General features: G+C 38.7%; 62 protein-coding genes, 1 tRNA gene and 1 riboswitch (1 of these 64 running past the window's edge). Of the genes, 27 read left to right on the forward strand and 36 right to left on the reverse strand.

The window, feature by feature from the left end; translation table 11 throughout:
* Positions 1-516: 516 nt before the first annotated feature.
* On the reverse strand, positions 517-978 hold the full coding sequence (locus HDE68_RS25200; RefSeq protein WP_183885296.1) for an Lrp/AsnC family transcriptional regulator: 462 nt from the start codon (positions 976-978) through the stop codon (positions 517-519).
* 162 nt (positions 979-1,140) lie between these two features.
* Positions 1,141-1,324: riboswitch (cobalamin riboswitch) on the forward strand.
* A gap of 173 nt (positions 1,325-1,497) precedes the next feature.
* Here HDE68_RS25200 and HDE68_RS25205 point away from each other — a divergent pair.
* The 5 genes from HDE68_RS25205 to HDE68_RS25225 all read left to right on the forward strand — a co-directional run bounded on the left by HDE68_RS25205 (position 1,498) and on the right by HDE68_RS25225 (position 6,312).
* Positions 1,498-1,773 carry a hypothetical protein gene (locus HDE68_RS25205; protein WP_183885298.1) on the forward strand — a complete coding sequence of 92 codons (276 nt, stop codon included), beginning with the start codon at positions 1,498-1,500 and terminating at the stop codon, positions 1,771-1,773.
* A gap of 119 nt (positions 1,774-1,892) precedes the next feature.
* Complete coding sequence (locus HDE68_RS25210; RefSeq protein WP_183885300.1) at positions 1,893-2,897, forward strand: DUF1852 domain-containing protein; 1,005 nt, start codon at positions 1,893-1,895, stop codon at positions 2,895-2,897.
* Positions 2,898-2,924: 27 nt separating this feature from the next.
* Entirely contained in the window at positions 2,925-3,959 is a 1,035-nt protein-coding gene (locus tag HDE68_RS25215) for a methionine synthase (protein ID WP_221300958.1), read from the forward strand.
* Positions 3,960-4,113: 154 nt separating this feature from the next.
* A complete protein-coding gene (locus tag HDE68_RS25220; protein WP_183885302.1) occupies positions 4,114-5,106 on the forward strand; it encodes a bile acid:sodium symporter family protein in 993 nt (330 codons plus the stop codon).
* 123 nt (positions 5,107-5,229) lie between these two features.
* Positions 5,230-6,312, forward strand: coding sequence for an alkene reductase (locus tag HDE68_RS25225; RefSeq protein WP_183885304.1), 1,083 nt, complete (start codon positions 5,230-5,232; stop codon positions 6,310-6,312).
* 408 nt (positions 6,313-6,720) lie between these two features.
* On the opposite strand, the gene HDE68_RS25230 is transcribed toward HDE68_RS25225, so the two are convergent.
* The 14 genes from HDE68_RS25230 to HDE68_RS25295 all read right to left on the reverse strand — a co-directional run bounded on the left by HDE68_RS25230 (position 6,721) and on the right by HDE68_RS25295 (position 20,918).
* Positions 6,721-6,800 (reverse strand) — tRNA-Leu (locus tag HDE68_RS25230).
* A 78-nt stretch (positions 6,801-6,878) separates the two neighbouring features.
* Complete coding sequence (locus HDE68_RS25235; RefSeq protein ID WP_183885306.1) at positions 6,879-7,181, reverse strand: DUF3817 domain-containing protein; 303 nt, start codon at positions 7,179-7,181, stop codon at positions 6,879-6,881.
* Between the two features lie 85 nt (positions 7,182-7,266).
* Complete coding sequence (gene hscB, locus HDE68_RS25240; protein WP_183885308.1) at positions 7,267-7,791, reverse strand: Fe-S protein assembly co-chaperone HscB; 525 nt, start codon at positions 7,789-7,791, stop codon at positions 7,267-7,269.
* Between the two features lie 5 nt (positions 7,792-7,796).
* Positions 7,797-9,128 carry an RIP metalloprotease RseP gene (gene rseP, locus HDE68_RS25245; protein ID WP_183885310.1) on the reverse strand — a complete coding sequence of 444 codons (1,332 nt, stop codon included), beginning with the start codon at positions 9,126-9,128 and terminating at the stop codon, positions 7,797-7,799.
* A gap of 28 nt (positions 9,129-9,156) precedes the next feature.
* Entirely contained in the window at positions 9,157-10,323 is a 1,167-nt protein-coding gene (locus HDE68_RS25250) for a 1-deoxy-D-xylulose-5-phosphate reductoisomerase (RefSeq protein ID WP_183885312.1), read from the reverse strand.
* On the reverse strand, positions 10,320-11,825 hold the full coding sequence (locus HDE68_RS25255; RefSeq protein ID WP_183885314.1) for a GH3 auxin-responsive promoter family protein: 1,506 nt from the start codon (positions 11,823-11,825) through the stop codon (positions 10,320-10,322). The genes HDE68_RS25250 and HDE68_RS25255 overlap by 4 nt, the downstream gene beginning before the upstream one ends.
* 8 nt (positions 11,826-11,833) lie before the next feature.
* Positions 11,834-12,619 carry a hypothetical protein gene (locus HDE68_RS25260; RefSeq protein ID WP_183885316.1) on the reverse strand — a complete coding sequence of 262 codons (786 nt, stop codon included), beginning with the start codon at positions 12,617-12,619 and terminating at the stop codon, positions 11,834-11,836.
* The gene (locus HDE68_RS25265; RefSeq protein WP_183885318.1) at positions 12,616-13,584 is read right to left on the reverse strand and encodes a glycosyltransferase; all 969 of its coding nucleotides are present in this window, start codon (positions 13,582-13,584) and stop codon (positions 12,616-12,618) included. Before HDE68_RS25265 ends, HDE68_RS25260 begins: the two co-directional genes overlap by 4 nt.
* 2 nt (positions 13,585-13,586) lie before the next feature.
* Positions 13,587-14,540, reverse strand: coding sequence for a glycosyltransferase family 2 protein (locus tag HDE68_RS25270; RefSeq protein WP_183885320.1), 954 nt, complete (start codon positions 14,538-14,540; stop codon positions 13,587-13,589).
* Positions 14,541-14,663: 123 nt separating this feature from the next.
* Entirely contained in the window at positions 14,664-15,203 is a 540-nt protein-coding gene (locus HDE68_RS25275) for a DUF4199 domain-containing protein (RefSeq protein WP_183885322.1), read from the reverse strand.
* A 10-nt stretch (positions 15,204-15,213) separates the two neighbouring features.
* Positions 15,214-15,888, reverse strand: coding sequence for a hypothetical protein (locus HDE68_RS25280; RefSeq protein ID WP_183885324.1), 675 nt, complete (start codon positions 15,886-15,888; stop codon positions 15,214-15,216).
* Positions 15,881-17,143, reverse strand: coding sequence for a dihydroorotase (locus tag HDE68_RS25285; RefSeq protein ID WP_183885326.1), 1,263 nt, complete (start codon positions 17,141-17,143; stop codon positions 15,881-15,883). The genes HDE68_RS25280 and HDE68_RS25285 overlap by 8 nt, the downstream gene beginning before the upstream one ends.
* Before the next feature lie 6 nt (positions 17,144-17,149).
* Entirely contained in the window at positions 17,150-19,174 is a 2,025-nt protein-coding gene (locus HDE68_RS25290; protein ID WP_183885328.1) for a vWA domain-containing protein, read from the reverse strand.
* Between the two features lie 166 nt (positions 19,175-19,340).
* Entirely contained in the window at positions 19,341-20,918 is a 1,578-nt protein-coding gene (locus HDE68_RS25295; RefSeq protein WP_183885330.1) for a L,D-transpeptidase family protein, read from the reverse strand.
* A 277-nt stretch (positions 20,919-21,195) separates the two neighbouring features.
* Here HDE68_RS25295 and hisG point away from each other — a divergent pair, with 277 nt between their 5' ends.
* The 9 genes from hisG (at position 21,196) to HDE68_RS25340 (ending at position 29,180) form a co-directional block, all read left to right on the forward strand.
* Positions 21,196-22,047: an ATP phosphoribosyltransferase gene (hisG, locus tag HDE68_RS25300; RefSeq protein ID WP_183885332.1), complete on the forward strand. Its 852-nt coding sequence runs from the start codon at positions 21,196-21,198 to the stop codon at positions 22,045-22,047.
* Positions 22,048-22,111: 64 nt separating this feature from the next.
* Positions 22,112-23,410 carry a histidinol dehydrogenase gene (gene hisD, locus HDE68_RS25305; protein ID WP_183885333.1) on the forward strand — a complete coding sequence of 433 codons (1,299 nt, stop codon included), beginning with the start codon at positions 22,112-22,114 and terminating at the stop codon, positions 23,408-23,410.
* On the forward strand, positions 23,400-24,446 hold the full coding sequence (gene hisC, locus HDE68_RS25310; RefSeq protein WP_183885335.1) for a histidinol-phosphate transaminase: 1,047 nt from the start codon (positions 23,400-23,402) through the stop codon (positions 24,444-24,446). The genes hisD and hisC overlap by 11 nt, the downstream gene beginning before the upstream one ends.
* 2 nt (positions 24,447-24,448) lie before the next feature.
* Complete coding sequence (hisB, locus tag HDE68_RS25315) at positions 24,449-25,582, forward strand: bifunctional histidinol-phosphatase/imidazoleglycerol-phosphate dehydratase HisB (RefSeq protein WP_183885338.1); 1,134 nt, start codon at positions 24,449-24,451, stop codon at positions 25,580-25,582.
* Between the two features lies 1 nt (position 25,583).
* A complete protein-coding gene (hisH, locus tag HDE68_RS25320; protein WP_183885340.1) occupies positions 25,584-26,174 on the forward strand; it encodes an imidazole glycerol phosphate synthase subunit HisH in 591 nt (196 codons plus the stop codon).
* Between the two features lie 4 nt (positions 26,175-26,178).
* Positions 26,179-26,928 carry a 1-(5-phosphoribosyl)-5-[(5-phosphoribosylamino)methylideneamino]imidazole-4-carboxamide isomerase gene (gene hisA / locus HDE68_RS25325; RefSeq protein WP_183885342.1) on the forward strand — a complete coding sequence of 250 codons (750 nt, stop codon included), beginning with the start codon at positions 26,179-26,181 and terminating at the stop codon, positions 26,926-26,928.
* 3 nt (positions 26,929-26,931) lie between these two features.
* Entirely contained in the window at positions 26,932-27,687 is a 756-nt protein-coding gene (gene hisF, locus HDE68_RS25330; RefSeq protein ID WP_183885344.1) for an imidazole glycerol phosphate synthase subunit HisF, read from the forward strand.
* On the forward strand, positions 27,684-28,271 hold the full coding sequence (gene hisIE, locus HDE68_RS25335) for a bifunctional phosphoribosyl-AMP cyclohydrolase/phosphoribosyl-ATP diphosphatase HisIE (protein WP_183885346.1): 588 nt from the start codon (positions 27,684-27,686) through the stop codon (positions 28,269-28,271). The genes hisF and hisIE overlap by 4 nt, the downstream gene beginning before the upstream one ends.
* Positions 28,272-28,280: 9 nt before the next feature.
* Positions 28,281-29,180, forward strand: coding sequence for a WD40 repeat domain-containing protein (locus HDE68_RS25340; RefSeq protein WP_183885348.1), 900 nt, complete (start codon positions 28,281-28,283; stop codon positions 29,178-29,180).
* On the opposite strand, the gene HDE68_RS25345 is transcribed toward HDE68_RS25340, so the two are convergent.
* On the reverse strand, positions 29,155-29,955 hold the full coding sequence (locus tag HDE68_RS25345) for a C40 family peptidase (protein ID WP_183885350.1): 801 nt from the start codon (positions 29,953-29,955) through the stop codon (positions 29,155-29,157). The two genes, HDE68_RS25340 and HDE68_RS25345, sit on opposite strands and share 26 nt — an antisense overlap.
* Positions 29,956-30,087: 132 nt before the next feature.
* Between HDE68_RS25345 and HDE68_RS25350 the strand changes: the two genes are divergently transcribed.
* Positions 30,088-30,537 carry a universal stress protein gene (locus HDE68_RS25350; RefSeq protein WP_183885352.1) on the forward strand — a complete coding sequence of 150 codons (450 nt, stop codon included), beginning with the start codon at positions 30,088-30,090 and terminating at the stop codon, positions 30,535-30,537.
* A 55-nt stretch (positions 30,538-30,592) separates the two neighbouring features.
* On the opposite strand, the gene HDE68_RS25355 is transcribed toward HDE68_RS25350, so the two are convergent.
* Positions 30,593-30,943 carry a 4Fe-4S dicluster domain-containing protein gene (locus HDE68_RS25355; RefSeq protein ID WP_111633719.1) on the reverse strand — a complete coding sequence of 117 codons (351 nt, stop codon included), beginning with the start codon at positions 30,941-30,943 and terminating at the stop codon, positions 30,593-30,595.
* 77 nt (positions 30,944-31,020) lie between these two features.
* On the opposite strand from HDE68_RS25355, the gene HDE68_RS25360 reads away from it, so the two are divergent.
* From HDE68_RS25360 to HDE68_RS25400, 9 genes are all read left to right on the forward strand, one after another.
* On the forward strand, positions 31,021-32,040 hold the full coding sequence (locus HDE68_RS25360) for an acyl-CoA reductase (protein ID WP_183885354.1): 1,020 nt from the start codon (positions 31,021-31,023) through the stop codon (positions 32,038-32,040).
* Between the two features lie 102 nt (positions 32,041-32,142).
* Entirely contained in the window at positions 32,143-32,346 is a 204-nt protein-coding gene (locus tag HDE68_RS25365) for a fructose-6-phosphate aldolase (RefSeq protein ID WP_183885356.1), read from the forward strand.
* 3 nt (positions 32,347-32,349) lie between these two features.
* Positions 32,350-33,033, forward strand: a complete 684-nt coding sequence (locus HDE68_RS25370; RefSeq protein ID WP_183885358.1) for a cell division ATP-binding protein FtsE — start codon at positions 32,350-32,352, stop codon at positions 33,031-33,033.
* Between the two features lie 147 nt (positions 33,034-33,180).
* Positions 33,181-33,759 (forward strand): nucleotide exchange factor GrpE, encoded by a 579-nt coding sequence (locus HDE68_RS25375; protein WP_183885360.1) that lies wholly within the window; start codon positions 33,181-33,183, stop codon positions 33,757-33,759.
* A 2-nt stretch (positions 33,760-33,761) separates the two neighbouring features.
* Positions 33,762-34,937, forward strand: a complete 1,176-nt coding sequence (gene dnaJ, locus HDE68_RS25380) for a molecular chaperone DnaJ (RefSeq protein ID WP_183885362.1) — start codon at positions 33,762-33,764, stop codon at positions 34,935-34,937.
* Positions 34,938-35,037: 100 nt separating this feature from the next.
* Positions 35,038-35,781, forward strand: coding sequence for a DUF72 domain-containing protein (locus tag HDE68_RS25385; protein ID WP_183885364.1), 744 nt, complete (start codon positions 35,038-35,040; stop codon positions 35,779-35,781).
* A gap of 53 nt (positions 35,782-35,834) precedes the next feature.
* A complete protein-coding gene (locus HDE68_RS25390) occupies positions 35,835-36,740 on the forward strand; it encodes an ABC transporter ATP-binding protein (protein ID WP_183885366.1) in 906 nt (301 codons plus the stop codon).
* A 4-nt stretch (positions 36,741-36,744) separates the two neighbouring features.
* Entirely contained in the window at positions 36,745-38,088 is a 1,344-nt protein-coding gene (locus tag HDE68_RS25395) for an ABC transporter permease (protein WP_183885368.1), read from the forward strand.
* A 69-nt stretch (positions 38,089-38,157) separates the two neighbouring features.
* A complete protein-coding gene (locus HDE68_RS25400; RefSeq protein ID WP_183885370.1) occupies positions 38,158-39,087 on the forward strand; it encodes an exopolyphosphatase in 930 nt (309 codons plus the stop codon).
* On the opposite strand, the gene HDE68_RS25405 is transcribed toward HDE68_RS25400, so the two are convergent.
* The 19 genes from HDE68_RS25405 to HDE68_RS25495 form a co-directional block, all read right to left on the reverse strand.
* The gene (locus tag HDE68_RS25405; protein ID WP_183885372.1) at positions 39,063-39,632 is read right to left on the reverse strand and encodes a Maf family protein; all 570 of its coding nucleotides are present in this window, start codon (positions 39,630-39,632) and stop codon (positions 39,063-39,065) included. The two genes, HDE68_RS25400 and HDE68_RS25405, sit on opposite strands and share 25 nt — an antisense overlap.
* A gap of 100 nt (positions 39,633-39,732) precedes the next feature.
* The gene (locus HDE68_RS25410) at positions 39,733-40,131 is read right to left on the reverse strand and encodes a periplasmic heavy metal sensor (RefSeq protein WP_183885374.1); all 399 of its coding nucleotides are present in this window, start codon (positions 40,129-40,131) and stop codon (positions 39,733-39,735) included.
* Between the two features lie 86 nt (positions 40,132-40,217).
* Entirely contained in the window at positions 40,218-40,745 is a 528-nt protein-coding gene (locus HDE68_RS25415) for a KdsC family phosphatase (protein ID WP_183885376.1), read from the reverse strand.
* Positions 40,746-40,988: a Fe-S cluster assembly protein IscX gene (iscX, locus tag HDE68_RS25420; protein ID WP_183869483.1), complete on the reverse strand. Its 243-nt coding sequence runs from the start codon at positions 40,986-40,988 to the stop codon at positions 40,746-40,748.
* 26 nt (positions 40,989-41,014) lie between these two features.
* Positions 41,015-41,347, reverse strand: coding sequence for a 2Fe-2S iron-sulfur cluster-binding protein (locus tag HDE68_RS25425; RefSeq protein ID WP_183885378.1), 333 nt, complete (start codon positions 41,345-41,347; stop codon positions 41,015-41,017).
* Between the two features lie 39 nt (positions 41,348-41,386).
* Entirely contained in the window at positions 41,387-42,151 is a 765-nt protein-coding gene (locus tag HDE68_RS25430) for a Rossmann-like and DUF2520 domain-containing protein (RefSeq protein ID WP_183885380.1), read from the reverse strand.
* A gap of 13 nt (positions 42,152-42,164) precedes the next feature.
* The gene (locus HDE68_RS25435; protein WP_183885382.1) at positions 42,165-44,633 is read right to left on the reverse strand and encodes a heme lyase CcmF/NrfE family subunit; all 2,469 of its coding nucleotides are present in this window, start codon (positions 44,631-44,633) and stop codon (positions 42,165-42,167) included.
* 5 nt (positions 44,634-44,638) lie between these two features.
* Complete coding sequence (locus HDE68_RS25440) at positions 44,639-45,049, reverse strand: cytochrome c maturation protein CcmE (RefSeq protein ID WP_041886348.1); 411 nt, start codon at positions 45,047-45,049, stop codon at positions 44,639-44,641.
* Positions 45,050-45,346: 297 nt separating this feature from the next.
* Positions 45,347-46,006 carry a peptide-methionine (S)-S-oxide reductase MsrA gene (msrA, locus tag HDE68_RS25445; protein WP_183885384.1) on the reverse strand — a complete coding sequence of 220 codons (660 nt, stop codon included), beginning with the start codon at positions 46,004-46,006 and terminating at the stop codon, positions 45,347-45,349.
* 206 nt (positions 46,007-46,212) lie between these two features.
* Positions 46,213-47,634, reverse strand: coding sequence for a Glu/Leu/Phe/Val family dehydrogenase (locus HDE68_RS25450; RefSeq protein WP_183885386.1), 1,422 nt, complete (start codon positions 47,632-47,634; stop codon positions 46,213-46,215).
* A 163-nt stretch (positions 47,635-47,797) separates the two neighbouring features.
* Positions 47,798-48,004 (reverse strand): CcmD family protein, encoded by a 207-nt coding sequence (locus HDE68_RS25455; RefSeq protein WP_183885388.1) that lies wholly within the window; start codon positions 48,002-48,004, stop codon positions 47,798-47,800.
* A gap of 94 nt (positions 48,005-48,098) precedes the next feature.
* A complete protein-coding gene (ccsA, locus tag HDE68_RS25460) occupies positions 48,099-48,758 on the reverse strand; it encodes a cytochrome c biogenesis protein (protein WP_183885390.1) in 660 nt (219 codons plus the stop codon).
* A 138-nt stretch (positions 48,759-48,896) separates the two neighbouring features.
* Complete coding sequence (locus HDE68_RS25465; RefSeq protein WP_183885392.1) at positions 48,897-49,556, reverse strand: heme exporter protein CcmB; 660 nt, start codon at positions 49,554-49,556, stop codon at positions 48,897-48,899.
* 135 nt (positions 49,557-49,691) lie between these two features.
* The gene (locus HDE68_RS25470) at positions 49,692-50,111 is read right to left on the reverse strand and encodes a hypothetical protein (protein WP_183885394.1); all 420 of its coding nucleotides are present in this window, start codon (positions 50,109-50,111) and stop codon (positions 49,692-49,694) included.
* A gap of 155 nt (positions 50,112-50,266) precedes the next feature.
* The gene (locus tag HDE68_RS25475; RefSeq protein WP_183885396.1) at positions 50,267-50,650 is read right to left on the reverse strand and encodes a hypothetical protein; all 384 of its coding nucleotides are present in this window, start codon (positions 50,648-50,650) and stop codon (positions 50,267-50,269) included.
* Positions 50,651-50,923: 273 nt separating this feature from the next.
* A complete protein-coding gene (gldC, locus tag HDE68_RS25480) occupies positions 50,924-51,259 on the reverse strand; it encodes a gliding motility protein GldC (RefSeq protein ID WP_183885398.1) in 336 nt (111 codons plus the stop codon).
* Between the two features lie 80 nt (positions 51,260-51,339).
* The gene (locus tag HDE68_RS25485; protein ID WP_260171867.1) at positions 51,340-51,609 is read right to left on the reverse strand and encodes a hypothetical protein; all 270 of its coding nucleotides are present in this window, start codon (positions 51,607-51,609) and stop codon (positions 51,340-51,342) included.
* A gap of 2 nt (positions 51,610-51,611) precedes the next feature.
* Complete coding sequence (locus tag HDE68_RS25490) at positions 51,612-52,949, reverse strand: DEAD/DEAH box helicase (RefSeq protein ID WP_183885400.1); 1,338 nt, start codon at positions 52,947-52,949, stop codon at positions 51,612-51,614.
* A gap of 127 nt (positions 52,950-53,076) precedes the next feature.
* Entirely contained in the window at positions 53,077-53,751 is a 675-nt protein-coding gene (locus HDE68_RS25495; RefSeq protein WP_183885402.1) for a GIY-YIG nuclease family protein, read from the reverse strand.
* A gap of 145 nt (positions 53,752-53,896) precedes the next feature.
* Between HDE68_RS25495 and HDE68_RS25500 the strand changes: the two genes are divergently transcribed.
* The 3 genes in view from HDE68_RS25500 to hscA are tightly spaced (at most 41 nt apart) and all read left to right on the forward strand, a layout consistent with a single transcriptional unit that may run on beyond the window.
* Positions 53,897-55,231 (forward strand): dihydroorotase, encoded by a 1,335-nt coding sequence (locus HDE68_RS25500; RefSeq protein ID WP_183885404.1) that lies wholly within the window; start codon positions 53,897-53,899, stop codon positions 55,229-55,231.
* Between the two features lie 7 nt (positions 55,232-55,238).
* Entirely contained in the window at positions 55,239-56,339 is a 1,101-nt protein-coding gene (locus tag HDE68_RS25505; RefSeq protein WP_183885406.1) for a DUF3810 domain-containing protein, read from the forward strand.
* 41 nt (positions 56,340-56,380) lie between these two features.
* Positions 56,381-57,671, forward strand: the 5' portion of a protein-coding gene (gene hscA / locus HDE68_RS25510) for a Fe-S protein assembly chaperone HscA (RefSeq protein ID WP_183885408.1). The gene runs 560 nt beyond the window's last position; 1,291 of the gene's 1,851 nt are visible here — the first part of the coding sequence; its start codon is at positions 56,381-56,383; its stop codon lies beyond the right edge, outside the window.

Consider the following 57,671-nt stretch of genomic DNA (forward strand, 5'->3'; position numbering starts at 1 on the left):
TACGTTACTTTAACACTGCTCTTACCCTAACGAGTACCCGGACAGTACTCAGGCAGTACCCGGCCGGTATAGATTGATTATTTAGCTATTTTGAAGTTATTTACTAACAACACGGCCTTGTTTCGGCTTGAGTCATTCCCATGCAAATTGAAAGCTTTCAGCGCAACTTCCAGAGCCATCAGAGCATCCCTGATAGCAAAGACTTTCTGTTTAGCGTGTCAGAATTTATGCTTAAAAAGAGTCTGCTCCACAAGTTGATGACTTGATCCGGTAATACTTTGAACACATTTTGAAGATCATTTAATGAGCAAAAGAGGCAATAAAAAATCGGAATCGATGTGTTCGATTCCGGTTAGTAACCCTTACCTTTAACGGAGATCGAACCAAAAATGTCATTTCCTGACAATTGAGGGGCTTTGAAAAATCACCAAAAAACAAAAACCCTCTTTACAATAGAGTAAAGAGGGTTTTTACCCCTTACCGGACTAGATTCGTAAACCCAAACTTCCGCCGTTATTAAAAACTGATATTGTGCGTGTTCTTGATCTCGGCCATCACGAAGGTACTATGCGCGCTGCCGATGCTCTCCACCGAACCCAGTTTATTGAACACAAAATCCTGATAGTGCTTCATGTCCCGGGCAAACACTTTTAAAAAGAAATCATAATCTCCGGAGATATTGTAACATTCAACCACCTCATCGATCTTCAGAATATCCTCTACAAAGCTGTGGCCCACTTTCCGGTCATGCTGTTTGAGTCGGATATTACAGAACACAATAAAACCCTGGTTGAACTTTTCCGGGTCAAGCAGGGCAATGTATTTTTTTATATAACCACTGGTTTCCAATCGCTTTACACGCTGCACCACCGGCGATGGCGTTAAGTTCACTTGCCCGGCCAACTCCTTGATGGTATGACTGGAGTCATTGCCCAGTATCTTTAACAGTTTCAAATCGATCTCATCCAGTTTTTCCATAGCATAAATCACTTTTACAGGACACAAAAGTATAACTTAACCGCATAAAAATCCAACAAAATAGCAATTTAAAGTAATTTTAGCCGAAAAAAAATCATTTATACAGCGTTAATGGCTGTTTATATAACTTTGACCAGAGTTCTAAACTCGTGGTTCTTTGTAGATTTCAACAATCGGAAAGGTTTTACTTAGCGGTGAATTAATAGGGAATCGTGTGCAAATCACGAGCTGTCGCGCAACTGTAAGTAACACAACAAAGGTTTTATCAAGATGGTCACTGTGGCAAACGGGAAGGCTGATAAAACCGTTACAAGTCAGGATACCTGCCTTTACCGAATTGACGATGCTTCCGCGTAAAGAGGTCATTGGTCAGATTGTATAGCTTAAAGGTGCAAACCCTCAATGGTTGACCGCACCCCTTCGTGTATATATCTTTCCCTCAGACCGTTTCTTTACCTGTCGTATCCGGAATAATTAAGAACTTTTTAATGATCATTAACCATTTAAAAAGTTAACAACATGCTAACGCAAAATCTGGGTTACCCGCGCATTGGTAGCCAAAGACAATTGAAAAAAGCCAGCGAGAATTATTGGGCAGGCAAGATCGGTCAGGATGAACTGAACGAAACGGCCCGCAAGATCCGCGAAGAGAACTGGCAAACCCAGCTTGACGCCGGTATCGACCTAATCCCTTGCGACGATTTAAGCTTTTATGACCAGGTGCTGGATACCAGTTTATTTTTAGGCGTTATCCCGCAAAGATATTCGCCTGTGCTGTCACAAGACCAACAATGAGTTGGACCTGCGGCTAAAGAAGCGCGTGAAAAGATCAGCGTATAAGGCACTGTTTAACTGATAATTATAAAACCAAAGTGATCATATCAGAAGATCCGATAATAAACGAAAAGAAATATATGGAAAATATCCAGAATACAATCAAGCAGGATTTCGCGTTCACGCTAAAGAGCACTTGTTTAGATGAAAACTATCACCCCTCAAATCAAACGCGTTTAACAACCAATTTTGCAAACCTGGCCAGAGGAGATAATCGCCAGCAAAACTTACGCAGGGCCTTAAATATGGTTAACAATCGATTCAATGCATTGGCTCATGTGGATAATCCAAAAGCTGACCGTTACCTTGTAGAACTTGAAATCATGACCGTAACGATGAGTATTGATGATAAGAATGGTATTAACGATCTGCCGATGATTGAAGTTTTAAAAACGAATATTTTTGATCGTAAGACTGGCCGGCATATCGAAGGTATTGCCGGAAATAATTTTTCTTCTTATGTGCGTGATTACGATTTCAGTGTTTTATTGATCGATTACAATAAAAATAAATCCAGTTTTTGTGTTCCTGAAAATTTTGGTGATTTGCATGGAAAACTTTATAAGTGTTTTGTGAATTCACCCACTTATAAAGAGTACTTTAAGAAGTCACCAATCATTTGTCTAAGTGTATCAAGCAACAAAACTTATACCCGCACTGAGTATCAGCATCCGGTTCTGGGTTTTGAGTATCTGCAGGATCAGTATTCTCTCACTGATGAATATTTCTCTAAAATGGGCTTAAAAGTCCGTTTTTTCATGCCTCAGAACAGTGTGGCACCGATGGCTTTTTATCATTCCGGAGATCTGCTGGCTGATTATACTGATCTTGGGCTGATCAGCTCAATCAGCACGATGGAGACTTTCCAGAAGATTTATCGCCCTGAAATCTACAATGCAAATTCAGTAGCCGGGAAAATCTATCAACCTAGTCTTAAACACGAAGATTATTCACTGACCCGCGTGGTTTATGACCGCGAAGAGCGCAGCCGGCTGGCTGTTGAACAGGGTAAATATGCAGAAGAGCATTTCATTAAGCCTTACGAAAGGCTTCTGGAACAATGGTCTGCTAATTTTACCCTTTAATTGATTACAACGCATTAAAATTATACTATGATGAAGAAATTATTATTACCCACCTCTATTGTTGGAAGTTTACCCAAACCTGCCTGGCTTGCACCACCCGAAAAACTTTGGTCACCATGGAAATTAGATGGCGATCAGCTACTTGAAGGGAAACAAGATGCTTTACGCATTTCTCTGCAGGAACAACAATTGGCAGATCTGGATATCATTTGTGACGGCGAGCAGACACGCCAGCATTTTGTAACGACTTTTATCGAGCATTTAAGCGGTGTAGATTTTGAAAATCGTAAAACAGTAAGAATCCGTAACCGTTATGACGCGAGTGTCCCAGTGGTTGTAGGTGAGGTTGCACGTCAAAAAGCAGTTTTTGTTGAAGATGCCAAATTTTTACGTAAACAGACTACCAAGCCTATAAAATGGGCATTGCCAGGCCCGCTGACAATGGTAGATACCTTGTACGACGACCATTATAAAAGCCGGGAAAAATTGGCGTGGGAATTTGCGAAAGCACTCAATGAAGAAGCAAGGGAACTTCAGGACGCAGGGGTAGATATTATCCAGTTTGATGAACCTGCATTTAATGTGTTCTTTGATGAAGTAAACGATTGGGGAATGGCAGCATTAGAAAGAGCCATTGAAGGTTTACACTGTCAAACTGCGGTTCATATTTGCTATGGTTATGGAATACAGGCAAATACTGATTGGAAAAAGACATTAGGTTCAGAGTGGCGACAATATGAAGAAATTTTTCCGAAAATTCAAAAATCTAAAATTGATGTGGTGTCTTTAGAATGCCACAACTCCAATGTGCCTTTAAATTTAATGGAACTTGTTCGCGGTAAAAAAGTAATGGTAGGTGCCATTGATGTGGCAACCAACACTATTGAAACACCAGAAGAAGTAGCTAATACCCTGCGTAAAGCTCTTGAGTTTGTAGATGCAGAAAATCTTTACCCTTCTACAAACTGCGGTATGGCCCCGCTATCTCGAAACGTAGCCAGAGGCAAGTTAAGTGCTTTAAGCGCAGGAGCAGAAATTATACGCAAAGAACTTGGGATTTAGTATTAATTAGAATATGGTTTCCTTGTTTGAAACCTGCTGTCCGTAGAATTTAACAGACTCTGCGGACAGACTAATGAATCCAGAGAATCCATGTTTATCTGCGTAAGATATTTTTGTAACCCTGACTCTACGGAGGAATAATATTTAAAACACATTGAAGAAATTATTAGAAGTACTTAAAAAAGCAGGTTTCGACGGTTTCCTGTTAATGATAGCCACCATGATTCTGATGGCTTATTTTTTGCCAAAGCCAGGCATGGTCAAAGAACCTGTTTCGCTGGAGGAGATTGCCAATGCTGGAGTTTCCTTGATTTTCTTGTTTTATGGCATTCGACTGAGTGTTGAGAAACTAAAAGCCGGACTTTCCAACTGGAAAATGCACATTGTCGCCCAGTTGACAACCTTTTTATTTTTTCCGCTCATTGTTTTGGCATTCCGCCCATTGTTTGTCAATAACGGCTTGGAGATACTTTGGCTGGGTGTATTTTTTCTGGCAGCTTTACCGTCTACAGTATCTTCTTCGGTGGTCATGGTTTCCATCGCCAAGGGAAACATTCCCGCAGCCATTTTCAATGCGAGTATTTCCAGTTTGATCGGAGTAGTGGTTACGCCGCTCTGGGTTGGGCTGTTTATAGCTTCTGCAACAGGTGATTTTGATGTCACTCAAATCGGCTTAAAGTTGATTCTGCAAGTCTTGCTGCCTGTCATCATTGGCATAAGCCTCAATTCACGTTTCGGCGCCATTGCCGAAAAATACAAGAAACAGCTCAAATATTTCGATCAGACAGTTATTCTAACGATTATTTACACGTCGTTTTGTAAGTCATTTTCCGAACATCTTTTTGAAGGCTTCACCGCCCTTGAACTTGCCGGACTCGCTGCAGGGATGATGGCGTTGTTTTTTGCCGTATTCTTTTGTGTCGGACTACTCAGCCGCCTGCTTGGTTTTTCAGATGAAGACCGTATTACTGTCTTATTCTGCGGGTCCAAAAAGTCATTAGTACATGGCACCGTTATGTCAAAAGTACTTTTTCAGCACAGTACTATTACCGGTATCCTATTGCTGCCACTCATGCTTTACCATGCCTTGCAATTGATTGCTGCCAGCATCATTGCTCAACGTATGGCCCGACGAAAAGAAGTGTAATTTTTACAAAGATGTCTTCCGTTGATGATGTGCATCAGCAACAAGTCTAACCAGCGTAGAAGTGTTGGCAAATGAGATTTAGCTGCAAGTCTTTGACCAACAATAACTATTAAAAAAAACGGTATGAAACTTTTAGAAAAAACACAGTTAGGCAATATCAACCTAAAAAATAGAATAGCCATGGCAGCGATGACCAGGGGCCGTACAGACATAAATGGATTAGTGGGTGATATGACCATAACATACTATGCCCAAAGGTCAGGCGCAGGTTTGCTGTTCAGCGAAGCTATCAGGATCAGTGAAGAGGCTACCGGCAGTCCATTAACTCCGGGTATTTTCACGGATCAGCAAATAGAAGCCTGGAAGAAGGTCACAACAGCGGTACATGATAAAGGCGGTGTTATTATAGCCCAGCTTTGGCACACCGGTCGCATGGGGCATTCTATAGACAGGAAAGGCAGACTCCCTTGTGCGCCATCACCCTTGCCCATCCGTGGAATGCAGCATTTTACTTCTCAGGGCAGGAAGGATTTTGAGATACCTCAGGAAATGACGATCCTGGAGATCAAGCAGACCATAAAGGACTATGGCCAGGCCGCAAAAAATGCCGTAGCGGCCGGGTTTGACGGGGTTACTCTTCACGCTTGCAATGGCTATCTGCCCAACCAGTTCTTAGCCGAAAGTGCCAACCAAAGGACGGATGGTTACGGCGGCTGTATCCCGAACAAAGCCCGCTTTGTATTGGAGGTGATGCAGGAATTGATCAGTGCAGTGGGAAGTGAAAAGGTGGGTATTAAAATAGCTCCCTTCCATTCCTATGGTGATATGATACTGGATGACCCTGCGGCTACCTATACCTACCTGATCGAAAAACTGAACGAAATGAACTTTGCCTATGTGGAACTCATGAGGCGAAGTACCAATTTTCCTTCGCCTGAACATTATGCCACTGACGACGAGATCGAATTCTTTGGCAGGAAGATCCGCCAGACAGTTATTGCTAATGCAGGGTATGACAAGGCTTCTGCCGAAGCAGAACTTGAAAAAGGCATTGCAAAGCTTATTTCTTTTGGCAAGCTATACATCGCAAACCCCGACCTGCCCAAACGGTTCGAGAAAAATGCCCCGCTGATTGAGCCTGACAGGGCAACAATGTATGGGGGCGGGAAAAATGGTTATATTGATTATCCACTCTGGGATGAGTAAAATTTCACACAAATAAAAAACAATACAACCTATTAGCAATAAATCATCAACAACAGTCATGCATTAAAAAGTGCATTAAGAGTGTAATTTCGAACATTTGTCCGCCCTTTTTCGGTTTGGATAATTGGAGCAGATTCTAAGCCTTCCACTCCATTCAATGCTTATGGCCTATTTAATTCGCAAATAAGTAGTTAGCTCTATTCCAGAATTTGAAATTACGTTGTTACTTATTCGTTACCGCTTAAATCCGGAACAAGAACATACTTTTGCCACATTGGTTCGACCTTTGTACGGCTGGGGTGATTCGCTTATCCTAACAGGAGATCGAACCATAAATATCTTCGTTCCTAACAAATAGAGAGGGTTTTTAAACAAAAAACCCCTTTTTACTTGCGTAAAAAGGGGGTGTACCCAGTGCCGGAGTCGAACCGGCACGGTTTCCCACAGGTGTTTGAGACCAGCGCGTCTACCAATTCCGCCAACTGGGCATTGCTTATTCAGCGGGATGCAAATCTATATATTCAAGCCAATATATCCAAGACTTATTTTCAAAATAATCCCTGCCTTTATGCTTTAACCTGACCTACAGGCTCTTCCTTTAACTTTTTATCTACATAAAAAGGTGCAAAAGGCAATAATGAAGCTAAAAACACCAGAATCGTCTTTCCAAATTTCCATTTATATTCCATAAAGCACATGATGACCATAACTACATAAAACATAAACAGCACGCCATGCGCCCATCCTGTATATTTCACAGCTAAAGGCATGTTCGCAAAATACTTCAATGGCATAGCAACAAAAATCAGTGCGATGTAAGAAATACCTTCAGCAACTGCTACTTTTCTAAAAAGGGATAAAGTGCTCATAAATTCAGATTTCCCCAAAAATAGAAAAACCGGGACAGCAATGCCCGGTTATCTTTATTTTTTACATTGAAGGGACACCTATCCCCTATTCCAGCTTAAGCAAGCTATCATTGATCCTGTTCAAATATTTCTTTCTATAATACAAATCCTTTACAGCAGACAGTATCGTAGCCTCAGCGTCTTTATTCTGCGCATCAAAGGCAATGAACAAACGATCCAGTTCCAGCTGCATAGCTGAAGCAATTTTTTCTACTTCTTTTTTGATATTTTCCAGCTTAACCGCATCCGGCTCAAACTGTAATTCCATCAAAGCCTCATTTACATCCATCATTTCCATCAGGAAATCCTGGGGCAGAGAATAATTCTCCCCCTCTGTCAGTATCCCTTTTAATTCAAGAATATAATGAAGACGCTTCTGCGGATCGCTCAGTACCTGGTAAGCTTTATTATTGAGTGTAGATAATTCCAGTACCTCATCCTGCTTTTCAGTAGAATGATTGATATAAAAATCAGGATGAAACTTTTTACTCAGCGCATAAAATTGCTGTTTGACCAGTCCGGCATCCGGATTAAATGATACCGGAAGGTTATAAAACTCAAAATAGTTCATGGCCGCTACTGGATAAAGGCTTTGAAAATATCGTTACCGAGCACAAATACCATTAAACTCAGCAGGATTACAAAACCAACCATTTGTGCGCCTTCCAGGAATTTATCACTTACAGGTTTTCCTTTGATCATTTCAACAATCAGAAAGACCACATGTCCACCATCTAATGCAGGAATTGGCAATAAGTTCATAAACGCAAGCGCAATAGAAATTAAAGCTGTAGAAGCCCAGAAATGTGACCAGATCCAAACCCCGCCATAAACCTTTTGTGCTAATGCAACCGGGCCGGCAAAAGCTTTATTCGCTTTAATCTTACCAGTTAATACTTTCCATATCCCTTTTCCATTATCTGTAAATGTAATCCATGCCTGATTTACACCAATTGGCAATGCTTCAAAGAAACCATAATTAACTGTTTCAAACTTAATCTGATTTGGATTAAAAGCTATACCAATTGTTCCTACGCTATCCGTATTCACTTCGAAATTCATTTTCTCTGTTCCACGTAAAGCTTCAACAACTACTTTTTTGCTCTTCTCCTTTTTCAATTCTCTGCGCATATCCGCATCAAACTTCACAGGTATGTTGTTAACAGCTATAATCCGGTCACCTTTTTGCATACCTGCTTTAGCAGCAGAACGGCCAGCCAGAACAGTATCAATAACCGGGCTCAATAATGGGGTACGGCTGATAAATTCTTCCAGACCAAGATCTGCAACCTTATTTAAAAGATTATCGGGAACTTTGATATCCAGAGTTTTACCATCACGGACAACAGTCAGGTTTGTATTGTCCAATAATACTTTTGAACTGGTCAGTTCATCAAAACGGATAACTTTTTTACCATTTACCGCAATAATGTGGTCACCTTGTTTCAATCCGATTCCCATTCCTATACTTCCAGGATTAATCCCATTCTTTACAGAACTGTTTGGAATAAAGGTTTCGCCGAATTTGAAGGTTAACATCCAGAAAATGAAAATACCAACCACAATGTTTACAATAATACCTGCAAGCATAACGATTAAGCGCTGCCATGCTGGTTTAGATCTGAATTCCCATGGCTGAGGAGGCAACGCCATCTGCTCTTTATCCATAGATTCATCTATCATTCCGGCAATTTTCACATAACCACCCAAAGGCAGCCATCCAATTCCATACTCTACGCCACCACGTTTGATGCTGAATAATTTCACACCCCATGCGTCAAAAAACAGATAGAATTTCTCAACTTTAATACCGAAGGCACGCGCCGCAAGAAAATGTCCTAATTCGTGCAAGATTACTAATATTGATAATCCCAGTAACAACTGGGCAACCATAATTAATCCGTTCATATTTTATATCGTGTTTTACTTTTGAATATTAGATCGCTAAATGTTTTTTTGTTACTAACTGACGGGCAAATATACGCGTATGCTGGTCAGTTTCTAAATAATTGTTCAGGCTGGGCTCCTGAATAAAGGTCAGATCAGACATACACTGCTCAATTACATCGCTCATTTCGAGAAATCCGATGCGGTCATTCAGGAATGCATCTACAACCACTTCATTGGCTGCATTGATAATACAAGGCATATTTCCGCCTCTTTTAAGTGCTGTATAGGCCAGACCAAGGTTACGGAAAGTATCCATATCAGGTTTATAAAACGTTAACTCAGGATAATCCATGAAATTAAAACGTGGAAATTTACTTTCTATTCTCTTTGGATAAGCCATAGAATAGTGAATAGGCAGTTTCATATCCGGTACCCCCATTTGTGCTTTCATTGATCCATCATTAAATTGTACGATAGAATGAATCACAGACTGAGGATGTACAATCACATCGATCTGACTGATATCCAGATTAAACAACCATTTGGCCTCAATTACTTCCAGCCCCTTGTTCATCAGGGTAGCAGAATCAATTGTGATTTTTGAGCCCATCACCCAGTTAGGATGCTTTAAAGCTTGTTCTTTCTTAACCTTTTCTACAAAACTGCGGTCTTTGCCTCTGAAAGGCCCGCCAGAAGCTGTGATATATATTTTTTCAATAGTATCCAGGTCTTCACCAACCAGGCATTGAAAGATAGCAGAGTGTTCAGAATCTACCGGGATAATGGTTACCCCATTTTCTATAGCCAGTTGCGTGATCAGTTCACCTGCAACCACAAGTGTCTCTTTATTGGCTAACCCAATATTTTTTTTCGCTTTTATTGCAGCAATTGTAGGTCTTAAACCTACGGACCCCATAATTGCAGTCAGCACGAAATCTGCAGCAGGTAAAGAAGCTGCTTCACAAAGCGCGTCTTCCCCGCAAAGCACATTTATCCCTTGAGCTGAAAGTACGTTTTTCACCTGAGCATACCCGCTATCATCGCCAATTACAACCAGTTCAGGTTTAAATTCAAGGGCCTGCTGAATAAGCAGGTCTGCATTTGCATTTGCTGTCAGCGCACTTACCTTATATAATTCAGGATTCGCACGGATGACATCCAGTGCCTGGGTACCAACAGATCCTGTGGACCCCAGTATTGCTATATTTTTCAAATTGTATTCATCAAATTAATCAGGCTGTCTGCAATCTTTCTATCGTTAGACAGACGGGGAACTTTATTCTGCCCCCCCAGCTTACCTTCAGAACGCATATAAGTTACAAATGCGTCTTTTTGTAAGGTCCGAATAACCAGTGGCTGCAGAATTTTGCCTTCAATGAGGTCAAAGTAGTAAATATTTTTTTGTTGTAATGCCTTATCTACTTTTTTACTAAAGGCATGAAGATCTTCAGGAGCCTTAGAAAATTCTATAAACCATTCATGGTAAGGTAATTCTCCGGCATCAGGATTCACCTGGGGGGCTACAGTAAATTCTGTAATTCCTACCCCCTGTTCATTGGCAACTGATAAAAGAGCCTGTTCAACCTCTTCTCCGATTACATGTTCACCAAAAGCTGAAATAAAATGTTTAATCCGGCCGGTCACGTAAATCTTATAAGGATTCTTAGAGACAAATTTAACCGTATCACCAATACTATAACCCCACAATCCAGCATTGGTATTTAATATCAAAGCATAGTTTTTATCCAGTTCAACTTCTTCCAGACTCAAACGTGCAGGGTTATCATTATAGTATTCATCGGCAGGGATAAATTCATAAAACATACCCGCTTTAGCCAGCAGCAGCAGACTTTTATCCTGCTGACTATCCTGATAGGCGATAAATCCTTCAGAAGCCGGATAAGTCTCTATGGAATCAATCTTTCTGCCTATACTATTTTCAATTTTTGCACGGTAAGGTTCATAATTTACCCCTCCATAAACAAAAAGCTGAAAGTTCTTAAAGATTTCTTTAATCTGTTTACCACCCGATTTTTCTATCAGCCTATCAAAATACATCTGTACCCAGGGTGGAATCCCTGATATCAGTGTCATATCCTGATGATAAGTTTCGCTGACAATAGCATCTACCTTTTCTTCCCAGTCTTCAATGCAGTTGGTCTGATAAGATGGCAATCTGTTTTTTTGTAAATAAGCAGGGACAAGATTGGCAACAATGCCAGACAAACGGCCTACTTTAATTCCGTTTTTTTCAGTCATTACAGGACTTCCCTGTAAAAATATCATTTTACCATTTACAAAGTCAGCATTTCCGGTTTCATGTATATAAGTCAGCAATGCATTGCGTGCAGCTTTAAGATGCTCTGGCATTGACTCTTTAGAAATAGGAATGTATTTTGCCCCGGAAGTCGTACCGGAAGTTTTTGCAAAGTAAGCGGGTTTCCCCTTCCACATCACATCTTTCTCTCCAGCTACAACCCTGTCAATATAAGGCCTCAACTGCTCATAATCCCTTATCGGAACCTGTTTCTTGAAATCTTCGTAATTTTTTACAGATGAAAATTGATGGTCTTTACCGAAAGCAGTATTCTTTGCCGAATCGATTAACTGCAGGAGCGTCTCCTTTTGTGCAGTTACCGCATCTTTTTTCCATTTATTTACCCCTTTTACAATAAAGGCCGCAAACGGTTTACTTAATGCCGCTTTTAATCCCATAAACTGTGTTAGACTATGTTATGAATAATATCATTCTCATCACCTCTGTAAGCGCCCATCATCATTCTATAAGCGATGGTTAAAGCTACACTGGATAAAGGAACAATAATAAATGAGCTCAATATGTTTACAAAAAAAGCAATTACCGGCCATTGCAGGTAATTCAAAAATAAATACAATACATGAAATCCACCTAAAACAAGTAATAACATGACTATTTTGGTGAAATTTCCTTTAGTAATGGCCAGACTGAATTTTAAAGAGCCAAATGGCGGCTGATTCTTATCAATGATAAAGAAAGGAAAAAATGAAATACGTACCCAGGTAATAAATATAGCTACAATACCTACCGATACCGCAATATTGGTAATCACAGCCAACTTAATCCCTGTATAGATAAATGGAAAAGCGACCAGAATAACCACTGCATAAACACCGATAATAACCAGCATAAAGTAAAACATCCCCATAATAAACCGGATGATTTGCTGACGGGTAGGCAATGTGCTGACAATACTTACATCTTTCTCCTCATTATCGAGCAGATGAAATATGTATTTCAACAAAGACAGATTGATTGTAAAATACAATAAAGCAAAAAAGAAGGCCATTAATATGCTTAACCCTTTATTGACATCTTTCAGAAAGAATGCCATTAAACTGGATGCATTAGAAGTAATGAACATCAGAAAACATAAAGTAGCAATGGAAAAATAATTCCTCTTTGTTACTTCCCAGGCTTTGCGGATAACTACATTCACTATAAATGTGCTCTCCTTTAAAAAGTTTATCATTGTTTTTTAAGTACTATTCTTTTGAAAAAATCTTGTATAAATCCTAATCCGTAAGCTGTCAATTGTATGAATGAGGAAATAATACTCAAAAATGCAACTTTCAACGATTTATTAAGCACCAGCGAATGAAAAAATATCAGCATAAAGTATACCAGAAGAAAAATATTCCCCAAATATGCCAGAGGCGGATAAATTATGTTCAATAATAAAACAGATATGATACCTAAAGTGAATACAGCCGGAAAAAAATGCACCAATTTCAGCTCAGAAGGAAAATGCTTATAGATATTAATTCGGGCACGGCCAAAAAAGTGAATTTGCTTATAAAACTGGAACATACTTGTTCTTCGTTTATGAAAAACCTTAGCGCCGGGAATCAATCCGATCTTAAATCCACTCTGATGAATCCGGATACTATATTCAATATCCTCTCCCAGCCTGGTTAATTTAAAACCACCGACTTTTTCCCAGACCTTTCTGGAAACCCCCATATTGAAACTGCGCGGATGAAACTGACCAACATGTTTTTTATTTCCCCTGATCCCGCCAGTGGTAAAAACTGAAGTCATCCCATAACTGATCGCTTTCTGTACCGGGGTAAAACTATCATGAGCTGCATCCGGGCCGCCATAGGCATCAAGATCATGGTCATATAAATAATCTTTAACAGTTTCCAGGTAATCGTGCGGAATCAGACAATCAGAATCAAAAATGATAAAGTAATCACCTTTTGCTCTTTCAAAACCATAATTTCTGGCAAAGCCCTGCCCTTCGTTTGGTTTGAAGAAATATTTAATATCCAGTTTATCTGCATACCTGTTTACAATTTCCTTTGCTGTTAATGAAGATCCGTCTTCAATCACAACAACTTCAAATTGCGTATAAGTTTGCAGACAAAGTGTGGCCAGCAGTTCGTCAATCTCCTGCGGCCTGTTATATAAAGGAATGATGATCGAGAAAAACATGATTAAAGAATTTCTTTTTCTATCAGATATTTATTGCGTTCAGTTGCATTTCTGGTAACCAGTTCAGCCACAAATCCGGTAAGGAAAAGTTGTGAGCCTACAATAATAGCCACTAATGCAATATAAAATCCTGGCTGTTCAGTAACCTCTCTTCTGATTGGCAGATTCATGGAGATATGGTATAATTTCTCCCCGATAATCCACAGTGCCATGATGGTTCCGATCATAAAACTCAGTACACCCAATGAACCAAAGAAGTGCATTGGTCTTTTACCAAATTTCCCAACAAAGAATATAGACAATAAGTCCAGGAAGCCATTGATAAAACGACTGAAACCAAATTTAGTCACCCCGTATTTACGTGCCCGGTGTTCTACAACCTGCTCTCCGATTTTTTTAAATCCCGCCCATTTAGCAATTACCGGGATATAACGGTGCATTTCGCCATAAACCTCTATAGTTTTCACTACATCAGAGCGATATGCTTTTAAACCACAATTGAAATCATTCAACTGTATCCCGGACATCTTACGTGTCGCAGCATTGAATAATTTAGTAGGAATGGTTTTGGTGATCGGGTCGTAACGTTTCTTTTTCCATCCGGAGATGAGATCAAATTTCTCTTCCCTGATTCTGCGGTATAACTCTGGAATTTCATCCGGGCTATCCTGTAAATCAGCATCCATCGTGATAATTACATCACCCTGAGAAGCTTCAAAAGCTACATTCAGCGCAGCAGATTTTCCGTAGTTACGTCTGAACTTAATCGCTTTTACAGCAGGATAAGTCTTTTTCAATTCCTCAATTACTTGCCATGACGTATCTGTACTACCATCATCAACAAAAAGGATCTCATAAGAAAAATTATTGGCGTCCATCACCCTGGCAATCCAGGTGGTCAGTTCGGGCAATGATTCGTCTTCGTTAAATAAGGGAATGACAACAGAAATATCCATGCAGGTATAATGTGTATTAAAAATAACGTGCAAATTTTATCAATTAAAATGATAAAACCTGCACGTTTAAAATTTATCTTGTTATTTGACCAGCTTAAAAAGCCCGTTTAAGATTTAAACAGACTAGACAGCAGGGTTCTCTTTTTTCAGTATTGCAGCCCCGATAAGGCTAAGGACCAATCCGAAAATAGTATAAGTCATGGCTGCACCAAAACCTATAAATATTGCTAAATAAGGTTTCATCATTGCTGCTCCCTTAGCTGCTTTCTCATTATCTCCGGCCTTTTCAACAGCCATATCAACAGCATGGTCCAGAGCTGTAGGATCAAGTACTTTATAATACAGAACAAATAATACAGCAATAAATAAACCTGAATAGGCCGCAACCTTAAAGCCAGCCGAAAAAGCCCTGCCAAAAGTGATATAACCACCAAGTTCAGTTTTATGTCTTGTCTGGGCATATAAAATGGCCAGAATAAAAGGGACATAAGAACAGATCATACTGATAATCCTGGTTGGAACACTAATATGCTCATCCTGCGTATCAATATTCAGCAGCTTAAAGATAAAAACCAGTGCCAATGTATATAATGAAAATGCGATAGCTGCCTGGAAAGCAACTTTATTCGGTTTAATTTCTAGTTGTCTTAATTGTTGTTCCATAAAACCCTGGTTAGTTTTTTTCGTTAAAAACAGCAATTAAAGCATATACCGAAGTATCAAATTCTTTATTAGCGCTGAACTCTTCCAAATCTTTAAATGCCTGTTCATTTGCTTTTGGCTGATTGAAGAAACTCATAAACGGAACAAATAATTCTTCCATTTCTTCTCCAAGCTCGATCATTGCTTTATGGCTGATGATATCTTCAATACTGCTATCTGCTAACTGCTGATTGCTGATCAGATCTTCGTAGATATGGAATTCATCCTGGAATTCATCTTCTTCTACTAATAAGAATTCTCTTAAGAAATCACCCAGTTCTGGTTTGATCTGCTCATCATGGCACTCATTGATGTATAACAACAGGTTTAATAATTCTGTTCCACGATCAATCGTATCTTCTTCGATATCTGCCCACTCATCTGTATCCAGGTAATCTTCTTCCAGTTTCTTGATATCACTTGCAAAGAAGTTAATCATCAATAAATCGAAATAAACCTCTCTCAGCTCATCAAAAGCCGGGTATTCATCAAATACACCATCAAATTCTTCTACCTTTTCTAAAAAGCCCAGGTCTTTGTTAAAAACATCCAGCAAATCCTGTTGTAATTTTAAAGAATCATTACCTGAAAGTGCTGCAAATTTATCTAATGAGGCTACAAGAGCACTCTGTACTTTACTATCCATATACTTGAAATTGATTGTTATTGTAAACGAGTTGAACTTTCCCTGTAAGGGTTTGATTTAATAAGGGGGTGTTTCTCGACTTCGAAAAATTAGTAGTGCTATTGTATTCCCATTTCTCTGTCAGACCGAAAAGTACAAAATTAGCCTCTTCGCCGGCTGCAATAACAGGTACTGACAGTTTAAGTAATTTACGCGGATTAATGGAAAGTTTTTCAACAATCTGCGCAGCATCCAGTCCGGCTTTGACCAGTAAAGGCAATACGGTCTGTAAAGCAATAATCCCATAGGCTGCAATCTCAAATTCCACATTCTTAAATTCAGGTTCATGCGGACGGTGTTGTGAAGAAATAGCATCTATCGTACCGTCCTTTAATCCTGCCAGTAAGGCTTTAATATCTGATTTTCCACGCAGCGGCGGTTTAATTTTATAATTGCTGTCGAAATCATTCAGCAGTTCTTCTGTGAAGACCAGATGGTGAGCAGCAACATCACAAGAGATCTGCACACCGTCTTTTTTCGCTTTTTTAATCAGCGCAACAGCACCTGCTGTAGAAATATTGGTGATATGTACAGGCGCCTGATGATAAGCAGCCAGAAAGATATCTCTTGAGATATGCATTTCTTCGGCCAGTGCAGGCACTCCCTTCATGCCAAGCAGTACGCTTGTTTTACTTTCATTCACCTGAGATTTACCAGCGATTGCCTTATTTTCAGGATGTACCATCAATAAACCATCAATGCCTTTGCAATATTGCAATGCACGGCTCATAAACCCATCATCTGTGATCGGTCTGGTCCCGTCAGTAAAAGCAATTGCTCCTGCCTGCTGCATATCAAAAAGCTCTGCCATTTCTTTACCTTCCAGGTCATGACTGATTGCACCAAGCGGATAAACATCTACCAGGTTATTTTTTGATTTATTGATTATATATTCTACTTCTGCTTTGGAATGTACTACAGGTTTAGTATGCGGTAAAACAGCAAGACCAGTAAAACCTCCTGCCTGTGCAGCAGCAGTAGCTGTTTTTATATCTTCTTTGGTCTCAAAGCCCGGATCTCCAATAGAACAGTTCAGGTCAAAAAACCCTGGTGCAAGAAAAGCTCCTTTACCATTGATTAATGTTTCATTTTCCAATGGTTTTAAAGTAGGCTCAATCTCAGCGATTTTTCCCTGTACCACACGAACATCACAGATTTTCTGGTTATGCTGACTATTCGGATCGGTAATGGTTACGCCTGTGAGGAGAAGGTTCATGTCTTTTTATGTTTTTAATTTGTTAAAAAATCGAATCAATAGGGCTTCAACGGCTAAAAAAACAGCACACAAAACTAGGCAAAGTTTCCATAACTCTGTGTGGTTATTTTCCACAGCTTTAATTGACAAATCGCCCCCGGCTTTTGTCATATTTACTTTATTAGCCCCGAAAATATGTTCAAGAGCTTTGTCATCAGCATAATGCAGGTCTGATTCTGCAAGTCCCTGATTAAATGCATAGGTGCTTAACAAGGAGTCTGCTTTATATAATTCAAAAATCCCGGGTGCTTTAATCTGATCCGCGATATACAATAAGGTCTGCCCGGGAACCTGTCTGACTTCGGGAATAACTTCCTGTTTACCAGAAACTAACCGCAGCGACTGGTTTGGGTTCATTCTGACCGGAGCAGCAGATAAATAATTACTTTGACCAATTGTATAGTATAAAGGCTGTTCCTGTATGCTGGTTAAAGCAATTTTATAAAGCAAAGGAACAAAAACGGGGTGCTGAGGCAGGTTACTATCTTTGACATTTAACGAAGCCGCACTTAAATATAATTGCCCTGCTGCTAAGCGGTATTTACTAAAGAAAGGCTGGTTAAGCGGTAATCCCATTAAATCCTCTCTCCCACTTTTAGCAATTCCCGTGTATATAAAATGGCGGTTTACTCTGGGCAGATCCAGTTTGGCCGGAATCTCTTCGAAAACATCATTAAAAACTTTATTCTTCAATGCAATTGTACTCACGTTTACCGTATCCTTACTTAAGGTGATTTGCTGAGGAATTCCCAAAGCCTGTATAAAGGACGAATAAATAACTGGATTAACGTCCAGATCAGGAAAGATCACAACTGTACCTCCGTTTTTCATATACGTTTTCAATTCCTGGGCCAGACCGCTTGAAGGTGTTTTCAGACCAGAAAGTACAATCAGATTATACTGGTGAAAATCGGCATAGGTAATTGCCGGTTCTGGCATACTGCTGAGTTTGAAATAAGGGTCCGCTCCAAAAAGTGCATTGATATATTTCCCGGAGCTTTCTCCGGTAAGCTGTAAAATTTTCAATTCACTACTCACTTTAAAAGTAAAAGTCAGTTCATCATCAAAAGTGACCGGAAAATCTTTAATACTGATTTTTGCTTTTTGCCAGCCAGCCGATAATCCGCTAAAGCTTAAAGTATCCCTGACCGATTTACCTGCCGGGATATTTAACGTTGCCAATGCTCTTTGCTGATTATTAATCGTCAATTTTACTGGAATTCCTGAACTGGCATTGGCCGAGTAGTTACGTAACTGTACTACAAATTTCTCCTGATCACCCGGTTTATGCGCAGGAGATAAAGACCAGACAGAATCTACTGCAACATTAGGTATCGTGTTTGCATTTAACCTCACCAGGTTAATGGTATGCTTTGAATTAGTTTGAATAACCGATTTTCCGGCAAATTGCTGTTGAAAATCAGAGAGAATATAGTTGTACTGATTTCTTTTCCCCGCAGCTGTGTTATTGAGCCGGTTAATTACCTGCTGTAAATTGCGTTCTGCAGGAGAAATTTTAACTTCATCAATCAAATTAGTTAATTCCTCTAAATTAGCCAGGCGCTGATGCCGCCCTTCAAAATCGTTAGTCAATAGCTCAAATTTATCATTGAGCTGAAATTGTTTAGCTATTTCCTTTGCTTTACGTTTGGCTTCATCCAATAAAGACCCCTCCTTATTGACTGCTTCCATACTATAAGAATTATCAATATAAATCTGAACAAGACTTCCGTTTTCCAAAACGGCCGTTCCCGAAGACCAGTAGGGACGTGCAAAAGCAAGAACCAGAAAGATTACAGCTAATATCCGGCAGGCAAGAATCAACAAATTACGTAGTTTTTCTCTTGAAGAATGCTGTACTGTAACTGCCTTTAAGAAAGCGACATTGCTAAAATATATCTTCTTAAATTTTCGGAAATTAAATAAATGAATAAGGATAGGAATGGCTACCGCCAGCAGAGAAAAAAGAAAACCTGGGTAGAGGAAATTCATTAAAAACCAAAGGTATAAATTTTATTATATCATTCTGCAAAAAACAGAAATTTCGTAATTAAAACCAGGGATAATCAGAATCAGACAAAGGGGTGTTTTTAGCTAGGTTTTGCTAAGTACTATACCAGTACATAACGTAAAATGGCCAAAGATCCCCAATAAATGCTTACAGATATTTTTTCATCGCTGCATACAGATCGTCATCCAGCCCATAGACATCATTACGGTATTCAATTTTTCCGTTTTGAGCCCATGCAGTTTTATAATTGATAAATACAGAGATATTTTTCCTCGCACCAAACCATTTTGGTTTCAGCTGGAACACATTCAAAGTATCTGCTTTTTTTGCCAGTTTTTTCCTGAAAATCCCCATTTTGGTTGTATCCACAGGTGGCAGGTTGACTTCCATTCTCAACTGATCATATTCAGAATTACTGCTGACCATTTTCTCTGCAAACTCTAAAGGTCTTTCTACCCTTACACATCCGTGGCTTATTGCACGGCTGGCCAGGCTAAATGCCGATTTATTATTGGTATCATGCAGATAAATACTGGCCCCGTTATCAAACATAAATTTGAACTTGCCTAATGCATTTCCAGAGCCCGAACCCTGCTTAAACTGGAAAGGTAATTTCTCTCTTGAATATTTCCCCCACTGTATAGTATCCGTATCATTCACCAGTTTACCTTTATAATAAACTCTCATATTATTATTTGATAAATAATAAGGGTCTCTGCTGGCCTGATAATAAATCTCATTCTTAGCAATACTAACCGGAATATTCCAGACAGGGTTAACTTCGATAGCGCTGAATTTACTTAACAGAATTGGGGTCTGATGATTTTTAGGTTTATCATCCGGCGAATGAGTTTTAGCATAAACTTTCATTTTCTCATCATAAGCCTTTTCACGTCTTGCGCCTACACAAACTTTCATATGTGTCACTGTGTCCTGCTGTTTAAACCAGGTCAAAGAAAAATCAGGGATATTAACTTCAACATATTCTGAACTTAAACCCGGGATTTTCCATCTTGATCTTTCCATATTAACCTGGATAGCTTTAATGGCTACAGCATTACGGGAAGGATCTTTTTCCAGTTCAGCTAAGGTCTGCTGCAATACTTTATAGTTTTCCGTAACAGGCTGAATGTCTTTTAATAATTTAGACAGACTTTTTGTCTCCAGTACTGAATTCATCGCTGCGCTGTCTGGCCTGCTGGTAGTTACATAGTATCTATTGAGTACTTTTTTAGGAATTACACTGCCATAACCAACAAATGTGTCATATTTTAGCAGTGACGAAGCCGCCTGAAGTTCCAGATCGGCCAAAACAGGATAAACTTCACTGATATTTTTAAATTTATTAGCTGAAAGAGCCGTTAAAGATTGTGCAAGACCTTTATAGTGGAATATTTCAGGATTAAATCCATGTACTTTGCTATTTTCAAGATAACTTTTCAGGGTATCTAATTCCCCGTTTATGTAAAAGCGGGTAACCAGTAAATTTTTTCGGTCATTATTTGTATAAAAATTACCAATTACTTTAGGGTTACTTAATTTAGACTGTAAGGAATCAAGGTGACGGTTAAAAACTACATTATAGGCAGCGGTATCGAATTCTTTATAAAGTTTGTTCTTAAAATGTTCTGATAAGATCAGACCGACCTCCGGTGTAGTTTTAAACCAGTTACAGGACGATAAAAAGAGGCAAACAGGTAAAATTAGTATAAGTACTTTTTTCAAAATGAGCGGTATTTAATTAAATTCAGCATCTTAATCTGCTGTACGACCATGCTAATCAAATAAAATGCCATATATTTTTGATTTGTCAATTCTATCTATATATTTGTGAAAGTCAATGTGCAACGCATTATTGAATAGAGACATAAATTATGAACAATATTTTGAACCATCATTCGCATTTGTACCATCGCCAGTTATGGCGATAGATATTTAATGTTTTGTACTTCAAGACTTGTTTCCGAATTATTTTCCTGTTTCATTCAATAATTTCAATCAATTGAAAACACTTAAAATTGCTATCCAGAAATCTGGAAGGCTAAACGAAAAATCCGTAGAGATTCTTAAAAATTGTGGTTTATCATTCGAAAACTACAAAAGCTCATTAATATCAACTGTTACTAATTTTCCTTTGGAAATCTTATTTCTGAGAGATGATGACATTCCCGAATATGTTCAGGACGGTATTGCCGATCTGGGTATTGTTGGCGAGAATGTAATTACAGAAGTGAATGCTGATGTTACCTATCTTCAAAAATTAGGTTTCGGAAAATGCACCCTTAAAATTGCTGTTCCAAACGAAAGTGATATTACAGATGTCAGCGGGCTGGAAGGTAAAGCAATCGCTACTTCTTACCCGGTAATCCTGCAAAAATATCTGGATGATAATAAGGTAAATGCAGTAGTACGTACGATTTCAGGGTCTGTAGAAATCGGGCCTGGTCTGGGCTTAAGTGATGCTATCTGTGATATTGTATCTACAGGAGGGACTTTAAAAAGCAACGGTCTGAAACCATTTGGTGAAGTGATGAAATCTGAGGCTGTTCTGATTGCCAGCAAAGGCATGGAATTGAACGAAGATGTGATAGAGTTACTCCAGAGAATCCGCTCAGTACTGCGTGCTAAGGAGACAAAATATGTCGTACTGAATGTTGCCAAATCAAATCTTGAAAAAGTAGTGAGTTTACTTCCAGGTGTTAAAAGCCCTACGATCGTACCTCTTTTTGAAGAAGATTGGGTAGCTGTCCACTCGGTTATTGCAGAACAGGACTTCTGGGAAAAGATCAACAGCCTGAAAGCTGCTGGTGCAGAAGGAATTGTGGTCATGCCGATTGAAAAAATCATTTCATAGGCTCTCCTTATAATCACTTATTTTTTTTACAGTTAACCACTGGTTAGCATAAAAATATAAAACATTGAAACTCTATAAGTATACTGATTTATCTGAACAGCGTATCGAAGAACTCTGTTTAAGACAACTGGCTGATGATACGAGCATTGCGGAAAGTGTAAAAGATATTATCGGACAGGTAAAAACATCAGGAGATCAGGCACTGAAAGATTATGCTTTAGCTTTTGACAAAGTAAATCTGGATCAGCTTTTTATCACCAAAGAGGAAATCGCAAAGATTGCCTCGACCATACCTGATGATGCCCGGACCTCGATTGATACCGCTTATGCGAATATCAAAAAATTCCATGCAGCACAGCTGATTAAGGAAGCTAAGGTAGAAACCATGCCAGGAGTTTCCTGCTGGCGTGAGTCCAGGGCAATAGAACGTGTGGGTTTATATATTCCTGGTGGAACCGCTGTTTTACCCAGTACTTTTCTGATGCTTGGCATACCGGCAATCCTGGCAGGATGTAAAGAAATTGTGGTTTGTTCACCTCCTCAAAAAGACGGAAAAACCAATTGTTTTTTAGCTTACTGTGCCCAGCTTCTGGGTATTGAAAAGATCTTTCTGGCAGGTGGTGCCCAGGCCATCGCAGCGATGGCCTTTGGTACAGCAAGCGTACCGAAAGTCTATAAGATTTTTGGACCTGGAAACCGTTATGTGACCCAGGCTAAACAACAGGTCCTGGCCTCAGGTATGACGGCTATTGATATGCCTGCCGGTCCATCTGAAGTATTGGTTATTGCAGATGAAACCGCTAATCCTGCTTTTGTTGCCTCTGATCTTTTAGCACAGGCAGAACACGGAACAGATAGCCAGGCCATTTTAGTCTCCACATCCGAAACGCTCATTAATGAGACTATCAAACAAATTGAATCTCAGCTAAATGACCTGCCAAGGGCAGCTATTGCAGCTCAGGCTATCGCTAATTCTTATGCAATATTAGTTGAAAGCAAAACGCAGGCCATGGCTTTCAGTAATACCTATGCACCGGAACACTTAATTTTGGCTACAGATAATTATCAGGAACTAATCCCTGAGATTATCAATGCAGGTTCTGTTTTTCTAGGTAACCTGACTCCTGAAAGTGCCGGCGATTATGCCTCAGGTACAAACCATACTTTACCAACCAGTGGTTTTGCCAAAGCTTATTCTGGCGTTTCTATTGATTCTTTTATCAAGAAAATCACCTTTCAGCATATCAGCCCTCAGGGTTTGGCAGCTATAGGCCCCACAGTTGAAGTTCTTGCAGCCGCAGAAGGGCTGCAGGCACACAAAAATGCAATCACCATTCGTTTAAAATCATCAGATGGATATTAAAAACCTACAACGCGAAAACATCAAAACCCTTCGCCCCTACTCTACCGCCAGAGATGAGTATAAAGGTCAGGCGAGCGTGTTTTTAGATGCAAATGAAAATAGCTATGGTTCTCCTTTACCGGAAAACTTTAACCGTTATCCTGATCCTCTGCAACTGGATCTCAAAGATGCAATCAGCAAAATAAAAGGCGTACCTATTGAAAATACTTTTTTAGGAAATGGCAGCGACGAAGCCATAGATCTTTTATTCCGCGCTTTCTGTAATCCGGGAAAGGACAACGTTATTATATTACCGCCTACTTATGGCATGTATGAGGTTTCCGCAAATATCAATGATGTAGAAATCCGCAAAGTGAATTTATTGCCAAATTTCCAGTTAGACCTGGAAGGTATAGCAGAAGCAATCGATGAAAATACAAAGCTGATTTTTATCTGCTCACCAAATAACCCAACCGGGAATTCTATTGTCCGTACAGATATTGAGACTGTATTAGCCAATTTCAACGGATTGGTTATCATTGATGAAGCCTATATTAATTTTGCTAAACAACGTACTTTCATCCAGGAATTAACTGAATACCCACAACTGGTTGTTTTACAGACTTTCTCGAAAGCCTGGGGACTTGCAGGTTTAAGATTGGGTATGGCTTTCGCTTCCAGCATCATTATTGACATTCTGAATAAGGTAAAAGCACCTTATAATATCAGTCAGTCTACACAGGACCTGGCATTGGCAGCGCTCCAAAATATTGGACAGGTCAATGAGTGGATTAAAACTACCGTGGCAGAAAGAGAACTTTTAAGTAAATCATTACTGGAATTAGCTATGGTCAAAAAGGTTTATCCTTCTGATGCGAATTTTATTCTGGCACAGGTAGATGATGCAAATGCCACTTATGACGCCCTGGTTGACCGTGGAATCATTGTCCGCAACCGTGCAAAAGTGACCTTATGTGAAGGCTGCCTGAGAATTACTGTTGGAACTCCAGCAGAAAACGAAATACTATTAACTGCTTTAAAATCGTTAACTAACTAGACATGAAGAACATACTTTTCATAGACCGCGATGGTACACTGATTACAGAACCAGAAGATGAACAGGTAGATTCATTTGCCAAACTGAAATTCTACCCAAGATCTTTATATTATATGGCTAAAATAGCCTCAGAACTGGATTTTGAACTGGTGATGGTAACTAACCAGGATGGTTTGGGTACGGACTCACATCCGGAAGTTAATTTCTGGCCTATACACAATCTTGTGCTGGATACTTTTGCAGGTGAAGGCGTAGTTTTTTCGGAAGTCATTATTGATAAAACTTTTGCCCATGAGAATGCTCCTACCCGTAAGCCAAATACTGGTTTATTACAGCATTTTCTGACTGGCGACTATGATCTGGCAGGTTCTTTTGTGATCGGGGACCGTCTTAATGATGTGGTACTGGCTAAAAATCTGGGTGCAAAAGCAATATGGTTAAGGAATAATGATACACTGGGATCGGCAGAAATGCTGGATAAAGCAGAAACACTGACCTCGGTTATCGCCCTGCAAACTCAAAACTGGGTAGATATTTACACTTTTCTAAGTGCAGGAAGCAGACAATTTCACCATATCAGAAAAACTAACGAAACTGATATTGAGATTGAGCTTAACCTTGACGGAACAGGAAAAGCTAAAATAGAAACCGGCCTGAACTTCTTTAACCATATGTTAGATCAGATTGCCCGTCATGGCGGCGTAGATTTAAATATCATCGCCAAAGGCGATTTACATATTGATGAACACCATACAGTTGAAGATACCGGAATTGCACTTGGCGAGGCTTTTGCAAAAGCTATAGGCAACAAACTGGGCTTAGAACGTTATGGTTTTTGTTTACCAATGGATGATTGCCTGGCACAGGTGGCTATTGATTTTGGAGGCAGGAACTGGATTGTATGGGATGCAGAATTTAAACGTGAAAAAGTAGGTGATGTACCTACAGAGATGTTTTATCATTTCTTCAAATCGTTTAGTGATGCCGCAAAGTGTAACCTCAATATTAAAGCTGAGGGAGACAATGAGCATCATAAAATTGAATCTATTTTTAAGGCCTTTGCAAAAGCAATTAAAATGGCGATCAAAAGAGATGCAGAAAAGTTAGTTTTACCAAGTACAAAAGGCTTACTATAAAATGATAGGAATAGTTAATTACGGTGCAGGAAATATCTTCTCTCTGACCTCGGCTTTATCAAGGTTAGGGCTAAGTTATGGAATGATCAACACGGAACAGGATTTTGAGCAGTATACACATATCATTATCCCTGGTGTAGGACATGCAGGTGCAGCTATGGAGAAATTAAACCAAACCGGACTGGTAGAGTCTATCAGACAATTAAAGAAACCAGTTTTGGGAATTTGTGTTGGCATGCAGTTGCTCACTTCACATTCTCAGGAAGGTGATGCAGAACTGATGAATATTATTCCGCTCGAAACAAAACTATTTGATAAAGAACTTGGTATTAAAATCCCTCATATGGGATGGAATAACATTGAAATCAAAAACAATTTACTATTCGAAGGTGTTGAAAATCAGACACAATTTTACTTTGTGCATTCGTACTTTATTGAATATAACGCTATTTTTGAGATAGCGACTGCGAACTATGGCCTGCAGTATGCTGCAGCTATACAGAAAGATAACTTTTACGGGGTACAGTTTCACCCTGAAAAATCTGGTGCCGCAGGTGAACAACTATTATTGAATTTTTCAAAATTAAACTAACAAGATGTACATTATCCCCGCTATAGATATTTTAGATGGTAAAGTGGTCCGCCTGAGAGAAGGCGACTACAATCAGAAGACAGTATATGATGTCTCAATTGCTGAAATGATTGAAACTTATAAGTCTAATGGTACCGAATTTATACATATCATTGATTTAAATGGTGCTAAAGGAGATTTTAGCAACCAGAATGAGCTTTTTGATATTATCAAAAAAACAGATATGCGTGTGCAGTACGGCGGTGGTATCCGCACTATTGCACAGGTGACTAATCTGCTTGATGCAGGTATACACAGAGTTATTGTAGGTACACAAGCCATTACCAATCCAGATTTCCTGGCCGATTTAAGTAAAGAAGTAGGTAAGAAATATGATTACGCAAACCGTATTGTGATTGCTATTGACGTACTTGATGAAGTAATTAAATATTCAGGATGGATGGAAAGCTCACCTATCAAATTAATGGATTATGTTGATAAATGTCTTCAACTGGGATTTTTCAGATTCTTATGTACGGATATTAACAAAGATGGTAAACTAGGTGGTGCGGCTGTAGATTTATATAAAAAACTACTGGAACATTCTCCTTTTATCAAATTGATCGCCTCTGGTGGAATCAGTTCAATGGAAGATATCGAAGAGCTGGCAAAACTGGAAATCAGATCCTGCGTTGTAGGAAAGGCAATCTATGAGAACCGTATTACTATTGAAGAGATCAAAGAATGGAACCTTAAAGCGATGACATCTTTATAACCGATGTTAAGCAAACGTATAATTCCATGTCTGGACGTCAAAGACGGAAGGACAGTTAAGGGCGTTAATTTTGTAGATCTCAAAGATGCCGGTGATCCTGTTGAACTGGCCTGGCAATATGCACAGCAAGGTGCCGATGAGCTTGTATTTCTGGATATTACTGCGACCAACGAACGTCGTAAGACAATGATCGAAATGGTGAAATCAGTAGCCAGACAGCTCAATATCCCTTTTACTATTGGTGGAGGAATTACCAGCATTGCTGATGCAGAGGCTTTACTGAATGCAGGAGCTGACAAGATCAGTATCAATTCTGCAGCAGTTAAAAATCCGCAGTTAATTGCAGATCTGGCTAAGGTATTCGGGGTACAATTTGTGGTGGTTGCTGTAGATACGAAGCTGGTTGAGGGTAGAAATATGGTGCATTTGAATGGCGGCCGGCTAATTACAGCACTTGAAACCGAACACTGGATTAAACAGGCAGAAGAATCGGGGGCGGGAGAAATACTCCTAACTTCAATGGATCATGATGGTACCAAACAGGGTTTCGATTGTCAACTGCTTGATAGTATCAGTAAAATGATTAATATCCCCGTAATCGCCTCTGGTGGTGCCGGCAAGATTGAACATTTCACAGAAGTTTTTACCACAACAGGTGTTGACGCTGCATTGGCGGCATCGGTATTTCATTTCGGTGAAATCCCTATCCCTCACCTGAAAAAAGAATTAAAAAAACACAACATACCAGTAAGGTTATGAATATAGATTTTGAGAAAACCGATGGACTGGTTCCTGTAATTATTCAGGATATACAGACATTGGAAGTGTTAATGCTGGGTTATATGAACCAGGAAGCCTGGACTAAGACACAGCAGGAAGGGAAAGTGACTTTTTATTCCCGCTCTAAAAGCCGTTTATGGACTAAAGGAGAAGAAAGCGGTAACTTTTTATATGTCAAAGAAACACATATTGATTGCGATAAAGACACAATATTAATTAAGGTTACTCCGGTAGGACCAACCTGTCATACAGGAAGCAGAAGCTGTTTCAAAACGAACTTTAATCAGAATTTCATCTTTGAACTGGAGAAAATTATCCATGACAGATATGACAATCCTACGGAAGAATCTTATGTCAATAAACTGCGCAAAAAAGGATTGAATAAAATAGCGCAGAAAGTTGGAGAAGAAGGGGTTGAAACGGTGATTGCTGCATTGAATGAAACTGATGTTGATTTTGTCAATGAAAGCTCTGATTTAATCTTTCACTTATTGGTTTTATTAAGAGAAAAGGGCAAAACGCTTTCTGATATAGGTGTAAACCTGGAAAGCAGACATCGCTAATATTGATTTATGCTGAAACATTTAAGATCTCTTAGTGGTCATCAAAACCCTGTTTATGCTTTGGCGAACGCTGCAAAAGCAGGATTTTTTTTTACTGGTGGAAATGATAAAGGTGTAGTGGAGTGGTCATTGGAAAAGATGTCATTTTCAAAGGTGCTGATGCCTGTAAAAACTTCTGTTTATAGCCTGCATCAATATGAAAACCTGCTTTTTGCAGGTCAGAGAAGTGGTGAATTGAGTATATATGACCTCAGTAAGCAAGAGGTCACTGCTAATTTCCAGGCACATGAGAAACCGGTATTTGATATTGTTACTATCCCGGCAAAACAAGAGTTTTTAACAGCGAGTGAAGATGGTACGGTTGGGGTATGGTCATTAACTGATCTGTCTTTACTTTACCGGATCAGGGTTTCTGCAGATACGGTAAGGGCTATTGCTGTCAGTCCTGATGGTCTAAACACTGCTTTTGGCTGTAAAGATGGAGCAATACGGATTTATGACCTGACAGACTATAGCCTGTTACATATATTGAAACAGCATACTTTGCCGGTTACTTCGGTTCAGTATGCCCCGGATGGGAAGTACCTGATCTCTGGCGGAAGGGACGCTCAGCTAAATTTCTGGTCATTGCCAGATTATCAGTTGCAGCATACTATTCCTGCTCATTTATTCAGTATTTATGGGATTGCATTCCATCCTTCCCTACCTTATTTTGCGACCATCAGCCAGGATAAAAGTATCAAATTATGGGGAAGCGACGATTTGAAGCTCTATAAGATCCTGAGTATTGAAAAAAATACGCATGGTCATACGCATTCCATCAATAAAGTGATATGGAGTGAAGATGGCAAATATTTATTAACCACCGGTGATGATAAACTCGTTATCGTGTGGGAATGGGATCTATAAATCTTTTAATAATCCTGAGCTTGTGGCTATATCGTCCGAGTTCAGGATTATAAATCCCTTCATCATCAATCGGGTCAATCCTTACTTTTCCTGAGGCATGAATAATCTGATTCGCATTCAGCATTATACCTACATGAATAATTTTACCGTCTGCATTGTCAAAAAAGGCAAGATCTCCGGTTTGTGCTTCGGGTAGAAAATTAACTGTTATACCTTGTTCTGCCTGCTGTGAGGCATCTCTTTTTATCCTGATGCCTGCAAGTTTAAAAACTGTCTGTACATATCCTGAACAATCAATGCCAAATAACGTACGTCCGCCCCATAAATAAGGTGCATTCTGAAAAAACAAGGCTGATGCTGCAAGATCGGTTCCACTAACCTGTGCTTTTGTTTGATGAGGTTCAAATGAAACCTGAAATTTTTCTTTCCCTAATTCACAGACACCATCTTTATAAGCAGGCAGATTACTTGAAGCAGCTAAATAATAGATACTTCCGTCTGCTGCAATGACTTTATTAAGGGTTCCTAATGGTACTAATGTCTGCTGATTCCGGCTCAGGTGGAACTCCGGCTCAGTAATTTCTATGAGCTGTTTAAAGTCTATCCATCCTTCATAATCATCATAAGCATTACGGATTTTCCACCAGGGTTCTGCTTTTTCTAAAACTTCTACCTGATCTCCAAACAATAATTGGGTCGTAATTTCTGCTTTATCAGTCTGTGATGCCCTTACCGGTGCTACCGAGACCCTGCAAACTGCAAATGTTTGTTCCATAATGGGATAAAATTAGCCTTAATAGCTTAAACTGCTATAAAAGTAAACATAGTATTTTATAAAAGCACAGGATAAACATTTGATTCATAAAATTGTTATAGAGGTATTGCATTCATTAACGCAGAAAAAATTATGAACCTCAAGAAGATATTAATCGCAGTAGACAATAGCACATGCTCAGAAAAAGCAGCAAAAACGGGCTATGAGCTAGCTAAGAATTTTGGCGCAGAGGTAGCCCTGGTCAATATCATTGAACCTATGCCGGCAACTATGAATCAGGACCTGACATTAGCCCCGGTTTTTCTGGAAAGTTATGATAACAGCGAAGAGCATAGCCACCAGTTACTAAAAGAAATGGAGAACACTTACGGTAATGGAATAAAAACTACTTATCTGAGTGTGGTAGATACCGCAGCACATGGTATCATTCAGCAATCGGATGAATGGGGATCAGATCTGATTGTGATCGGCACTTACGGCAGAACCGGTCTTTATCACTTTTTAATGGGAAGTGTCGCGGAGCATGTAGCCAGAAAATCGGCTTGCCCGGTATTGATCATTCCAAATAAGGCAGATGTATAATATAACAGAAAAGGACGCAAATGCGTCCTTTTCTGTTATATATAAGTTTAAAGAACTAGTTTTCCTGATGTAACCAGGCTTTTTTCTTTAATAATTCTTCTTCAGTTTCACGGATATCTTCATCATCCACGCAACAATCTACCGGGCACACTGCCGCACACTGAGGTTCATCATGAAACCCTTTACATTCTGTACATTTATCGGAAACGATATAATATACCTCATCGGAAACTGCTTCCTGAGACGCACCAGCATCTACTTCCTGATCACCAAAATCGATGATACCATTTAAATTGGTTCCATCAGAAAATCTCCAGGCTGTACCTGCGTCATAAATTGCATTATTTGGGCATTCAGGCTCACATGCTCCGCAATTAATACATTCGTCTGTTATTTTAATAGCCATGTCTTCGTATAAATCTATTTGCTAAAGTTACCTTTGCCTTGCAAATATAACATTTATACTTTAAAATTAATCAAAGCATGCCAATCCTAACCGCTGAAAAGTTAATTATTGCATTCCATAAACTAAGTGATTTCTTAAATCAGCCCGGTGATGAATTTAATAACACTATTGATTCAGCACCTAATCATAATGCATGGTTCACTGTAACTGAGGTAAAAAGATCTTTATCTTCCCTGCAGGAAATGCTTAATCAGAATGCCCTGGAAAAATGGTTTGAACAAATTACTGTTAGCCAAAACCCTAAAAAAGTGGGATTAATCCTTGCTGGAAATATTCCGCTGGTAGGTTTCCACGATATTATATCTGTTCTGGCTACGGGAAATATAGCAGTGATCAAACTTTCTTCTTCTGATAACCAGTTATTGCCAGCATTGCTTAAACAACTGGTTCTTTTTGAACCGCTTTTAGCCGACAGGATCATTTATGCAGAAAGATTGAAAGATTTTGATGCTATCATTGCTACAGGAAGCAACAATACATCCAGATATTTTGATTACTATTTTGGTAAAGTACCTAATATCATCAGAAAAAACAGGAATAGTATTGCCGTATTAGATGGTAATGAAAGTATAGATGATATCAAATTGCTTGGTCATGATATTTTTGATTATTTCGGTCTGGGCTGCAGAAATGTTTCCAAAATATATATACCGGAAGATTATGACATCAAAAACTTCTTTGAACCTTTAGAAGGGTTTCAGGATATTATCAATCACTTCAAATTCAATAATAATTACGATTATAATAAATCTATTTACCTGGTAAACACGGTTCAGCATTTTGATAACGGCTTTTTATTATTAAAAGAAGATGAAGGACTTTGCTCCCCTCTTGCTGTTTTATTCTTTGAGAAATATAAAACACCCGATGAACTGACAGTAAAACTAAAAGGCATGCAGGATAGTATCCAGTGTGTGGTTACTCATACAGCTATCCAGCTGGATGCAGAGTCGGTGACATTTGGTCAGAGTCAGCATCCAGCTTTATGGGATTATGCCGATAATGTGAATACAATCAGCTTTCTGAATCAGTTGTAGATACTAAGCAGCCCCGGAGCCCGTTTAAATTTATAGTTATTTCCAGCTACAAATTTAAACGGGCCCTTATTTTATCATTCTGAAACACTATTTTTGAACAAAATGTATGTAATCAAAGTAAAAGGCATAGCCAAGATTCCGGATTATGTCCAGCTGAGGGATGATAAATTCACTTTGCTGGCTTATTTCAGGGTAGACAGGCCTGATAAATCACTGGATAAATTAGGTTTGGGCGATAAGCTGCCTTATATTATGGATATGGTAAAAGATTTACCATTTGGTCAGATTGCAAAATTAGATATTTAAGACATGGCAGGAAACGCAGTTATAAATTTAAAGAACGTAGATGTATTTCAACAAAAACACCTTGTACTCTCTAATGTTAATCTTAACATAGACAAAGGTGAATTTGTATTTCTGATCGGACAAACCGGATCTGGAAAAAGCAGTTTATTGAAAATCATCTATGGTGAACTTCATATTGGTAATGGTGAGGGAGAGATTGCAGGTTTCGACCTTAAAAAATTAGCCGAAAGGGATGTTCCTTATCTGCGCAGAAAATTAGGGATCGTATTCCAGGATTTTCAGTTACTGACAGACCGCACTATTGAAAAGAACCTTGATTTCGTCTTGAAAGCTACAGGCTGGAAAGATAAAAAACTAATCGAAGAACGGATTAAGGATGTATTGGAAAAAGTTGGTTTACGTTCAAAAATCAGAAAAATGCCGCATGAGCTTTCTGGTGGTGAACAACAGCGTGTAGTAATTGCCCGCTCTTTATTAAATAACCCGGATATTATCCTTGCTGATGAGCCTACAGGAAATTTAGATCCTGAAACTTCTGAAGAAATCGTTTTGCTGCTGAAACAAATCAGCCAGAGCGGTACAGCCGTACTAATGGCTACGCATGATTATCATATTATACGTACCCTGCCTTCCCGCATTATCAAATGTGAAGCAGGTATTGTGCATGATGATGCAACGATAAACTAAGTTCTGTCTCAAACAGACTGACCATTCCTGACAAAATAATTCCTTTTCAGCCATTCTGTACAGTCTTGTTCAAACAAAACTGACAGCATGGCTGATATATTTCATTGGCAAACCTTTTGAGTTTGCATCATAAAATTCTACTATAGCATGTTTAGCAAGAAGAAAACAAACGATACAGAAAATCCTATTACGGAAAATACTGCTGAAGAGCAGTTGAACACAGAGCTTACAGATGACGCGAATGCGGATACTATCACAGAACCTGTTGTGGAAATCTCTGCTGAAGAGCAATTGAAACTTGATAACGCAGCATTAAATGACAAATATCTTCGTCTTTTTGCCGAGTTTGATAATTTCAAGAGACGTACACAAAAAGAGCGTGTTGAGCTTTTACAGACTGCTGGTAAGGATGTAATTGTTTCTATGCTTCCTGTTCTGGATGATTTTGACCGCGCAAATAAAGCGACTGAAAATGCTACTGATATCAGTGCAATCCGTGAAGGTATCCAATTGGTACATACCAAACTGAAAAGCATTCTGAGCCAGAAAGGCTTAAAAGAAATGGAAAGTATCAATTTAGCTTTTGATACAGACCACCATGAAGCAATCACTAAAGTTCCTGCACCAACTGAAGAGTTGAAAGGAAAAGTTATAGATGAATTAGAAAAAGGATACACTTTAAATGACAAAGTTATACGCTTTGCAAAAGTAGTTGTAGGTAGTTAATTATGAGTAAGAGAGATTATTACGATATCCTTGGTGTAAGCAAAAGTTCTTCTCCGGAAGAAATCAAGAAAGCTTACAGAAAGCTGGCGATTAAATTCCATCCGGACAAAAACCCTGATGACCATACTGCTGAGGATAAATTTAAGGAAGCTGCTGAAGCTTACGAGATTTTAAGTAACCCGGAGAAAAAACAACGCTATGATCATTATGGTCATGCAGGCGTTGGAGGAGCTTCGGGCGGCGGTGGCGGTTATGGCGGCGGCGGCATGAACATGGAAGATATTTTCAGCCAGTTTGGTGATATCTTTGGTAATGGCGGCGGCGGCGGCAGTCCTTTCGATAGCTTTTTTGGCGGACAGCAGCAACGCAGCAGCGGCAGACGGGTAGCTAAGGGTTCTAATCTTCGTATTAAAGTCAAACTTACCCTTGAAGAAATCGCGCATGGCGCAGAGAAAAAAATAAAGGTTAATAAACAAATCGTTTGTAAAACCTGTGATGGTTCCGGAGCTAAGGACAAATCTTCTATCAGCACTTGTAAAACTTGTGGTGGCAGTGGCTCTGTGCGCAGAGTAACCAATACCATTTTAGGCCAGATGCAGACTACCTCTACCTGCCCTACCTGTAACGGCGCAGGTTCACAGATCACTTCTAAATGTACGTCATGTCATGGTGAAGGAACTGTACGTGGTGAAGAAACGATTACGATCAATATTCCTGCAGGTGTAAGTGATGGTATGCAATTAAGCATGAGCGGAAAAGGTAATGCAGCGCCTAATGGTGGTATCCCTGGTGATCTGATCATTCTGATTGAAGAAATCCCTCATGAAACATTGAAACGTGAAGGGAACAATATCGTTTATGATTTGCACTTAAGTATCATTGATGCTGCTTTAGGTTATAGTGCCGAAGTACCAACAATTGATGGTAAAGCCAAAATCAAAATCGAACCGGGTACACAAAGCGGAAAATTATTACGCCTGAAAGGCAAAGGTATTCCTGAAGTGAATTCTTATCACCGTGGTGATCAGATTATCCATGTGAATATCTGGACTCCAAAGGCCCTGAGCAGTGAAGAACGGAATATGCTGGAGAAACTACGTGAATCTCCAAATTTCAAACCTCAGCCAGGTAAAAATGACAAGAGTTTCTTTGAAAAAATGAAAGAATACTTCGAGTAAAATAAATAAAAAGAGAAGACAGGCTGTATCCCAAAGATGCAGCCTGTTTTTTTATGTCAAAACTTTGCTCCCGGGCTGTTGTTTAATTTGAAAACAGCATATGAACGGAAATCAGGTTATAGACTGGAGAATTGGCTGCTCAGGCTATTATTATAAAGAGTGGAAGGATATTTTTTATCCTGCAGGCTTACCTCAAAAAGATTGGTTTGGTTATTACTGCCAGCATTTTAATACGATAGAGATCAATTCTTCTTTTTACAAACAGCCTTCTTTAAAAAGCTTTAATACCTGGTATGACCAAAGCCCTGCTGATTTTCTTTTTACTATTAAAGCGCCCCGTACCATTACACATTATAATAAATTCCACGATTCAGCCGGTTTAATTTCTGATTTCTATCAAATGATTAAGAAGGGGCTCCGCGACAAACTGGGCTGTGTTTTGTTTCAGCTCCCTCCTTCTTTCAGCTATACAGAAGAAAGACTTTCTCTGCTGCTCAACAACCTGGATCCGGCATTGAACAATGTCATTGAATTTAGGCATATCAGCTGGTGGAATAATACGGTGATGACCGAATTTAAAAATAACCAGCTGACTTTTAGCGGTCTGAGTTATCCTTCGGCCCTGCCAGACGGGACTATTCAGTTTAACAATCCCGTTTACTACCGTTTTCATGGCAAACCTATTCTCTATAAATCTCTTTACACTGAGCAGGAAATAATTACATTCGCTAAGTCTATTATGCCCGGAACTAAACAAGTATTTGTATATTTCAACAATACCTGGGGCGAATCGGCACTGACCAATGCAAAACAATTGATTGCATTGAAAGATTTGAAACTGTAACATTTTGCCATAATCTGGTCTAATGACCAACTAAAAACTAAATTAAAGAACAAATGCTTAACGTAAATAATATTGTTAAACAATATGCTACGCATCTTGCTCTGGACGACGTGAGTCTGAGTGTAGAACAAGGCAAGATCTTCGGCTTGCTGGGCCCCAATGGCGCAGGTAAAACATCTCTTATCAGAATTATCACACAAATTACTGCACCAGACAGCGGTGAGGTCATTTTTAATGGACAGCGTTTAAATGCTTCCCATATTTCGCAAATCGGATATCTTCCGGAAGAACGCGGCCTGTACAAGAAAATGGAGATTGGGGAACAGGTAATGTACCTGGCCAAACTGAAAGGCATGAGTTCGGCCGAAGCTACAAAAAGAGTCAGGTACTGGTTTGAAAAACTGGAAATGGGAAGTTGGTGGAATAAAAAAGTGGAGGATTTAAGTAAGGGTATGCAGCAAAAAGTACAGTTTGTAGCTACTGTTTTACATGAACCGGAATTGATTATCCTGGATGAACCTTTTTCTGGTTTTGATCCTGTAAATGCAGATATTATAAAAAATGAAATCCTGGAACTGAATAAACAGGGTGCAACCTTTATCTTCTCTACACACCGCATGGAATCTGTAGAAGAATTATGTGATAGTATTGCACTGATCCATCATTCTAAAAAAATACTTGATGGTTCTGTAGCTGAAATCAAAGAGAAATACAGAAACAATACTTACTGGGTAGAATATGATGGTGAATATAATCCTGTTTCAGGAGCCGGTATATTCGATGTGCTGCAAAAAGATGTGCATAAAGGTAAAACTACATTGAAGGTGCAGTTAATGGAAGGAAAGACTGCTAATGAGTTGTTATCTGTATTACTGCCTGTAGTGAATATTCACCGTCTGGATGAGGTCATACCAACCATGAATGATATTTTTATTGATCAGGTTAAACAAAAAAATTAACGTTATGCACAAGATTTTACTCATTATACAAAGAGAATACCTAAGCCGGGTCAGAAAAAAATCATTCATCGTCATGACCTTGCTGACACCAATAATTGTTGCAGGTTTTTACGGTCTGCTTATTTATTTTTCTATACAGGGTGCTTCCTCTACAAATAATAAGATTGCGGTGGTCAGTGAAAATAAAACGCTGACTGAACAACTGGCTTCTACAAAGAATACTTCTTATGTTTATGTCAATAAATCACTGGCAGAAATGAAATCCAGTCTTGGAAAAGATGGTTTTGATTATATTCTTTATCTTCCGGATTTTAGTCTGGATGCTCCGGCTGGTATACAGCTTTTAGGCACCAAGCAGGCAGGCTTATCCATGAATAGCAAAGTGGTAGATGATGTAGAAAATGCAATCCGGATTCAGAAACTTAAAGCAAGCGGAATTGCACAGGAAGATCTTGATAAACTGAAATCTTCGGTCAATATTGATAACAAGAAAATAAATGATTCGGGAGAGGAAGAAGATTCCAGTGCAGGGGCTACCACAATTATTGGTTCGGCAGCCGGTATCCTGATGTTCATGTTTATTTTAATTTATGGTATTCAGGTGATGCGTGGTGTGATTGAGGAGAAAACAAGCAGAATTATTGAGGTGATGATTTCTTCGGTAAAACCATTTCAACTGATGATGGGGAAAATCATTGGCATTGCCCTGGTAGGACTCACACAATTTATACTTTGGATTTTACTGTCAGCATCAATTTCTACTGTAGCTGTCAAAGCTTTTGTAGATAAGAAAGACTTACAGCAAACTGCTGTTTCTGCTGTACAGGCAAATACTGCACAAGCAAAAACAGGCAGTGCGATAGAAAAGCAGGTTACAGATGGTGGCCCTATTGCTTATGTACAAAAAAGTATGGCCAATCTTGATTTGACTAAGATTTTACTGGTTTTCATCTTTTTCTTTATCGGGGGCTATTTATTCTATAGTGCACTTTATGCAGCAATAGGTTCGGCAGTGGACAGTGAAACAGAAACACAGCAATTTATAATGCCCGTGATGATGCCGCTGACACTTGGTTATGTATTGTCATTAAGTGTAGTTACGAATGATCCTTATGGTAATATTGCCTTCTGGTTATCGATGATTCCTTTTACCTCCCCTATCGCTATGATGGTCAGATTGCCTTATGGTGTGCCCGACTGGCAATTAGCTTTATCTATGGTTCTACTGGTAGTGGGCTTTATCGGAACAGTATGGGTAGCTTCAAGAATATACAGAGTGGGTATATTGATGTATGGCAAAAAGACCAGCCTGAAAGAGATGCTCAAGTGGTTTACGTATAAGAATTAAAAAATTATAAAAGGATCTTTAACTAAAATTGGTTAAAGATCCTTTTGACAATATTAGCAGGACGAATAGATGAGAGCAGCAGTTATTGACTTAGGGACAAATACTTTTCACTTGATTATAGCAGACCTTAGTCCTGCTGGCGTTGAGGTAATTTATAAAACGAATTTACCGGTACAATTAGGACAGGGACGCATTAATGAGAATATTATTACTCCCGAAGCTTTTGAGCGTGGTATACAGGCGCTGAAAGGCTTTAAAAAAGAAATAGATACACATCAGGTAAAAATAGTCAGGGCAATCGCAACTTCTGCCATAAGAAGTGCTGCAAATGGAAAGGACTTTGTTATAGCGGCCCTGAGAATAGCCGGAATAGCTATTGAAGTAATCAGCGGTCATGATGAAGCTGCTTTTATCTTTAACGGGGTGAAAGCTACAGGTGTGATTCAACAACAATCACTGATTATGGACATTGGTGGTGGCAGTACAGAATTTATTATCTGCAATCCTGACGGTCCTTTATGGAAGAAAAGTTATAATATTGGAGCCGCAAGATTATTACAGGCTTATTTTCATACTGATCCTATCAGTTCAGCAGATCAGTCTGCAATAAGAAATCATCTGGATGAAGAACTTGCGGATCTGAAAACAGCCTGCCAAAAATATTTGCCTCAGGTTTTGATAGGCTCTGCAGGTGCTTTTGAAACTTTTGCCGCCATGTTACTGAAGGATGCTGATTTAAAAACGCTGAGTTCAGCTAGCCTTGATATAGCCGGTTACCATGATCTTTCTGAACAACTGATTGCTTCTACACACGCTGAAAGGGCTGCAATGCCTAATCTGATTTCACTCCGGGTGGATATGATTGTGGTTGCTGCGCTGCTAACTAATTATGTAATTAGCGAAACAGGTTTAAAAGCAATCAGTTTATCGACTTATGATTTAAAAATGGGGGTATTATACCAGGTTTGGGAAGATCAGAAATTTGATAGCTCTAAATAAAGTTTTTCGGTAGGTAAGCCCATTACATTGGTATAAGAACCTTCAATTTTCTCTACAGCTATAAATCCAAGCCAATCCTGGATACCATAAGATCCTGCTTTATCCAGTGGATTATATTTATTGATATAGTGCTCGATTTCTTCTGTAGTCAATACCCTGAAACGCACCTCTGTACGGTCAAAAAAGGTTTTAAACTTGTCTTTATAAGCCAGGCTTACCCCTGTATATACCTGGTGACTGGTTCCTGATAATTTTTCAAGCATCACCTTTGCATGGTCAGCATCTGTTGGTTTACCTAATATTTCGCCATTATAAGCGACTATCGTATCCGCTGTGATGACCAGGTTTGACAATCTTTCTTCGACAAATGCCATTGCTTTTTTTTCTGAGATATAACAGGCGATTGCTTCTGGTGAAAGATGTTCAGGATAACTCTCGTCTACATCTTTCAGTAATACTTTAAAGTCGAGCCCCATCAATTGCATCAGTTCTTGTCTGCGGGGTGATTTAGAAGCCAGAATAAGCGGAGTTGTTTGCTTGTACATATTTATTTTTTGCGCTAAAATAATAAAAGCGGCCCAAAGCCGCTTCTATTATTTGATATTTAGCTATTCAGATGACTGATTGCTTATCTATAAAATCTGTTTAGTTATCGGCTGGTTTGTTATCTCCTTGTCCACCGCCTCTGTTTTTCATTGCATTTCTTCTTTCTTCCAGAAAAGTCTCATAAGCTTTTTTCTGATCTTCAGTCAATACTGCTTTGATTTTCTCATTGTTTCCCTGCATCAGCGCCATCATTTTTGTACGCATTGCTTTTCTATCATCGCCCGCTTCTTCACGTGCCTTGTTCATCTGAGTGTTCTGATCTAAAAGGATATCATGAACTTTTGTTTGCTGGTCAGCGGTTAGCGTTAACTTTTCAGTAAGCTGAGCTGTAGCTTTTGTTGCTCTTTCTTCTGGCGTACCACCACGATTGCCACCTTGTGCATGTGCAAAAGTTATTACACCGAATAACATTCCGCAAATCATCAATAATTTCTTCATATCTATTCTTTATTTTTAAAGATAGAGTTCAGAATTAAAGAAAGGTTTAAAAGCCTGTGTAAATTTGAAGTATAAAATTGTGTAATTTATTTACTGGAGTCGGCCGCTGATGGGTTGGCATCAAACCATTTCCCCTGTATTCTAAGGACTTTTTCTATTACATCCCTCGCTGCTGTTTTACCACCATTAAAAGGTGAAATATACGCGCTGATTGCTTTGATATCAGAACAGGCATCTGCCGGACAGGTTGGAATACCAACCAGCTTCATCACATTCAGATCGGGAATATCATCCCCCATGTATAAGACCTGCTTCGCTTTGATATTATAGATTTCCAGGTAATCATTGAATACGTCAACTTTATCAGAAACACCCAAAAAGACATCAGGTATACCTAAACCTTCAAAGCGTTTTTCCATAGCCTGACCACGGCCTCCGGAAATAATACAGACATGGTATCCTTTTTTAACGGCCAGCTGTAAAGCATAGCCGTCTTTAATATTGAAAGTACGCATCAACTCTCCGGAATCCGTAGCAATGACATCTCCATTAGTTAAAACGCCATCGACATCAAAAATAAATGTCGTAATTCCTTTGAGTTTTTGCAGTAACATTTAATCCTGGTTATCTCTCCATTCATAAACCCAGGCAGACTGGATCTGCTCCAGATGACCTTCATTGCTTTCTTCTCTTGTACCTTTGAAATTAGGTAATGAAAGAACCCAGTCAACCAATTCAGTAAACCTGATACGGTAGATTTTAGATTCGTTAAAATCATCACCAAATTTTTCATATAATTCCTGAGCAATATCTTCGTGATCTTGCCAGTGAATAGGTAAAGCAAACTTATCCTGCATGTTTTTCTTTGTTTATTTTTTATTTATTAATGGCCTAAAAATTCTGACTGGTCAGGAATAGTAACTTCTATATTTCCGTTAATCACTACACACTGGCAACCTAACCGGGAAGAGATCTTAGGGCTTACTGCCCTGTCAATAAAGTCTTCTTCTTTGTCAGATATTTCCTGAATGTTGTCCATTCCCTTAGTCACATATACATGACAGGTACTGCAACCGCAAACACCGCCGCAGTTATGTTGTAAGTCTATTCCATTGTCGAGGCAAACTTCCAGAACAGATTCTCCGCCTGCAATTGGTAATTGAATCTGTGATTTACCTTTTTCTTCGAAATTGACTGTTAATTGATAAATATTCATAATTGTTCTCAAAAATAAGAAGCAAAAACCGCAATTCTGTTATAGATGCGTTTTTTTAATGCTATTACTTAAAGTTTCATAGATGTTTTGCAATCCAGGCGTTCCTTTCAGCAAATCAAGATGTTTTTCTATAGTTTTCTGGTCGTTTCTACTAGCAGGGCCTGTCTGTGCTTCAGCTGGTTTTGTAGATTGCACTTTTTCTGCAGTTTCCAGAATTAAAGGTTTTAATAAATCGAACTTAAGATTGTGCTGCTCCAGTAATTCGCTGCTCAGCTGATACAAATGATTGCTGAAATTACAGGCTATCACGGCAGCAAGGTGCAAAATAACACGTTGCGCCGAACTAACTATAGAAACATTTGGGCTTAATAACTGCGCAATGACCCTGATCTTCTCTAAAGTATTTTCCTGATCTGCCTCAATACATAAGGGTACAAGGGTCATATCTACCGCTTTCGATTTGGAGAAAGTCTGCAAAGGGTATATAACTCCATAGCCATTTTTCACGTTAGCAAGCACACTCATCGGGGTTGCCCCTGAAGTATGCACAACTACACCCTTTACCTCAGTTAAATGTGCTGCAACCGAAGCTATCGCATCATCCTTTACCGCAATCAGGTAACAATCAGCAGAACGATCCAGATCGTCCCAATTGCTGATTGGTGTTGCTTTTGTTAATGCTGCAAGAATCTCTGCATTTTTATTATCATGGCTCCAGACCTGAACAATGTCTGCACCTATCGCTTTTAAAGCAATGGCAAAATGTGTTGCCACATTTCCCGAACCTATGCAAACAATGTTCATTTCAGATAGATCCTTAAACTGATTTAATCTCTTTTTGTCTTCTGATGATGGAAATCATAAATCCAATAACCATCACAATCAGACCTACCCAATATAAATTGATATAAGGGAATTCTATAGATTTAAATACAACCCAGTCTTTAGACTGCTGAGGTTTTTCGAAAACCTGCAGTTCTACTTTCTTCTGATCAGGAAGTATTTTGGTAAATCTAACTCTTAAACCTAACTCAGGGATATTACGGGCAAAATCAAATGTATTATGCCCTTTGACTAAGAATATAGGTTCAGTTTTATAGACCTTCCCATTCAGGTCGATTTCTAAAGGCAATCCTACTGCAATATCTCCCTCTGCTAAAGCAAGGCTTTTAGCTGTTGGCTTGAAGTTAAGATCTTTTACTGTAATCACACCACTGCTGGTATGTAAGGTATCTCCTGTGCTTACAGTTACTATTCTTGGTTTTTTATAATTCTGTTCATCACTTTGTGCATCACTATCAGCATGTGCATCCTTTTTATCAGGAGCACTGGTGATATGGGTATACACATCATAAGTAAGGTAATGCTTCGTATCCGGAGATGCAATCAGCCCCATTTTCTCATTGATCTGAACACGTGGGTTCAGGTTAAAGTCTTCTTTAAGCTTACCTGTTTTCTCATCAATCACTTTAAAGTTCAGCGTATAATAAGTATTGGGTGCTATCGTGGTATCATTGGTATAAGTAACTGTAAAACGGCCCATTTTCTTAGGCTCATTTTTGTACAGTACCATGTTTTCACCTGGTTTTTCAACTTTCTCGAAATCCTTTACAGGAATAAAGTTTGTCGCATTGATAGAAACCGGCTTGCTCGTTGCAGCAGCAACCAGTGCTCCTACTAATAACAAGGCAAATCCAATATGTGCAACTGCAGCTCCAACTAATTTTCCTTTACCACTAAACCCTTGTGTAAGGATACGTGCATTGGAAAGAATAGCAAACATACAACTGAAAGAAAGTAAAATATAGATCAGGTTATTATATACATTGGTGATGTAAACAAAACCTGCAGTAACTACAACTGAGATGATTAACGTGGCAACCAGGCTGCTATAAAATTTACGGGTATCAGTACGTTTATATTTCAAGAACTGAGAGAAACCCGAAATCATTGTAATCAGGATAGCAAAAGGAGCCTGCCATTGATTGTAATATTTGATTGCATCGATAGGCGGGGCAAAATTAGTTCCAAAAGCTTTATTGAATACCGGAACAGATGTCGAGAAGATAACCTGGATACAGGCTACAGTTACGACAAGTGCACCAATGAACATCCAGAATTCTCTTGAATAAGTTTCTTCGTCTTTATTGGTAATAGGTAATTCCTTCCAGCGTAAAATGATTAATACAACCGGAATAACAAGGAAAACTACATTGTAAAGAATCAGATGGCCAAACATTCCCAAATCTGTAAATGAGTGTACAGAGGTTTCTCCAAGAATACCACTTCTGGTTAAGAAAGAGGCATATAATACTAAGATAAAACTAACTAAAACAAGGGCAATAGAAGTAAAGAAAGCATGGCCGGTATTTTTGAAAGCAATCATAACATGGACAGCACCAATTAAGGTTAACCATGGAATCAGCGAAGCATTTTCAACCGGGTCCCATGCCCAGAACCCACCGAAGTTCAGTGCTTCATAAGCCCAGAAAGAACCCATAATAATACCTGTTCCTAAAACCATGACAGCAAATAAAGCCCATGGCATAGCAGGTTTTACCCATTCTTTATATCTTTTTTGCCATAAACCGGTAACAACATAAGCAAAAGGAACAATCATACTCGCAAAACCAAGGAACAAGGTTGGCGGGTGAATAACCATCCAGTAATTCTGTAAAAGTGGGTTCAACCCTCTTCCATCAGTAATGAATTTCAGATAGTTTTTATAGTTTTCAGCGTCGGCAAATACTACCGGAGCCATATCTTTCAGATTTACAGCATCTCTTAAAAGGATAAAAGGAGAACTTCCTATACGCTCACCAAATACCTGTACACCTAATAACATAGAAGTTAGAAACACTTGTGAGAAAGCCACAACTGTCATGACACCATTTTCCCAGGTTTTTGCTTTCCACATCAGGATAGTACCCAAAAGTGCCTGCCAGAATGCCCAAAGCCAGAAGCTGCCTTCCTGTCCTTCCCAGAATGCAGAAACAATATAATATACAGGAAGTGTTTTTGAAGAGTGCGAATAAACGTAATAGTATTCGTTATAATGATTCAGGATCAGATAAAACAGTGTTACCCCAATCCCAATTACACTAAACAGATTAGCCAGAAATGCTATTCTTCCTAACCGTTGCCAGGATTTATCAGCAAGGTCTTTATTGCGCGTTGCAAAGAAATAAGAAATCGTTGAAAGTAATGCAGCGGCAAACGCTAAAACAATAAAAAACTGCCCAACTTTGCCGGGGAGGAGGGTTTCTCCTGTGAATTGTATGTCCATTAAAATTATTTGTATCGTTTAACCTGTCCGTCCTGCTTTATCTCTACTAGGTCGTTATTATATTTAGAGGGGCATTTCATTAAAATCTTGGAAGCGTAAAATGTGTCACTGTTCATTTTACCGATCAGTACCAATTTTTCAGAACGCTCAAAGTCCTGTGGTTTGGTTCCACTGTAAATAACTTTTTTAACATCTCCTTTTTCATCCTTCATATAAAAGGAAAAATGATTGGCATCTTTTAAAGCATCATAATAAGTTCCCTTTTCTTTTGCCCAATGTCCCATTACGTGAAACTCTCTGGAGTCTTTAGCCGCTTCTGTAAAAGTCGAATAGTTGCTGGTGTCAGCATTTAAGCTGACCAGGAAACAAACACAGATAGCTATTGTAATTAAGCCAATAATTGCACTTTTCTTCATGAGAATATATCGTTTTTTGTCAAAATTGATGTTTGCAGATGTACATTATAAATTAATAATGTCTGCACTGCCTTTTCATGGTTAAATATAAACCGGCTCCGCCAGTTTAAACAGGATATAGCTTGCTTACACGAAACTCCCTCCCTAACCAATTAAAAGAGTACACAAAGATAAAAAATATAAGTACCTAATATCCGTTAGACACCGGCTATTACTTTAGATGACAAAATATTGATAGTTGCCTGACAAATAAACGACATTATGCCAGATACAAGATCCGGCACAAAGAGAAACAATCTATTTAAGATATTCATTTTTAATCAGTTGAGGCAATTCTTTTCTTACATGCATGACTTTTGGTCTGGAAACACTTCTGATGTAAGGATCCCATAAATTCCGCTCATAATAATCCTGATGTGAACTTTCGGCAGGATAAAAGACCTGAAAAGGTTCCATCTCTGTAACAAAACTACTGGGATAGTATTTAGCAGCTTCCATCTCTGACATAACTTTTGTAATTGTCTTCAATTCTGCAGGACTGCGATAGAAAGCAATCGAACGGTAATCATTACCTACATCAGGCCCTTGTCTGTTCAGTTGAGTAGGATCATGGGCAAAGAAAAAAGCATGTACAAGCTGTTCATAAGAAATTACAGCCGGGTTATAATAAACCTGCACAGATTCAGCATGGCCTGTATTTTTAGTGAGAACATCTTCGTAGGTAGGATTTACAGTGCTTCCACCAGCATAACCACTGATTACTGTATTTACACCTTTCAACTGGATCATACTTTCCTGCATAGCCCAGAAACACCCTCCTGCAAAGGTTGCGACAGCTTCATTCGCATCAGGGTGAGGCAGAACGGCAAAACCATTATTACTGGATATTTTTTGTTGTCTTCCTGAGCAGGAAGTGAATAATAAACCGGCTATTAATAAATATATGACTGTTTTCATATTTGAGATGATTATAAGAATCATTCCTCCATATGAATATACGAAATTACTGCAGCAGGGTTTTCAAGTTAAATGTCATATTGATTGCATGACAACTGTTTGTTTTATTGGATAGCGACAATTTTCACTGAGTATTTAAGGAATCAGACAAAAAAAATCCGCAGCGTTTTTAAACGTTGCGGATTAAATATTTATGGAGATGAGGCTTATGGCCAGATACCTAAGTTCATGTAAGAAACAGCAATTTTGTCGATTGAGCCAACAAAAGCAGCCGTTCTTAAAGTCTGAATACCAGGTTTAGTTAAAAGAGTCTCTCTGATTTCATGGTAAGAGTGAATCATTGTATCTTCTAATCCTGAATTTACTAATTCTAATTCAGAAGCACCTTTAACGATCATTAAACGGTGCTCAGCAGGGATACTCTGACCTGTTAAACTTTCCAGTGTATTGATTAAATTAGCATTTGAGTTTTCTGCATAACGTTTTTCCATACGGCCAAAAGCTACGTGAGAAAGGTTCTTCAACCACTCAAAGTAAGAAACAGTTACACCACCTGCATTACAGTACATATCAGGAATGATAATACCACCCATTTCAGTGAAGATTTCTTCAGCTTCAGGAGTACATGGTCCGTTTGCACCTTCAGCGATAATTTTCGCTTTAATGTTTCTGATGTTTTCTGCAGTGATTTGATTTTCTAAGGCTGCCGGAACAAGGATATCACATGGTTGCTCTAAACCTTCCATAGAATTTTTAAATTCTTTAGCTCCAGGGAAACCTAAGATTGAACCAGTTAATTTACGGTGTGCGAACACCTCATCAACATTAAGTCCGTTCTCATTGTAAATAGCACCTTCATATTCGCAAAGACCAACAATAGTGGCACCAAATTCGGTAAGGAATTTTGCAGAGTGGTACCCTACGTTTCCTAATCCCTGAACGATAACTCTTTTGTCATCCAAACCAGCCTTAAGGCCAAGTTTCTGCATATCTTCAGTTACTCTTACACATTCTCTTACTGCGTAAGCGACACCACGGCCAGTAGCTTCTTTACGTCCGCGGATACCGTGTAAAGCAATTGGCTTACCAGTAACACAACCTAAAGCATCCAGCTGACCTGGATTCATTGTCATATATGTATCAGCGATCCAGCTCATTTCACGTTCACCAGATCCATAATCAGGAGCAGGAACATCAATACCAGGACCGATAAAATTCTTTTTAATTAACTCTGTAGTATAACGACGGGTGATATTTTCCAATTCACCTGTTGTATAGTTTTTTGGTGTGATTTTAATACCACCTTTTGCACCACCAAAAGGAACATTCACGATTGCACATTTATAAGTCATTAATGCCGCCAATGCCATTACCTCATCTTCATTAACCATTTCACTGTAACGGATCCCTCCTTTTGTAGGACTCATGTGATGAGAGTGTTCAACACGCCATGCGTCAATTACCTCGAAGCCATTTCCTCTGCGGATTGGAAACTGGAAACGATAAACACTGTTACAAGCTTTAATTTGGGATAGTAAACCCTCTGGGTGACCGGTGAATTGGGCTGCGTTATCAAAGTTTTTACAGACATCTGTAAAAAAATTTGTCTCGTTTGCTGTAGTAGCCATTATTTGATTTTTATGAATTTGAATTATGTTCTTATTCTTATATCTGCAAAATTGCACTAAAAAAAACGATTAATACAAATTAATAATTGCTTAGTGTAAGTGAAACACTTCTCATAAAATCACCCAAAAACCTGTGTTAAAGGCTTTAAAATAATTTTTTACCTTAAGATTTTTTTTCTAGTTTTTTTAATCTTCCGTCAATTGAGAACAGGAAAAAGATAAGTCCAAGTAAAATAACTGCTGCACAAACGGCAACCACATAGATTTTTTCTGATCCTGCAAGTGTATCAGTTATTGCAGAAGTCTGATCCTGAGCAAAAAGCTGCATGGTAACCATTAACATCAGGACTGTTGTAATAAGTTTTTTCATTAGAATCTAATTATTTATTAATGGTGATGAAGCTTGCATGTTTTATTTCTTTAACTGAGTAATAAACCGCTGCAGATTGCATCTGATTATAGAATTAAGCTGTTTTGTTTTTCTCCAGAGAAGATACTCTGAAAAGTAAAGTATATATCCAATAGCCAATTAGTATCCAGCCTAAACAAGCAGGATAAAAGACCATTCTCATGTGACTGTCCAGATCATAGGCATTAAACCCGGGATTACCGCCATTACCAGGATGCAGTGAATCTGATAATCTTGGTAATACAAAAAGCAGCACAACCATCATTGGAAAGGCGAAAATATTATATATCGCTGCAATTTTGGCTCTCTTTTGCTCCTCATCAATTGCATTTCTGAGTACCAGGTAAGCGAAGTACAATAAAAGTGCAATAGCTGCAAAGTTTTGTTTCACATCAAAACTCCAGGCTTGCCCCCAGGTAAATTTGGCCCAGATAGCACCCGTAATTATTCCAAGAACACCAAATAAAACACCAGCATTAACACTTTGAACAGCTTTCATATCATGTTCTTCGTTATTATTGCTCAAGTATTTTATACTATGATATACTGAAACACTAAAAAGCACAATCATACTGAACCACATAGGTACATGGAAATATAGATTTCTAATGCTTTGATGCAATATTGGTAAAGCAGGGACTGAAGACAAGAAGCCAAATACTGTAGAATATACTACCAATACTGCTCCCAAGATTTTCCACCAGGATTTATACATTTATTTCAAATTTAAGATCGCTCATTAAACAAATAACAATTCGGTACACTAAGCTTAATTTTGCGAATTCAAAGGTAACAAAGCTTTATATATTTTGGTTAATTTTTATAAATCACCTCAAACTGTTCACACAATTCCCTAGTCACGCCACAGATATGGAAATAACATCAGGGTAAAAACAGCAACTAATACATTAATAATTAAAAGAATGCCTATTTCATCCAGACTTACACTTCTGTCCAGTCCGTCAATCGCATTTTTACTCAGTTTGATCAATACTGTAATTACAGGAATAATCACTGGAAAGCTTAAAATAGCCATCAGCATACCTCCGTTACCTGCTTTTGATGCTATAGCTGATATCATCGTAAATATGGTCGAAAAGCTCAGGCTGCCCAATATTGTAGCAACCAGATACAGTCCCATATCTTCCGGTACATAATCAAATACCAATGTATAAAACCCTAAAGCAATCAGGGTAAGCAGCAACATCAAAAAGATATTGTAGATAGTTTTGGATATAATCAGTGCCAGTGGGCTTGCTATAGTATAAATATACAATTGCCTCCCTTTACTCTCCTGGAGAAAACTCTTTGATACTGCATTAATGGACGCAAACAGCATAATAATCCAGAATAAAGCATTCCAGGTTACCCCTTTCAGGGATACAAAGGAGAGGAAGCAGACAAATACTGTTGATACGACATATAGCACAACACCATTTAATGCATATTTTGAGCGCCATTCCAGCAGCATCTCTTTTCCAATCAAATATTTAACTTCCTTTATTAACTGCATTTCTGCACAAAGATAATTTTATGGATCATTTTTTCACTGCCAGAGACTTATTTCGCCTTCAAATATTGATTATATTGTACTTCTATGATAAAAGAGCTGGCTCGGACTGTAGATCACTAACTGAATTTTGCCCAATTAAACTTCCCTGACCGGAGCTATTGGTACATGCTGAACAACAACTGGTCTTCTCACTGTAATCAAAGGTAATACTCCAGCTAAAATCACAAACCAGCCCCATTTATATTTCACCATACCAGAAGCCAGGTTGATCAGTTTCTTGAAATGTATGAAACTAAAATAATCATGCGATTTAAACCATACAGCAGCCAGTGTCAGAATAACCAAACCAATAGCGGCCCATCCACAAACACGTAATAAGGTAGTTTTATTTAGAAATGCACCTAAAAAAGCCAAGACAACTATCACATAAAAGATAGTCCCTAAAGACTGATCAATTCCGAAATAGTTCCAGTTTCCAATAATAGGTACATGTACTAAAGGGCACATCCCTCCCACAGCCATCAATAAGGCACCAATTACACCTTGAATCTTCATAAAAAAAGAGTATTTTAAATAAACAGAGGCAAAAGTATCATCTATTTACTGAATTAGCCTAAAAAAATACACAAATACTTCCCTGAGGCCACGATAAATCTGTAAAGGATGAATAACTCAGTTAGAGAATTCATCCTTTATACAAGAAATCGATCCTAAGACTTTATTGCTTTTAAGTTCTTGTCTATGTCTACATACCTGGTTACCCCATCGATTTTGACTATCTCCTGAATTACAAAATCAAGCTTTTTATCGACATTCTCAAAGTTAAACTGGATCATCTCAAACCTGACATCCGCTTCGTCAAATCGTTCATCAAATCTACCAATCCTTTTTTCTAAACTATTAAGTCTGGCCTGTATCTGATTAATTCTCTCTTCAACTCTGTCAAGCCGATCTTCGACCTTGTCAAGCCTTGCTTCAATCCTATCCAGGCGTTCATTAATTTTGGCAATCCCAATGTTTAAATTCTCCACACTGCCAACTAATACCTGAATAACTCTTTCTAAACTGGCTAACTGTTCTTGTAACTGTTCCATATTCTTAAATCCTTAGCAATAAAACTACTAAAATTAATATAAACACAAACAATTTAACTTTAAAAACACACCAATAGATGTTACCACCACCTTTTAACAAAAAAATTATCAAATAAATCAGGTCGAACTGCATATCTCCACATCCCCAACACACTCCCCAATCCTTACACGTAAGGATATCGTAAAAAAAATAAGGGGAGAGATTTCTGGCATCGTTCACAATTCGGTGAACGCAGCCAGAAATCTCTCCCCTTATTTTTTTTATTTGAAGACTTACTTCCCAGGATCTATCCCCATTTTATCAGCAAAATGCGCACAATAATCCCTCAAATCTTCAATAATCAGCGTCTCGCCAGTTGCCTTTAAAAAACTATCCCCCATTGTCTGCAAGGTTTCATAAAAGAATCTTTTCATCTCATCAACAGGCATATCTTTAGTCCAAAGATCGATACGCATTGTATTCTTATAATTATGATCCCACAAAGCCAGCATCATAGATTTTACAGGAACTTTTTCCTGAGTTTTTGCATCCGTAGATTCCCACATTAAGTTCTCAGGAACATTATTATCATCAAGTTCAACTGTTATTTTAATTTCTGCTGTTTTCATTACAATGTAATTCTTGTTTTTCTTATTTTTTTTGTTTCCAAATTTTTCAAGCAAACCCATCTGTTATCCAGTAATAAAGACTATCCCAAAGTAACCTTCAAAATAACCATTAAAACTACAGTAAATATGATCAGAGCGCATTCCACTATCCATAATTTGCCTAGCAAAGGTATAAACTTCCGGAAAATCAGATCTGAAATGAAAGCAATAATTGCAGTTAAAATACAAAGACCGATTAATAACCCGTTTATCCCTTTTTGTACAGGAATCTGCTTATCCGGGCTAAAAAATAGCAGCAAGGCAAATACCAGGCAGCCCGAACTAACAATATTTAATGGAGTTAATTTCAAGATTAAGTTTTTTTGAATTTCCTTTTCTTCCAGGCCGGAGTCTTATCCATCTTTTTCTTTGCAGAAGCTGCAGCGGCCGCAGCAATTGCAGCAGCATGTTTTTTCTCATGAAAAGCCCCTTTAAAATCAGGGTCATCTTTCCTTTTTTGATTATCAATCTCTCTTGCAATATACTGACGTTCTTCGTATGGAGTTTCCTCTACGAAAACCTCTTTAGGCAATTCCATTACAGGAATAGTCTGACGCATCAGTTTCTCAATCTTTTTGATATAATACTTTTCAGCTTCAGTACAAAAAGTAAGTGCGTCCCCCTTCGCATAAGCTCTTCCGGTACGGCCTATACGATGAACATAATCCTCAATAATAATAGGAACATCAAAGTTAATCACATGACTAACCTCAGCAACATCAATACCGCGTGAAGCAACATCAGTCGCTACCAGTACACGGATATGTCCTTCTTTAAAACTATTGATTGAATTAATTCTCGTATTCTGTCCTTTATTGGCATGGATAACCCTTACTTCTGCAGCACCATATCTGCGCTCGATAAAACTGAATATATTATCGGCCACAGTTTTAGTCTTACAAAAGATGATCAGACGTTTAAAGTCTATTTCATTTTTCAGTAAATGCTGTAAAAGGTTGATTTTGGTTTTGAAATTTGGCACCTCATATAATCCCTGCGTAACAGTCTGTGCCGGGGTTGCTTGTTGTCCAACTTCAATAATAGTTGGATTTTTAAGGAAATCACCAGCAATTTTATGCACCAGGTCACTCATGGTCGCCGAGAAAAGCAAATTTTGTCTTTTGCGCGGTACAACTTCAAGAATTCTGTGAATAGAGCCAATAAAGCCCATATCCATCATTTTATCTGCTTCATCCAATACCAGGAATTTCAGGTATTGTGTATTGATATGTCCTGCAAGATAAATATCAAGGAAGCGGCCGGGAGTAGCTATAATAATATCTACACCAGCTTTGATCTGTTCTATCTGTGTTTTCGGACCAATTCCTCCGAATACAACTACCGAACGTAAATCTGTATATTTTGAGAATATCTTAACATGCTCAGCAATCTGCATGGCCAACTCACGTGTTGGCGCAAGTATCAAAGCCCTTGGCGCATCGCCCTGAGCATATTTAAGCTGCATTAATATAGGCAACACATAAGCTGCCGTTTTTCCTGTTCCCGTCTCAGCGATACCAAAAATATCCTGTCCCGATAAAACCGGTGCGATTGCTTTTTCTTGTATTGGAGTAGCAACCGTAAACCCTGCATCAGCAACAGCATTTAAAATCTGTCTGTTAAGGTTAAACTCTTCGAATGGTTTTGGCATTTTGCAAATATAATATAATTAACAGGACCGGTAATTACATTTTTCAGATCCGTGGAATGAAATACCACATTAAAAAATGTACCAGCCTGCTAAAGGCAATTGTAAAAAATAAAGTAATGATATAAGATTAAGCTTCAACAGCAGCAACCTGTACTCTTGCTTTTAAATTTTTGAATTGATAATCAGGAATTAAATCTCTTTTTTCGTGTACTTGTGTAAACTCGAAAGATTCTTCAGTTTCCAAAGCCGTAATTGCATCTTTAGCTTTGTTATAAGAACATCTGTACAATTCACCGGAATCAGTTGCTTTTCCGCTTTTTTCAACGAGGTAATTAACTTTATTTTCGCTTAGTCTCTGTTGAATCTTACGCTCGCTTCTGCCTTGGGTAGTCGTTCTTGCATCAAATAAAAGTACCCAGTCATCAAAACCCGCATACCTGGTTTTAGGCATATTTAAACTTTTGATCCGGTCAATGATATTACTTGTAGAACCCACTTTAATCAAGGTTCCTTTTCTTGAACCCGCAATATAAATGAAACCAGCTTCATGCTCTCTTAATAAAGGTGCAATTTTTCCTGTTTCACATTGTGGACAATAACCGCCGATAGTTTTGAAATTATGATTATCATCTTTAGTACAACCTACAGTGTTGTATGCGAAGACTGTGTTGGTCTCAGACATACGCTCCTTCAGCTCTTCTGTCATCCCCTCTCCTTGTGCGTCAAACAACAAATCCGCTGGGATTTTATGTTTTTTTATAAAGCTTTCCTGTGTCTTGGTTAATACGTGTTTAATAGTCATTTCCAAAATTAGTCATATTAATTGGTTTTAAATCAGTTAAGACCATAACTAGTCTAAAAATAATCGTATATTTAACATTGCCTTTAACTTTCTTAATCACAATCAGGCTAAAAAATATTGCTCCAAAATTCTTAGATTTGGCAATATGAACACCATCCTTATAAAAGCTGCAACCTTAGTTAACGAAGGAAAAATCTATGTTGCTGACGTATTTATCAAAGACGGATTAATTGAAGAAATCAGTCCGGAAATAAACAGACCTGCAGATCAGGAAATCAATGCAGAAGGGTTACACCTGTTACCCGGTATGATTGATGACCAGGTCCATTTCAGAGAGCCTGGTTTAACCCACAAAGCAGACATATTCACAGAGAGCATGGCTGCTGTTGCCGGCGGGATTACTTCCTTTATGGAAATGCCAAATACCGTTCCCAATACTTTAACACAAGACTTATTAGCCGATAAATACAGGATTGCTTCAGAGCTTTCACTGGCCAATTACTCGTTTTTCATGGGTGCTTCCAATGATAATATTGAAGAAGTCCTGAAAACTGATCCGGCCCAGGTTTGCGGGATCAAAGTATTTATGGGTTCTTCGACAGGAAATATGCTGGTTGATAATGAACAGGTATTAGATAATATTTTCAGAGAAGCGCCAATATTGGTTGCCACTCACTGTGAAGATGAACTGACCATCAGAACTAATATGGCTGCCTTCAAAGAAAAATACGGAGAAGATATTACGATAGACATGCACCCGCTGATCCGCAATGCTGAGGCTTGTTACATCTCCTCTTCACTGGCTGTTTCACTTGCAAAAAAACACAATACCCGGTTACATATTCTTCATATTTCTACAGCAAAAGAAATCGCTTTATTCGATGCTGTGACCCCGCTGAAAGATAAAAGGATCACTGCCGAAGCCTGCGTACACCATCTTTGGTTCAGCGATCAGGATTATGCAGAGAAAGGGAACCTGATTAAATGGAACCCGGCTGTTAAGACTGCAGCGGACAGAGAGGCAATTTTAAAAGGTGTACTGGATGGCCATATTGATGTAATTGCTACAGATCACGCCCCTCATACGATAGATGAAAAAGCACAATCCTATTTGAAAGCCCCTGCAGGAGGCCCTTTGGTACAACATGCGCTTTCAGCACTTTTGGAAATGTATCACCAGGGAAAAATATCACTGGAAAAGATAGTAGAAAAAACTGCACATAACGTAGCTACCTGTTTCCAGATTGACAGAAGAGGATTTATCAGAGAAGGTTATTGGGCAGATTTAGTGTTGGTAGCATTAAATGACCCTGTTAAAGTAACCAAGGCTAATATCTTATATAAATGCGGATGGTCTCCTTTTGAAGGACAAACTTTCAAAGCAGATATTACACACACATTTATTTCTGGAAATCTTGCTTATCATAAAGGAAAATTTATGACCAATGAAACTGGAAAAAGACTAGCTTTTAACAGATAATTTACAAATGACCCCTGCGATCAAGTCCAAAATCCACCGTTTAATTATATTAAGCTGTATTGCCTTATTGATCTTTCTTTTAGGATTGAATAGCAAACTCACAGAACTCATATATTCCGGTGGTCTTTATCAGTTCACTTCGGTCGTACAACGTCTAATCAGCTCACCGTTTCCTTTTGCGGTGGGCGATTTCCTTTATCTTCTACTTATTTTATATTGTCTGCGGTCTGTTTTTAAAGCCTTTAAAAAGATAAAGAACAGGAAACCAGGACAACAGCTCCAGCTCTTTTTCCCTTTACAGCTGATCAATTTTACACTGATCTTATATATTATATTTAAACTGCTCTGGGGCCTGAATTATTCCAGACCTTCTATTTCCAGTCAGTTAGGCCTCAGCAATCAAAAATATTCCACAAAAGATCTTGTCTTGTTAGGTGACTTTTTGATTAGCCGGGTAAACACTACTAAACAAAAAACAAAGCAGACAGGCAGTCAAAGAGCATTTAATATTAAAGAGCTGGAAAACAAATCTAAAGCTGCTTACGATAAACTGGCTAAAACCAATTCCTTATTTACTTACAGAATTCCCGCAGTAAAATCGGTGATCCTTGGTGAAACTATCACTAAAATGGGTATAGAAGGATATTATGCCCCTCCATCAGGCGAAGCCAATGTCAATATGCTTATCCCGGCAATAGATTTACCTTTTATCACCTGTCATGAAATTTCTCATGAACTGGGTGTTGCCCGTGAAGATGAGGCCAATCTTGTAGGTTATCTTGTCAGCACAGGCAGTTCTGATCTCAATTTTCAATATTCAGGCTACTATAACATTCTGAGAAACGTTCTTTTAGAAATCCGGATTAAGTCTCCTGAAGACTATGCTATACTTTTTAAAAAAATAAACGAAGATACGCTGACTGATTTCGCCCGGGAGCAGGAATTCTGGAAAAAGTACAATTCTGAAATGTCAGGATATCTGGGTGTGGCATTTGATAAATTCCTCAAAATCAATAACCAGCGTAAAGGAACTGACAGCTATCAGGACATCGTTTTATGGGTGTATAATCTGCATAAAAAGGATTTGGGTAAAACATTACACCCTTAATACATTAAATAAGGACAAAACATTCTAAATTTGCCGTAATTATGGCAAAGATATCCATCAACCTGGCGACAGGTTCTTTACAAAAAGAAGAGATCATTGTAGGTATTGATTTAGGGACAACCAATAGTCTGGTTGCTTTTATTGATCCTGACAAAAACCCTAAAGTTATAAATGATACCGGGAAAGGGTTATTAGTCCCTTCTATCGTCCATTTCAATGCTGCAGGAGATACCTTGGTAGGTAATGAAGCCAGAGAATTCCTGATTACCGACCCTGCCAATACTATATTTTCGGTTAAACGTTTATTGGGAAGATCTTATAAAGATATTGCAGGCCATCAGGATACATTTTCCTATAAACTGATAGATGAAGGCAATGATTCACTCGTTAAAATACAGGCTGGTGATAAATTTTATACGCCTATTGAATTATCAGCAGAGATCTTAAAAGAACTTAAAGCCAGAGCAGAACATGCCTTAAAAACACCGGTCAACCGTGCTGTGATTACCGTGCCTGCATATTTTAATGACAGCCAGCGCCAGGCAACAAGGGATGCAGGCCGTCTGGCAGGATTAGATGTATTAAGAATTGTCAATGAACCTACTGCTGCAAGTCTGGCTTATGGAATAGGTCTTGACCCGACAGAACAAAAAACGATTGCAGTATATGATTTAGGTGGCGGGACATTTGATGTCTCTATCCTTGCGATTCAGAATGGAATATTTGAGGTACTTTCTACCAATGGAAATACTTTCCTGGGCGGAGATGATTTTGACCGTGCAATTGTTCATTACTGGATTGATAAAAATAAACTGGATGCTACTGCCCTGGATTCAGGTCTGATGCAACAACTCCGTTTAAAAGCCGAAGAAGCTAAAAAAGCATTAAGTACGCAGAACCTGTTTAATGAAAAATCAGGAGAGATCTGGTATACGCTTGACAGACATACTTTTGAACAGTTAATCGAAGCAAAAGTTACGGAAACACTGAACTCCTGCAAACAGGCATTAAAAGATGCTAAACTAGCTGTTACCGATATTGATGAAGTAGTTATGGTAGGCGGATCTACCCGTACACCTTATGTAAAAGCACAGGTGGCAGCTTTCTTTGGCCGTCAGCCGCATGACCGGATTAACCCTGATGAGGTGGTAGCTTTAGGGGCAGCAATACAGGCAGATATCCTGGCGGGTAACCGCTCTGATATACTTTTACTGGATGTTACCCCACTTTCTCTTGGAATTGAAACCATGGGTGGATTAATGGACGTAATCATTGCCAGAAATGCAAAGGTACCGACCAAAGCAGGGCGACAGTATACCACTTCTATCGATG

The sequence above is a fragment of the Pedobacter cryoconitis genome (genome assembly GCF_014200605.1).
Lineage (GTDB): Bacteria > Bacteroidota > Bacteroidia > Sphingobacteriales > Sphingobacteriaceae > Pedobacter > Pedobacter cryoconitis_B.

Excerpts from the sequence above, each read along its gene's own strand:
- HDE68_RS25200 (WP_183885296.1), bottom strand. The coding sequence starts at position 978 with ATGGAAAAACTGGATGAGATCGATTTGAAACTGTTAAAGATACTGGGC.
- HDE68_RS25205 (WP_183885298.1), top strand. The coding sequence starts at position 1,498 with ATGCTAACGCAAAATCTGGGTTACCCGCGCATTGGTAGCCAAAGACAA.
- HDE68_RS25210 (WP_183885300.1), top strand. The coding sequence starts at position 1,893 with ATGGAAAATATCCAGAATACAATCAAGCAGGATTTCGCGTTCACGCTA.
- HDE68_RS25215 (WP_221300958.1), top strand. The coding sequence starts at position 2,925 with ATGATGAAGAAATTATTATTACCCACCTCTATTGTTGGAAGTTTACCC.
- HDE68_RS25225 (WP_183885304.1), top strand. The coding sequence starts at position 5,230 with ATGAAACTTTTAGAAAAAACACAGTTAGGCAATATCAACCTAAAAAAT.
- HDE68_RS25235 (WP_183885306.1), bottom strand. The coding sequence starts at position 7,181 with ATGAGCACTTTATCCCTTTTTAGAAAAGTAGCAGTTGCTGAAGGTATT.
- hscB (WP_183885308.1), bottom strand. The coding sequence starts at position 7,791 with ATGAACTATTTTGAGTTTTATAACCTTCCGGTATCATTTAATCCGGAT.
- rseP (WP_183885310.1), bottom strand. The coding sequence starts at position 9,128 with ATGAACGGATTAATTATGGTTGCCCAGTTGTTACTGGGATTATCAATA.
- HDE68_RS25255 (WP_183885314.1), bottom strand. The coding sequence starts at position 11,825 with ATGGGATTAAAAGCGGCATTAAGTAAACCGTTTGCGGCCTTTATTGTA.
- HDE68_RS25260 (WP_183885316.1), bottom strand. The coding sequence starts at position 12,619 with ATGATAAACTTTTTAAAGGAGAGCACATTTATAGTGAATGTAGTTATC.
- HDE68_RS25265 (WP_183885318.1), bottom strand. The coding sequence starts at position 13,584 with ATGTTTTTCTCGATCATCATTCCTTTATATAACAGGCCGCAGGAGATT.
- HDE68_RS25270 (WP_183885320.1), bottom strand. The coding sequence starts at position 14,540 with ATGGATATTTCTGTTGTCATTCCCTTATTTAACGAAGACGAATCATTG.
- HDE68_RS25275 (WP_183885322.1), bottom strand. The coding sequence starts at position 15,203 with ATGGAACAACAATTAAGACAACTAGAAATTAAACCGAATAAAGTTGCT.
- HDE68_RS25280 (WP_183885324.1), bottom strand. The coding sequence starts at position 15,888 with ATGGATAGTAAAGTACAGAGTGCTCTTGTAGCCTCATTAGATAAATTT.
- HDE68_RS25285 (WP_183885326.1), bottom strand. The coding sequence starts at position 17,143 with ATGAACCTTCTCCTCACAGGCGTAACCATTACCGATCCGAATAGTCAG.
- HDE68_RS25290 (WP_183885328.1), bottom strand. The coding sequence starts at position 19,174 with ATGAATTTCCTCTACCCAGGTTTTCTTTTTTCTCTGCTGGCGGTAGCC.
- hisC (WP_183885335.1), top strand. The coding sequence starts at position 23,400 with ATGGATATTAAAAACCTACAACGCGAAAACATCAAAACCCTTCGCCCC.
- hisB (WP_183885338.1), top strand. The coding sequence starts at position 24,449 with ATGAAGAACATACTTTTCATAGACCGCGATGGTACACTGATTACAGAA.
- hisH (WP_183885340.1), top strand. The coding sequence starts at position 25,584 with ATGATAGGAATAGTTAATTACGGTGCAGGAAATATCTTCTCTCTGACC.
- hisA (WP_183885342.1), top strand. The coding sequence starts at position 26,179 with ATGTACATTATCCCCGCTATAGATATTTTAGATGGTAAAGTGGTCCGC.
- hisF (WP_183885344.1), top strand. The coding sequence starts at position 26,932 with ATGTTAAGCAAACGTATAATTCCATGTCTGGACGTCAAAGACGGAAGG.
- hisIE (WP_183885346.1), top strand. The coding sequence starts at position 27,684 with ATGAATATAGATTTTGAGAAAACCGATGGACTGGTTCCTGTAATTATT.
- HDE68_RS25340 (WP_183885348.1), top strand. The coding sequence starts at position 28,281 with ATGCTGAAACATTTAAGATCTCTTAGTGGTCATCAAAACCCTGTTTAT.
- HDE68_RS25345 (WP_183885350.1), bottom strand. The coding sequence starts at position 29,955 with ATGGAACAAACATTTGCAGTTTGCAGGGTCTCGGTAGCACCGGTAAGG.
- HDE68_RS25350 (WP_183885352.1), top strand. The coding sequence starts at position 30,088 with ATGAACCTCAAGAAGATATTAATCGCAGTAGACAATAGCACATGCTCA.
- HDE68_RS25355 (WP_111633719.1), bottom strand. The coding sequence starts at position 30,943 with ATGGCTATTAAAATAACAGACGAATGTATTAATTGCGGAGCATGTGAG.
- HDE68_RS25360 (WP_183885354.1), top strand. The coding sequence starts at position 31,021 with ATGCCAATCCTAACCGCTGAAAAGTTAATTATTGCATTCCATAAACTA.
- HDE68_RS25365 (WP_183885356.1), top strand. The coding sequence starts at position 32,143 with ATGTATGTAATCAAAGTAAAAGGCATAGCCAAGATTCCGGATTATGTC.
- HDE68_RS25370 (WP_183885358.1), top strand. The coding sequence starts at position 32,350 with ATGGCAGGAAACGCAGTTATAAATTTAAAGAACGTAGATGTATTTCAA.
- HDE68_RS25375 (WP_183885360.1), top strand. The coding sequence starts at position 33,181 with ATGTTTAGCAAGAAGAAAACAAACGATACAGAAAATCCTATTACGGAA.
- dnaJ (WP_183885362.1), top strand. The coding sequence starts at position 33,762 with ATGAGTAAGAGAGATTATTACGATATCCTTGGTGTAAGCAAAAGTTCT.
- HDE68_RS25385 (WP_183885364.1), top strand. The coding sequence starts at position 35,038 with ATGAACGGAAATCAGGTTATAGACTGGAGAATTGGCTGCTCAGGCTAT.
- HDE68_RS25390 (WP_183885366.1), top strand. The coding sequence starts at position 35,835 with ATGCTTAACGTAAATAATATTGTTAAACAATATGCTACGCATCTTGCT.
- HDE68_RS25395 (WP_183885368.1), top strand. The coding sequence starts at position 36,745 with ATGCACAAGATTTTACTCATTATACAAAGAGAATACCTAAGCCGGGTC.
- HDE68_RS25400 (WP_183885370.1), top strand. The coding sequence starts at position 38,158 with ATGAGAGCAGCAGTTATTGACTTAGGGACAAATACTTTTCACTTGATT.
- HDE68_RS25405 (WP_183885372.1), bottom strand. The coding sequence starts at position 39,632 with ATGTACAAGCAAACAACTCCGCTTATTCTGGCTTCTAAATCACCCCGC.
- HDE68_RS25410 (WP_183885374.1), bottom strand. The coding sequence starts at position 40,131 with ATGAAGAAATTATTGATGATTTGCGGAATGTTATTCGGTGTAATAACT.
- HDE68_RS25415 (WP_183885376.1), bottom strand. The coding sequence starts at position 40,745 with ATGTTACTGCAAAAACTCAAAGGAATTACGACATTTATTTTTGATGTC.
- iscX (WP_183869483.1), bottom strand. The coding sequence starts at position 40,988 with ATGCAGGATAAGTTTGCTTTACCTATTCACTGGCAAGATCACGAAGAT.
- HDE68_RS25425 (WP_183885378.1), bottom strand. The coding sequence starts at position 41,347 with ATGAATATTTATCAATTAACAGTCAATTTCGAAGAAAAAGGTAAATCA.
- HDE68_RS25430 (WP_183885380.1), bottom strand. The coding sequence starts at position 42,151 with ATGAACATTGTTTGCATAGGTTCGGGAAATGTGGCAACACATTTTGCC.
- HDE68_RS25435 (WP_183885382.1), bottom strand. The coding sequence starts at position 44,633 with ATGGACATACAATTCACAGGAGAAACCCTCCTCCCCGGCAAAGTTGGG.
- HDE68_RS25440 (WP_041886348.1), bottom strand. The coding sequence starts at position 45,049 with ATGAAGAAAAGTGCAATTATTGGCTTAATTACAATAGCTATCTGTGTT.
- msrA (WP_183885384.1), bottom strand. The coding sequence starts at position 46,006 with ATGAAAACAGTCATATATTTATTAATAGCCGGTTTATTATTCACTTCC.
- HDE68_RS25450 (WP_183885386.1), bottom strand. The coding sequence starts at position 47,634 with ATGGCTACTACAGCAAACGAGACAAATTTTTTTACAGATGTCTGTAAA.
- HDE68_RS25455 (WP_183885388.1), bottom strand. The coding sequence starts at position 48,004 with ATGAAAAAACTTATTACAACAGTCCTGATGTTAATGGTTACCATGCAG.
- ccsA (WP_183885390.1), bottom strand. The coding sequence starts at position 48,758 with ATGTATAAATCCTGGTGGAAAATCTTGGGAGCAGTATTGGTAGTATAT.
- HDE68_RS25465 (WP_183885392.1), bottom strand. The coding sequence starts at position 49,556 with ATGCAGTTAATAAAGGAAGTTAAATATTTGATTGGAAAAGAGATGCTG.
- HDE68_RS25470 (WP_183885394.1), bottom strand. The coding sequence starts at position 50,111 with ATGAAGATTCAAGGTGTAATTGGTGCCTTATTGATGGCTGTGGGAGGG.
- HDE68_RS25475 (WP_183885396.1), bottom strand. The coding sequence starts at position 50,650 with ATGGAACAGTTACAAGAACAGTTAGCCAGTTTAGAAAGAGTTATTCAG.
- gldC (WP_183885398.1), bottom strand. The coding sequence starts at position 51,259 with ATGAAAACAGCAGAAATTAAAATAACAGTTGAACTTGATGATAATAAT.
- HDE68_RS25490 (WP_183885400.1), bottom strand. The coding sequence starts at position 52,949 with ATGCCAAAACCATTCGAAGAGTTTAACCTTAACAGACAGATTTTAAAT.
- HDE68_RS25495 (WP_183885402.1), bottom strand. The coding sequence starts at position 53,751 with ATGACTATTAAACACGTATTAACCAAGACACAGGAAAGCTTTATAAAA.
- HDE68_RS25500 (WP_183885404.1), top strand. The coding sequence starts at position 53,897 with ATGAACACCATCCTTATAAAAGCTGCAACCTTAGTTAACGAAGGAAAA.
- HDE68_RS25505 (WP_183885406.1), top strand. The coding sequence starts at position 55,239 with ATGACCCCTGCGATCAAGTCCAAAATCCACCGTTTAATTATATTAAGC.